Origin of the sequence: uncultured Psychrosphaera sp., assembly GCF_947500655.1 — a bacterium.
Lineage (GTDB): Bacteria > Pseudomonadota > Gammaproteobacteria > Enterobacterales > Alteromonadaceae > Psychrosphaera.
The window spans coordinates 1-57671 of the sequence record NZ_CANMSK010000003.1; the positions used below are offsets into that span (position 1 = coordinate 1).

At 36.8% G+C, this 57671-nt stretch carries 53 protein-coding genes, 1 tRNA gene and 1 other RNA gene (1 of these 55 running past the window's edge); 24 read left to right on the forward strand and 31 right to left on the reverse strand.

Annotated features, from left to right (window positions below; genetic code table 11):
• Window positions 1-236 precede the first annotated feature (236 nt).
• Both Q0940_RS03460 and Q0940_RS03465 read left to right on the forward strand, forming a co-directional pair.
• Window positions 237-812, forward strand: a complete 576-nt coding sequence (locus Q0940_RS03460; protein WP_299264003.1) for a GNAT family N-acetyltransferase — start codon at window positions 237-239, stop codon at window positions 810-812.
• Between the two features lie 8 nt (window positions 813-820).
• Complete coding sequence (locus tag Q0940_RS03465; protein WP_299264006.1) at window positions 821-2146, forward strand: FAD-binding oxidoreductase; 1326 nt, start codon at window positions 821-823, stop codon at window positions 2144-2146.
• A gap of 101 nt (window positions 2147-2247) precedes the next feature.
• Here Q0940_RS03465 and Q0940_RS03470 read toward each other — a convergent pair whose 3' ends face one another.
• From Q0940_RS03470 to hrcA, 7 genes are all read right to left on the reverse strand, one after another.
• Window positions 2248-3093, reverse strand: coding sequence for a tetratricopeptide repeat protein (locus Q0940_RS03470; RefSeq protein ID WP_299264009.1), 846 nt, complete (start codon window positions 3091-3093; stop codon window positions 2248-2250).
• 130 nt (window positions 3094-3223) lie between these two features.
• On the reverse strand, window positions 3224-3703 hold the full coding sequence (gene greA / locus Q0940_RS03475) for a transcription elongation factor GreA (protein ID WP_299264013.1): 480 nt from the start codon (window positions 3701-3703) through the stop codon (window positions 3224-3226).
• Entirely contained in the window at window positions 3704-6922 is a 3219-nt protein-coding gene (gene carB / locus Q0940_RS03480; protein WP_299264016.1) for a carbamoyl-phosphate synthase large subunit, read from the reverse strand.
• Window positions 6923-6953: 31 nt separating this feature from the next.
• Window positions 6954-8078: a glutamine-hydrolyzing carbamoyl-phosphate synthase small subunit gene (gene carA / locus Q0940_RS03485; protein ID WP_299264020.1), complete on the reverse strand. Its 1125-nt coding sequence runs from the start codon at window positions 8076-8078 to the stop codon at window positions 6954-6956.
• A gap of 221 nt (window positions 8079-8299) precedes the next feature.
• A complete protein-coding gene (gene dapB / locus Q0940_RS03490) occupies window positions 8300-9115 on the reverse strand; it encodes a 4-hydroxy-tetrahydrodipicolinate reductase (RefSeq protein ID WP_299264023.1) in 816 nt (271 codons plus the stop codon).
• A 134-nt stretch (window positions 9116-9249) separates the two neighbouring features.
• Window positions 9250-9831 (reverse strand): nucleotide exchange factor GrpE, encoded by a 582-nt coding sequence (gene grpE, locus Q0940_RS03495; protein ID WP_299264026.1) that lies wholly within the window; start codon window positions 9829-9831, stop codon window positions 9250-9252.
• Window positions 9832-9884: 53 nt separating this feature from the next.
• Entirely contained in the window at window positions 9885-10925 is a 1041-nt protein-coding gene (hrcA, locus tag Q0940_RS03500) for a heat-inducible transcriptional repressor HrcA (protein ID WP_299264029.1), read from the reverse strand.
• A 104-nt stretch (window positions 10926-11029) separates the two neighbouring features.
• Here hrcA and nadK point away from each other — a divergent pair, with 104 nt between their 5' ends.
• From nadK to suhB, 4 genes are all read left to right on the forward strand, one after another.
• On the forward strand, window positions 11030-11911 hold the full coding sequence (gene nadK, locus Q0940_RS03505; RefSeq protein ID WP_299264033.1) for an NAD(+) kinase: 882 nt from the start codon (window positions 11030-11032) through the stop codon (window positions 11909-11911).
• 93 nt (window positions 11912-12004) lie between these two features.
• Window positions 12005-13678, forward strand: a complete 1674-nt coding sequence (gene recN / locus Q0940_RS03510) for a DNA repair protein RecN (protein WP_299264036.1) — start codon at window positions 12005-12007, stop codon at window positions 13676-13678.
• 146 nt (window positions 13679-13824) lie between these two features.
• Window positions 13825-14790 carry a hypothetical protein gene (locus Q0940_RS03515; protein ID WP_299264039.1) on the forward strand — a complete coding sequence of 322 codons (966 nt, stop codon included), beginning with the start codon at window positions 13825-13827 and terminating at the stop codon, window positions 14788-14790.
• 188 nt (window positions 14791-14978) lie between these two features.
• Window positions 14979-15782: an inositol-1-monophosphatase gene (gene suhB, locus Q0940_RS03520; protein WP_299264041.1), complete on the forward strand. Its 804-nt coding sequence runs from the start codon at window positions 14979-14981 to the stop codon at window positions 15780-15782.
• Window positions 15783-15983: 201 nt separating this feature from the next.
• Here the strand turns inward: suhB and Q0940_RS03525 are convergent, their stop codons facing one another.
• From Q0940_RS03525 to Q0940_RS03555, 7 genes are all read right to left on the reverse strand, one after another.
• Window positions 15984-17252, reverse strand: a complete 1269-nt coding sequence (locus Q0940_RS03525; RefSeq protein WP_299264044.1) for a hypothetical protein — start codon at window positions 17250-17252, stop codon at window positions 15984-15986.
• A gap of 5 nt (window positions 17253-17257) precedes the next feature.
• A complete protein-coding gene (locus tag Q0940_RS03530; RefSeq protein WP_299264046.1) occupies window positions 17258-17863 on the reverse strand; it encodes a TonB family protein in 606 nt (201 codons plus the stop codon).
• Between the two features lies 1 nt (window position 17864).
• The gene (locus tag Q0940_RS03535; RefSeq protein ID WP_299264049.1) at window positions 17865-18269 is read right to left on the reverse strand and encodes a biopolymer transporter ExbD; all 405 of its coding nucleotides are present in this window, start codon (window positions 18267-18269) and stop codon (window positions 17865-17867) included.
• 11 nt (window positions 18270-18280) lie between these two features.
• The gene (locus Q0940_RS03540; protein WP_299264052.1) at window positions 18281-18805 is read right to left on the reverse strand and encodes a MotA/TolQ/ExbB proton channel family protein; all 525 of its coding nucleotides are present in this window, start codon (window positions 18803-18805) and stop codon (window positions 18281-18283) included.
• Window positions 18805-20163 carry a MotA/TolQ/ExbB proton channel family protein gene (locus Q0940_RS03545; RefSeq protein WP_299264055.1) on the reverse strand — a complete coding sequence of 453 codons (1359 nt, stop codon included), beginning with the start codon at window positions 20161-20163 and terminating at the stop codon, window positions 18805-18807. The genes Q0940_RS03540 and Q0940_RS03545 overlap by 1 nt, the downstream gene beginning before the upstream one ends.
• 4 nt (window positions 20164-20167) lie before the next feature.
• Window positions 20168-20935, reverse strand: coding sequence for a DUF3450 domain-containing protein (locus Q0940_RS03550; protein ID WP_299264058.1), 768 nt, complete (start codon window positions 20933-20935; stop codon window positions 20168-20170).
• A 258-nt stretch (window positions 20936-21193) separates the two neighbouring features.
• The gene (locus Q0940_RS03555; RefSeq protein WP_299264061.1) at window positions 21194-23653 is read right to left on the reverse strand and encodes a DNA polymerase II; all 2460 of its coding nucleotides are present in this window, start codon (window positions 23651-23653) and stop codon (window positions 21194-21196) included.
• A 145-nt stretch (window positions 23654-23798) separates the two neighbouring features.
• Between Q0940_RS03555 and Q0940_RS03560 the strand changes: the two genes are divergently transcribed.
• From Q0940_RS03560 to Q0940_RS03580, 5 genes are all read left to right on the forward strand, one after another.
• Complete coding sequence (locus Q0940_RS03560; RefSeq protein WP_299264719.1) at window positions 23799-24569, forward strand: TSUP family transporter; 771 nt, start codon at window positions 23799-23801, stop codon at window positions 24567-24569.
• Between the two features lies 1 nt (window position 24570).
• On the forward strand, window positions 24571-25158 hold the full coding sequence (priC, locus tag Q0940_RS03565) for a primosomal replication protein PriC (protein ID WP_299264064.1): 588 nt from the start codon (window positions 24571-24573) through the stop codon (window positions 25156-25158).
• A 4-nt stretch (window positions 25159-25162) separates the two neighbouring features.
• A complete protein-coding gene (locus Q0940_RS03570) occupies window positions 25163-26083 on the forward strand; it encodes a histone deacetylase (RefSeq protein ID WP_299264067.1) in 921 nt (306 codons plus the stop codon).
• Window positions 26084-26229: 146 nt separating this feature from the next.
• Entirely contained in the window at window positions 26230-26511 is a 282-nt protein-coding gene (locus Q0940_RS03575; protein WP_299264069.1) for a late competence development ComFB family protein, read from the forward strand.
• A complete protein-coding gene (locus Q0940_RS03580) occupies window positions 26504-26683 on the forward strand; it encodes a YbaM family protein (RefSeq protein WP_299264072.1) in 180 nt (59 codons plus the stop codon). Before Q0940_RS03575 ends, Q0940_RS03580 begins: the two co-directional genes overlap by 8 nt.
• Window positions 26684-26773: 90 nt before the next feature.
• Here the strand turns inward: Q0940_RS03580 and Q0940_RS03585 are convergent, their stop codons facing one another.
• The 3 genes from Q0940_RS03585 to Q0940_RS03595 are packed head-to-tail and all read right to left on the reverse strand — an operon-like array spanning window position 26774 to window position 30163.
• Window positions 26774-27943, reverse strand: coding sequence for an ABC transporter permease (locus Q0940_RS03585; RefSeq protein WP_299264076.1), 1170 nt, complete (start codon window positions 27941-27943; stop codon window positions 26774-26776).
• A complete protein-coding gene (locus Q0940_RS03590; RefSeq protein WP_299264079.1) occupies window positions 27940-28674 on the reverse strand; it encodes an ATP-binding cassette domain-containing protein in 735 nt (244 codons plus the stop codon). The genes Q0940_RS03585 and Q0940_RS03590 overlap by 4 nt, the downstream gene beginning before the upstream one ends.
• 13 nt (window positions 28675-28687) lie before the next feature.
• Window positions 28688-30163 (reverse strand): alpha/beta fold hydrolase, encoded by a 1476-nt coding sequence (locus Q0940_RS03595; protein WP_299264082.1) that lies wholly within the window; start codon window positions 30161-30163, stop codon window positions 28688-28690.
• Window positions 30164-30641: 478 nt separating this feature from the next.
• Between Q0940_RS03595 and Q0940_RS03600 the strand changes: the two genes are divergently transcribed.
• Window positions 30642-32294 carry a methyl-accepting chemotaxis protein gene (locus Q0940_RS03600; RefSeq protein WP_299264085.1) on the forward strand — a complete coding sequence of 551 codons (1653 nt, stop codon included), beginning with the start codon at window positions 30642-30644 and terminating at the stop codon, window positions 32292-32294.
• A gap of 143 nt (window positions 32295-32437) precedes the next feature.
• Here the strand turns inward: Q0940_RS03600 and ffs are convergent.
• An RNA gene (gene ffs / locus Q0940_RS03605) (signal recognition particle sRNA small type) lies at window positions 32438-32534 on the reverse strand.
• A 184-nt stretch (window positions 32535-32718) separates the two neighbouring features.
• On the opposite strand from ffs, the gene Q0940_RS03610 reads away from it, so the two are divergent.
• Complete coding sequence (locus Q0940_RS03610; protein ID WP_299264089.1) at window positions 32719-33861, forward strand: patatin-like phospholipase family protein; 1143 nt, start codon at window positions 32719-32721, stop codon at window positions 33859-33861.
• Window positions 33862-33920: 59 nt separating this feature from the next.
• Here Q0940_RS03610 and Q0940_RS03615 read toward each other — a convergent pair whose 3' ends face one another.
• A complete protein-coding gene (locus Q0940_RS03615) occupies window positions 33921-34802 on the reverse strand; it encodes a LysR family transcriptional regulator (protein ID WP_299264091.1) in 882 nt (293 codons plus the stop codon).
• 94 nt (window positions 34803-34896) lie between these two features.
• Here Q0940_RS03615 and Q0940_RS03620 point away from each other — a divergent pair, with 94 nt between their 5' ends.
• A complete protein-coding gene (locus Q0940_RS03620) occupies window positions 34897-35397 on the forward strand; it encodes a lactoylglutathione lyase family protein (protein WP_299264093.1) in 501 nt (166 codons plus the stop codon).
• Between the two features lie 50 nt (window positions 35398-35447).
• Here Q0940_RS03620 and Q0940_RS03625 read toward each other — a convergent pair whose 3' ends face one another.
• A complete protein-coding gene (locus tag Q0940_RS03625; RefSeq protein ID WP_299264096.1) occupies window positions 35448-37427 on the reverse strand; it encodes a monovalent cation:proton antiporter family protein in 1980 nt (659 codons plus the stop codon).
• A gap of 168 nt (window positions 37428-37595) precedes the next feature.
• On the opposite strand from Q0940_RS03625, the gene Q0940_RS03630 reads away from it, so the two are divergent.
• The 5 genes from Q0940_RS03630 to Q0940_RS03650 all read left to right on the forward strand — a co-directional run bounded on the left by Q0940_RS03630 (window position 37596) and on the right by Q0940_RS03650 (window position 42477).
• The gene (locus Q0940_RS03630; RefSeq protein WP_299264100.1) at window positions 37596-38489 is read left to right on the forward strand and encodes a GGDEF domain-containing protein; all 894 of its coding nucleotides are present in this window, start codon (window positions 37596-37598) and stop codon (window positions 38487-38489) included.
• Between the two features lie 249 nt (window positions 38490-38738).
• Window positions 38739-39668 carry an LPP20 family lipoprotein gene (locus Q0940_RS03635; protein ID WP_299264103.1) on the forward strand — a complete coding sequence of 310 codons (930 nt, stop codon included), beginning with the start codon at window positions 38739-38741 and terminating at the stop codon, window positions 39666-39668.
• The gene (locus tag Q0940_RS03640) at window positions 39668-40372 is read left to right on the forward strand and encodes a hypothetical protein (RefSeq protein ID WP_299264106.1); all 705 of its coding nucleotides are present in this window, start codon (window positions 39668-39670) and stop codon (window positions 40370-40372) included. The genes Q0940_RS03635 and Q0940_RS03640 overlap by 1 nt, the downstream gene beginning before the upstream one ends.
• A 14-nt stretch (window positions 40373-40386) precedes the next feature.
• Window positions 40387-41529, forward strand: a complete 1143-nt coding sequence (locus Q0940_RS03645; RefSeq protein ID WP_299264108.1) for a hypothetical protein — start codon at window positions 40387-40389, stop codon at window positions 41527-41529.
• Window positions 41530-41547: 18 nt separating this feature from the next.
• Window positions 41548-42477 (forward strand): hypothetical protein, encoded by a 930-nt coding sequence (locus Q0940_RS03650; protein ID WP_299264113.1) that lies wholly within the window; start codon window positions 41548-41550, stop codon window positions 42475-42477.
• 116 nt (window positions 42478-42593) lie between these two features.
• Here Q0940_RS03650 and Q0940_RS03655 read toward each other — a convergent pair whose 3' ends face one another.
• From Q0940_RS03655 to Q0940_RS03675, 5 genes are all read right to left on the reverse strand, one after another.
• Window positions 42594-43349 carry a transporter substrate-binding domain-containing protein gene (locus tag Q0940_RS03655; RefSeq protein WP_299264118.1) on the reverse strand — a complete coding sequence of 252 codons (756 nt, stop codon included), beginning with the start codon at window positions 43347-43349 and terminating at the stop codon, window positions 42594-42596.
• Between the two features lie 137 nt (window positions 43350-43486).
• Window positions 43487-43562, reverse strand: a tRNA-Arg gene (locus Q0940_RS03660).
• 84 nt (window positions 43563-43646) lie between these two features.
• On the reverse strand, window positions 43647-44753 hold the full coding sequence (gene proB, locus Q0940_RS03665; protein ID WP_299264121.1) for a glutamate 5-kinase: 1107 nt from the start codon (window positions 44751-44753) through the stop codon (window positions 43647-43649).
• A gap of 322 nt (window positions 44754-45075) precedes the next feature.
• Window positions 45076-45558 (reverse strand): MarR family transcriptional regulator, encoded by a 483-nt coding sequence (locus Q0940_RS03670; protein ID WP_299264125.1) that lies wholly within the window; start codon window positions 45556-45558, stop codon window positions 45076-45078.
• Between the two features lie 88 nt (window positions 45559-45646).
• On the reverse strand, window positions 45647-46423 hold the full coding sequence (locus Q0940_RS03675; protein WP_299264129.1) for a phosphatase PAP2 family protein: 777 nt from the start codon (window positions 46421-46423) through the stop codon (window positions 45647-45649).
• 200 nt (window positions 46424-46623) lie between these two features.
• Here Q0940_RS03675 and Q0940_RS03680 point away from each other — a divergent pair, with 200 nt between their 5' ends.
• Both Q0940_RS03680 and Q0940_RS03685 read left to right on the forward strand, forming a co-directional pair.
• Window positions 46624-49047 carry a YgiQ family radical SAM protein gene (locus Q0940_RS03680; protein ID WP_299264132.1) on the forward strand — a complete coding sequence of 808 codons (2424 nt, stop codon included), beginning with the start codon at window positions 46624-46626 and terminating at the stop codon, window positions 49045-49047.
• 5 nt (window positions 49048-49052) lie between these two features.
• Complete coding sequence (locus Q0940_RS03685) at window positions 49053-49406, forward strand: DUF2750 domain-containing protein (protein ID WP_299264135.1); 354 nt, start codon at window positions 49053-49055, stop codon at window positions 49404-49406.
• A gap of 133 nt (window positions 49407-49539) precedes the next feature.
• On the opposite strand, the gene Q0940_RS03690 is transcribed toward Q0940_RS03685, so the two are convergent.
• Window positions 49540-50013 (reverse strand): LPP20 family lipoprotein, encoded by a 474-nt coding sequence (locus tag Q0940_RS03690; RefSeq protein ID WP_299264138.1) that lies wholly within the window; start codon window positions 50011-50013, stop codon window positions 49540-49542.
• A 265-nt stretch (window positions 50014-50278) separates the two neighbouring features.
• Here Q0940_RS03690 and Q0940_RS03695 point away from each other — a divergent pair, with 265 nt between their 5' ends.
• Both Q0940_RS03695 and Q0940_RS03700 read left to right on the forward strand, forming a co-directional pair.
• Complete coding sequence (locus Q0940_RS03695; RefSeq protein ID WP_299264141.1) at window positions 50279-51475, forward strand: flagellar assembly protein T N-terminal domain-containing protein; 1197 nt, start codon at window positions 50279-50281, stop codon at window positions 51473-51475.
• A gap of 100 nt (window positions 51476-51575) precedes the next feature.
• Window positions 51576-51932: an Hpt domain-containing protein gene (locus Q0940_RS03700; protein ID WP_299264144.1), complete on the forward strand. Its 357-nt coding sequence runs from the start codon at window positions 51576-51578 to the stop codon at window positions 51930-51932.
• Here the strand turns inward: Q0940_RS03700 and Q0940_RS03705 are convergent.
• Window positions 51927-53201 (reverse strand): L,D-transpeptidase, encoded by a 1275-nt coding sequence (locus Q0940_RS03705; RefSeq protein ID WP_299264147.1) that lies wholly within the window; start codon window positions 53199-53201, stop codon window positions 51927-51929. The two genes, Q0940_RS03700 and Q0940_RS03705, sit on opposite strands and share 6 nt — an antisense overlap.
• 211 nt (window positions 53202-53412) lie before the next feature.
• Here Q0940_RS03705 and Q0940_RS03710 point away from each other — a divergent pair, with 211 nt between their 5' ends.
• Window positions 53413-53901, forward strand: a complete 489-nt coding sequence (locus Q0940_RS03710; RefSeq protein WP_299264150.1) for a thioredoxin family protein — start codon at window positions 53413-53415, stop codon at window positions 53899-53901.
• Window positions 53902-53999: 98 nt separating this feature from the next.
• Here the strand turns inward: Q0940_RS03710 and lysS are convergent, their stop codons facing one another.
• The 4 genes from lysS to secA form a co-directional block, all read right to left on the reverse strand.
• Window positions 54000-55574: a lysine--tRNA ligase gene (gene lysS / locus Q0940_RS03715; protein WP_299264153.1), complete on the reverse strand. Its 1575-nt coding sequence runs from the start codon at window positions 55572-55574 to the stop codon at window positions 54000-54002.
• A 100-nt stretch (window positions 55575-55674) separates the two neighbouring features.
• Window positions 55675-56773, reverse strand: a protein-coding gene (gene prfB, locus Q0940_RS03720) for a peptide chain release factor 2 (protein ID WP_299264156.1) whose coding sequence is annotated in 2 segments (ribosomal slippage) — window positions 55675-56697 and window positions 56699-56773 — 1098 coding nt in all. Because the reading frame shifts where the segments join, the coding sequence is not laid out codon by codon here.
• A gap of 101 nt (window positions 56774-56874) precedes the next feature.
• Window positions 56875-57267 (reverse strand): 8-oxo-dGTP diphosphatase MutT, encoded by a 393-nt coding sequence (gene mutT, locus Q0940_RS03725; protein WP_299264159.1) that lies wholly within the window; start codon window positions 57265-57267, stop codon window positions 56875-56877.
• A 103-nt stretch (window positions 57268-57370) separates the two neighbouring features.
• Window positions 57371-57671, reverse strand: partial view of a preprotein translocase subunit SecA gene (secA, locus tag Q0940_RS03730; RefSeq protein WP_299264162.1) — the final stretch only. The gene runs 2402 nt beyond the window's last position; 301 of the gene's 2703 nt are visible here — the last part of the coding sequence; the start codon falls outside the window, past its right edge — the gene reads right to left on this strand; its stop codon occupies window positions 57371-57373.

Below are 57671 nucleotides of genomic sequence, written 5' to 3' on the forward strand. Positions count from 1 at the left end.
CTTTCTGCTGTTTGATGTCTTCCTGACAACGTGGGGCGCATTATAGGGAGTTTCGGATTCAGTGCAACCCTTTATTTAAAATAAGTTACAAAAAACGTTTGAATGATTAAATACCAAGCAATATGTGCGATAACTCAACTAAAACGATGATTTAAACGTAATATTTATTGGCTTATTAAAGACAAAATATGAAAAACAGTTAGTATGGATAAATAGATGTTTTACAGTAAATCATTATGAATACACAATTTCAGTTATTAAATTTAAATAAAGAACACTTTTCTGATGTTATTGAATTAGGGAATTTAGTTCATGGTGATGGTTATTTATTTCCCGACACTATCGCGACTATACATACTAAAGGAATAAAAGACGGATTAAACTCAAGCTTTGTTTTATATCAAGGAGATTTATTGGTTGGCTTCCGTCTTACTTACGCTCCTAACAATTGGCCACTTGATAGATGGTGTACTCCGGAACTTTGGACTGTTGATCAAAAAGAGGTGGCTTACTTTAAATGTAATACCATTCATCCTGATTTTCAGGGCAAAGGTTTAGGTGGAACTTTATTATCTGAATCAATTTCAGTTTTAAAGAAAATGGGAGCAAAAGCAGGCTTAAGCCACATTTGGATGCAAAGCCCCGGAAACGCATCATTTAAGTATTTTACCAAAGCAGGAGGAATTCTTATTAAAACACATCCTAGACGTTGGCATGAAGATGAAAGTTTACCTAATTATGTATGTATTATTTGTGGCGAAGACTGTTATTGCGATGCATCTGAAATGCTCCTTGAATTTGACAAAGAGTAACTAAGTTTATGTACGATCCTCTCGTTAATCGCCAATTAAGCAATAAACAAGGATTCCCTGAGTCTTATTGGAGCTCGACTACCTCCCCTATCAATTACGATATGTTGGATAAGTCTATTAATGCCAATGTGGTCATTGTTGGAGCTGGGTATACTGGTTTAAGTTGTGCTATTCATTTAGCCCAACAAGGTGTTAAAAACATTGTGGTTGTTGAAGCTAATGAAATTGGCTGGGGTTGTAGTGGCCGCAATGCAGGTTTTGTTCTACCTGGTTCAGGTCGGTTAGGCTATAAACAACTTGTCGACCGCTTCGGCCTTAGTCAAACTCAAAACTTGCATAATGATTATATGTCGGCAATTGAGCTGGTTGATACGTTAAGTATCAAAGCACAAGTTGATATTGATAAAACAGAGCTAGGTTACTTAAAGTTAGCCCATAGTAAAAAGTGGTTTGAAAAACTAAAAAATTCAGCTGACTATCTTCATAATGAATTTGACTATGATGTTGAAGTCATTTCTAAACCTGACTTTTGTCAACAATACGTTGATCATAAAAACGTATTTGGCGCTATTCGCTATACCAATGGTTTTGGTATAAATCCACTTAAGCTAGTTAATAGTTACGCTGAGCTAGCTTGCTCTTTAGGCGTTATGATTTACACCCAAAGTCCAGTTACTGATATTACTAAAAATGGTCAACAACATTTGATTACAACTGAATTAGGTTCTGCATTATCTGATAAGTTAGTGATCGCAACTAATGGATATACACCTAAAGCATTAAACACCCCGATAAAAAACAAAATATTACCAGTATTAACCAATGTTATTGTTACCCGCCCTCTTACCGCTGATGAATTAAAACGTTCTAACTTTAAGACTCATCAAGTGATGATGGATACCCGCGAATTAAAATACTATTACCGTTTATTACCAGATAACCGTATTTTGTTTGGTGGAAGAGGTGCTATATCTGGCAAAGATGCTAAAAATCCGATTTATGCGGCTCGATTATTATCCGAACTCAAAGCATCCTTTCCTGAATTGTCGGCATTAACCATTGATTACAATTGGATTGGTTGGATTTCCGTTGCCTTTGATCAAATGCCACATATACATAAGACAGCAGATAACATTTTTTATTCCACAGGATATTGTGGTTCAGGAGTGTCTTTTAGTGCTTATGCAGGAAAGTTATTGGCTAATTTAATTCAAGAACAACAAGTGATTTCGCCATTGATATCTGAATTGCCGTCTTTACCGTTTGCACAATTTAGAAGAACGGGACAACGTTTCTTTTATCAATATGGTCGAATGAAGGACTGGTTAAGTTAATCAGTGTAATTTTAATTGTCTCTTTACAAAAAAGCCTCAAATGTTGAGGCTTTTTAGTTTCTTGGAGTTAGGTTTAATACATTCTTTATATCCTCAAAAACTTAATACAGTAAAGTATAAAGTTTACGGCGATATTTTCCGGCTAACACATCACCATCTGGCAAGTTAGCAATAATATCTAAGTAGAATTTTTTAGCTTCACCAAAGTTCATATCGGCTTTTAGTATTTCAAACAATAATTCTAAGGCTTCTTCGTTTCGATTTACTTGGCTTAACGCTAGCGCTAATTGTTGTTTTAACTCTAGTGAGCTTGGTTCTTTTTCTAGTGCCATTTGCAGATTAATGATCTCTGGAGAATCCGCTGCATTTGAGGCTAAATCTAATTTTGCAATTAGTTGTTGATAAGCCGTATCTTGATTAACCAGTAATACACTGTCTAGTAATGTTTTAGCATCTTCTAACTTACCAAGCTCAATACTTGCGTTAGCAAACGCGAACAGGAATGTCATTTGGCTTTGGTCTGCTTCAAACGCATTTTTAAATAATGGATACGCTTCTAACCAGTTGCCTTCTTGCGCTAGCTTTACGCCATTGATATACCAAGTGTCATGCTCTTGTGGTAAATGTTTATTCACTAACTCTAAAATTTCAGCTTCAGATTGCACACCAGAAAAACCATCAATTGGCTGGCTGTCTTTCATAATCGCAACGGTTGGTAAGCTTTTAACACCAAATTGAGCTGCAATCTGCTGTTGCTCGTCGCAATTAACTCTGGCTAAGATCAAGTTATCTGGAAATTTTGATGCTATAGAAAACAAGCTTGGAGTAAGTTGCTTACATGCTTCACACCAGTCAGCCCAAAACTGCACCATAACTAAAGTTTCTTTAGACTGCTCCAACAATACTTGCTGAAAGTTTTCTAACGTTATATCAATTATATTACTCAATCTTCTGCCCCTAGCGACTTTTTCTTTGACTTTGATATGTGGGAAAAATAACTAAATACAATGATTATTCCCACAAAATAAAAAACCGTCAAATGACGGTTTTTTTTATTAATTAAAGTTAACTATCTGCTTAGATATATTCAACTTCAATTATTTCATATTCAGCGACACCAGCTGGTGTTTGAATTTTAGCAACATCATCAACACTTTTCCCTATTAGCCCACGAGCAATAGGAGAACCAACGTAGATTTTACCAAGTTTAATGTCAGCTTCATCTTGTCCAACTATATGATATTTGGTTTCTTCTTCCGTATCACAATTTAAAATTGTAACGGTTGTCCCAAATATAACTTTGCCAGTGTTTGGCATTTTGGTTACATCGATGATCTGTACGTTAGACAACTTAGCTTCAATCTCTTGAATTCTACCTTCGCAGAAACCTTGTTGTTCACGTGCTGCATGATATTCAGCATTTTCTTTTAAGTCACCATGCTCACGAGCAGATGCAATATCTGCCACAATACGAGGACGACTTACTGTTTTTAGTTCAATCAATTCTAAGCGCAAAGCTTCTGCGCCATGAATTGTCATTGGTACTTGAGTACTCATTTACTGAATTCTCTTATGTAAGTTTTGTAATGATTCTACACTACCACGGTCATCTGCAGTATTAGCTAGACAAGTAGCAAAAGCCGCATTTAATGTTGTTGTGTAGTTCGATTTGTATCTTAATGCACCACGACGTAATACTTTAGAGTCTTCAATCGCTTGGCGACCTTCAACAGTATTAACGATATAAGCATACTCACCATTTTTAATACGGTCTAGTATATGTGGACGCCCTTCAAATACTTTATTTACTTTGCGGCATTCAATTCCAGCGTCTTCCAATACTTTTTGACAACCACGAGTTGCGTCTAATTCGAAACCAGATTCAATTAGCTTTTTGGCTAAATCAATTACACGTACTTTATCTGAGTCACGAACTGAAATTAATGCACGACCGCCGCGAGCGATTTCAATACCAGCGCCAAGTTCGGCTTTGGCAAACGCTTCTTCAAACGTATTACCAACCCCCATAACTTCACCAGTTGAGCGCATTTCTGGACCTAAAATTGGATCTACACCTAAGAATTTATTAAATGGCATAACCACTTCTTTTACTGAGAAATATGGTGGAATGATTTCTTTCAATACACCTTGCTCAGCTAAACTCTTACCAGCCATTACTCTAGCTGCAACTTTCGCTAACGGTACTGCAGTCGCTTTTGAAACAAAAGGAACCGTACGAGCTGCACGTGGGTTAACTTCAATCAAATACACTTTGCCGTCTTTAACTGCAAATTGAGTATTCATCAAACCAATAACACCTAATTCTAACGCCATGTCACGCACTTGTTGACGCATAACATCTTGTACGTCTTGAGGTAATGAATAAGCTGGTAATGAACATGCCGAGTCACCTGAGTGAACACCCGCTTGTTCAATGTGTTCCATAATACCGCCAATCACAACATCGGTACCATCACATATAGCGTCAACATCTACTTCAATCGCATTATCTAAAAAGTGATCAAGCAATACTGGAGAATCATTGGATACCGATACTGCATCCGTCATATAACGACGTAAATCCGCTTCATCGTATACAATTTCCATTGCTCTTCCGCCTAGTACGTAGGATGGACGAACAACTAATGGAAATCCGATTTCAGCACTTTTCAGAATCGCTTGTTCCGTTGATGTTACAGTTGCATTTTGTGGCTGCAATAAGTTCAAACGCTCAACCATTTGTTGGAAACGTTCACGGTCTTCAGCGCGGTCAATTGAGTCAGGCGATGTACCAATAATTGGCACTCCGTTAGCTTCTAATGCACGAGCTAATTTAAGTGGTGTTTGACCGCCGTATTGAACAATCACGCCTTTTGGATTTTCAATACGTACAATTTCTAATACGTCTTCAAGGGTAATTGACTCAAAATATAATCGGTCAGATGTATCGTAATCTGTTGAAACCGTTTCAGGGTTACAGTTAACCATAATGGTTTCATAACCATCTTCACGTAATGCAAGAGATGCGTGTACACAACAGTAATCAAATTCAATACCTTGGCCGATTCGGTTAGGACCGCCACCAAGAACCATGATCTTGTCATTACTTGTTGGGTTTGATTCACATTCTTCATCGTAGGTTGAATACATGTAAGCGGTGTCTGAACTAAATTCAGCGGCACAAGTATCAACACGTTTATATACAGGGTGAAGATTAAAAGAGTAACGTTTTTTACGCACTTCCGCTTCATTCATCGCTAACAAGTCAGCAATACGAAGGTCGGCAAAACCTTTACGTTTAAGTGAACGTAAGAAAGCTTCATCTAAACCTGCAAAACCACGTGTTACCACTTCAGTTTCAGATTTAATAATATCTTCAATTTGCACTAAGAACCAAGGGTCGACATTGGTTAACTTGAAGATAGCGTCTAACTCCATGCCACTACGGAATGCATCGGCAATATACCAAATACGATCAGGGCCTGGTTCTTTAAGTTCATGAATTATTTTGTCATGCGCACAGTCAGAATTAAGATCTACGATTGGATCGAAACCAGATACCCCCACTTCCAAGCCACGAAGTGCTTTTTGTAATGACTCTTGTTGGTTACGGCCGATAGCCATAACTTCACCAACAGATTTCATCTGTGTGGTTAAACGGTCGTTAGAACCGGCAAATTTCTCAAAGTTAAAACGAGGTAATTTAGTAACTACATAATCGATTGTAGGTTCAAAAGAAGCCGGAGTAGCACCACCGGTAATGTCGTTACTTAATTCGTCAAGCGTATAACCAACTGCTAACTTAGCGGCAATTTTAGCAATTGGGAACCCCGTTGCTTTTGATGCAAGTGCAGAAGAACGAGATACACGAGGATTCATCTCGATAATAACCATACGGCCATCAACTGGGTTAACGCCAAACTGAACATTTGAACCACCAGTTTCTACGCCAATTTCACGTAAAACTGCAATCGATGCGTTACGCATGATTTGGTATTCTTTGTCTGTTAATGTTTGCGCAGGAGCAACTGTAATTGAGTCACCAGTGTGAACACCCATGGCATCAAAGTTTTCGATAGAACATATGATGATGCAGTTGTCGTTTTTGTCACGAACCACTTCCATCTCATATTCTTTCCAACCGATTAGAGATTCGTCGATTAATAATTCACTCGTTGGCGATAAATCTAAGCCACGTGTACATATTTCGTCAAATTCTTCTTTGTTGTATGCAATACCACCGCCGCTGCCACCCATAGTGAATGACGGACGAATAATACAAGGAAAGCCAATTCTTGATAAAACATCATGAGCTTCGTCAATCGTATTACATGTTTCTGCTCTAGGGCATTCTAAGCCGATAGACTTCATTGCCTTGTCGAAACGACTTCTGTCTTCTGCTTTATCAATTGCATCAGCAGAGGCACCAATCATTTCAACGTTGTATTTTGCTAACACACCTTGTTTTTCTAACTCAAGTGCGCAGTTTAATGCAGTTTGACCGCCCATTGTTGGTAGTACCGCATCTGGGCGTTCTTTTTCAATTATTTTTTCAACAACTTCCCAATGGATAGGTTCGATGTACGTTGCATCAGCCATATCTGGGTCTGTCATTATTGTGGCTGGGTTAGAGTTAACTAGGATAACTCGGTAACCTTCTTCACGTAATGCTTTACAAGCTTGAGCGCCTGAATAGTCAAACTCACAGGCTTGACCGATAACTATTGGACCAGCACCTAATAACAGAATGCTTTTTATGTCGGAACGTTTTGGCATAGGAATTCTTCTCTTAAATCTGTATTAGTTATTATTTACGTTCAGTCATTAGTTCGATGAAATGGTCGAACAAAGGTGCTGCGTCGTGTGGACCAGGGCTTGCTTCTGGATGCCCTTGGAAACTAAATGCTGGTTTATCTGTGCGATGAATTCCTTGCAACGTACCGTCAAACAAAGATTTATGTGTCGCTATTAAATTATCAGGCAGAGTACTTTCTTGAGCTGCGAAACCATGATTTTGCGCTGTGATCATAACTTTTTTGGTTTCAAGATCTTGTACTGGGTGATTACCACCATGATGACCAAATTTCATTTTCTCTGTTTTAGCACCACTTGCGATTGCAAGTAATTGGTGACCTAAACAAATACCAAATACTGGAATGTTAGTTTCTAAAAGAGATTTAATTGCTTCAACTGCATAAGTACATGGCTCTGGATCGCCAGGACCATTTGATAAGAAAATACCGTCGGGATTAAGTGCTAGAACTTCTTCCGCTGAGGTTTGTGCAGGAACAACCGTTAGACGACAACCGCGGTCAACCAACATACGTAAAATATTACGTTTAACACCATAGTCATAAGCGACTACATGAAAACGTTCATCTGCTAATTTTGAGTAACCTTGACCAAGCTGCCAACTGCCCATATCCCATTGGTATGGTTTTTCACAGCTAACTACTTTTGCTAAGTCCATTCCTTTAATACCTGGAAATTTCTTAGCCGCTTCTAATGCTTTGGCTTCATCAACTTCACCTGCAATGATACAACCGTTCTGCGCGCCTTTATCTCGTAAAATACGAGTCAACTTGCGAGTATCAATATCAGCGATGCCAACTACATTGTGTTTTTTTAAGTAACTACTTAAGTCTTGTTCACTGCGGAAATTACTAGCAACTAAAGGTAAGTCACGGATCACTAAGCCTTTGGCCCAGATCTTATCGTTTTCTTCATCTTCAGAGTTAGTACCGTAGTTACCAATATGTGGATAGGTTAAAGTAATGATTTGTTCAGCGTAAGATGGATCAGTAATAATTTCTTGATAGCCTGTCATTGAAGTATTAAAAACTACTTCACCAACTGACATACCTTCAGCACCAATAGCGGTACCTCGGAATATCGTTCCATCTTCAAGAACTAATAGCGCGGGTTGAGTCAAGATAACCTCCTAGCAATGAGTCACAGATTGTACGTTTTTATCTGTAACCGGTTAATCTTAGCCACACAAAGCTTGTTTTTTTCATCTGACAAATGAGCAACAGCATTTGTATTAGGCAAATTTGAATTATTGTAGCTAAGACTGACTCATTAGGCTAGAAAAATTTGTGTAAATTAGATAAATAGTCTGTTTAGATGATTTTTTTATGATAACCCGTTATTTTATATATTAAGTTGCTTCAAATTAAGCACATCTTGCATGTCAAACAAGCCTTTTTGTTTTCCATCCAACCAGTTCGCAGCCCTTACTGCACCTTTAGCAAAGGTTAATCGACTTGATGCTTTATGTGTTATTTCCAGACGTTCACCTATATCTGCAAACAAAACAGTGTGGTCGCCAACTATGTCGCCAGCTCGAACGGTTGCAAAACCTATGGTTTCTCGGCTACGTTCTCCGGTATCACCTTCTCGTCCGTATACTGCAACTTTGTCTAAATCACGGTCTAATGTATCTGCAATCACCTGACCTAATGCCATCGCCGTACCTGATGGTGCATCTTTTTTATATCGGTGATGCCCTTCTATAATTTCTATATCGCAATCATCACCAATAGTTTTTGAGGTAACTTCAAGTAACTTGTACATCAAATTAACACCAGTAGAAAAATTAGCCGCAAATACGATAGCAATATGTTGCGAAGCTTGCTTCATCTTCTCTATCAATGACTCGGGTAAACCAGTAACACCAATGACCATGTTTAATTTGTGTTTAACGCAGTAATCTATATTAGTGCTTAATACTTCTGGTAATGTGAAATCAATCCAAACATTAGTTACTTTAGCCAAAGCATCTAAATTTGAGCTTGCCATAACCCCTTGTTCGCCTATTCCAGCGATTAAGCCTGCATCCATCCCATTAAACGGTGAAGAAGCTCTAACAGAGCAAGCGTTTAGGCTAGCTTGTTGGTCGGCAGTTACCGCTTCAATAAGGTTGCGACCCATACGGCCATTTGCGCCAAAGATTCCTACATTTGCCATTGTTATTCTCGTTTAATTTGTCAGTTGCGAGTTGTTACCCACTCAATGAATGAATATTACCGCAATACAGATATAAAAAAACCCGCTATCTGCGGGTTTTTAATTTTAATTCTGAATATGCTATTCGGTTTAAGCTATGGTGCTTTTGAAACCATAACCATTGCAGGTCTTAATAAACGACCATTTAACGTGAAACCTTTTTGCATTACAGCAATAACTGTATTTGGTTCAACATCAGCACTTGGTTGCATTGACATTGCTTGATGGAATTCAGCGTTGAATTTTTCACCTTCTGGGTTTACCAGCTCAATGCCAAACTTCGCAACGGCATCAATAAATGATTTTTGCGTAAGTTCAATACCTTCAATTAACGGCTTTAACGCTTCATTTTCTTTATCAGAGAATTCAACAGCACGTTCTAGATTGTCGATTACCGGCAATAATTCATTAGCAAACTTTTCTAGCGCAAACTTACGAGCTTTTTCAACATCTATAGCGGCACGGCGACGAATATTATCATTATCGGCTGCGGCTCTTATGACAGAGTCTTTCTGCCCTTCAATAGTTGCATTAGCCGCTGCTAATTCAGCTTCTAATTTGGCAATATGTGCAATTGCATCAACTTCTTCTGATTGAACATCAGCTTGTTGGCTATTTACTTCAGCCGCAGTTTGTTCGTTTTGTAATTCTTCGTTGTTTTGATCTTGATCAGACATGGGGTTATAGACTCCAAACCATTCTAATTATAATAAAAATGTGATATCGCATATTATGGGGATTGAAATTCTCGATTCAAGGCTGACGATAGAATATTCGCAGTTACATCCACAGCAGATATTACCGATGCATAATCCATACGTATTGAACCGACTACTGAAATATAACCCACTACTCTATTATCTTTGATTAATGGCTTAACAACAACACTACAATTAGAAAAAAGTTCGACACCTATTTCATCGCCAATAAATACCGATACATCGCTATTATCTCTACATTTATTAAACATCTGATTTAACGAAGATACATTTTCAAATGACTTAATTAATTTACGCAAAGTATCGGTGTCGTTCGATATTTCATTATTTAATAAACGTGTTTGTCCGGATAAATATACAAGGGGCTCGTGAGCCTCAACTATGTCACCAAACAAGGTTTGTTTCACTAGCTCAAACACTTCTGGGTCAGACTGCTTAATTAAATAAGGTAAACGTTCTGCGCCTTCACTCATGGTAAAGCCAGACAACGCGATGTTAAGTAGTTGTATCGTTTGTTGTAAAATTAATTCAGAAACAGGTTGAGCTAAATCAACAAGCCTATTTTGTACATGGTCATGTTCATCAATTAATACACATAATAAACGTCGGTCGGCCAAACGTACCAACTCTAACTGACGAATAACAAGGTCATTACTTTGTGGCATAACAACTAAACCGGTTAACCGAGTCATATCTGCAATTAGTTTGCTAGCCTTGGCACAAATAACTTCTGGATTGGATGAATAGCCTAAACTGGCAGACAGTTTTTGCATGGTATTAGGCTTACATTGGTTATTTTCTAATAAATGATCAACGTAATGTCTTAACCCTTCTTTTGAAGGAATGCGACCAGCACTGGTATGGGGAGAAAAAATTAACCCTTCTTTTTCTAATGCTACCATTTCATTTCTAATGGTTGCCGAGCTCGCCGATATCTCATCTGATGCTGAGATAGCCTTAGAGGATGTTGGGCTGCCGCACTTTAAATAGTTTCTAATAACTAGATTTAGTATGAGTTCGCAGCGTGTATTGATTATTTTTTTTTGATTCAATGTTTTACCAGTCTTCTAATTCAGTCGAAAAAACGCTATAACCCAACTAGATAATCAATTTCTAGCTTATAGATACATTAATTAGGGCGTTTAGGAAAAATACAATGGCTCAGCACTTCAAAACAATTGGATTAATTGGCAAAGCAAATCACGATGCCACGATGGAGACTGTGGTCGACCTATATAACTTTCTCATTAATAAGGGTTATCAGCCCATAATAGAAGAAAGTGTCGCAAGTTATATTGACGATAAAAACTGTCAGGTTGTCAATTTAGTGGAGCTAGGAAAAAAGTGTGATTTGGCCATTGTCGTCGGTGGTGACGGTAATATGCTTGGTGCAGCGCGTACTCTGAGTCAATACGATGTGGCCGTAATAGGTGTAAACCGTGGTAATTTAGGATTTTTAACGGATTTAAATCCTGATGATTATGAAACCTCGTTAACTCAAGTATTATCCGGTGAGTACAAAACTGAATTACGATTTTTATTAGATGTGTCGGTTTATCGCGATGGCGAATTAAAAGCCAGTAACTGTGCAGTTAATGAAGTTGTATTGCATGCCGACAAAGTAGCGCACATGATAGAATTCGAAGCCTTTATCGATGGTTCATTTGTTTTCCATCAACGCTCAGATGGTCTTATTGTATGTACACCAACAGGCTCTACAGCCTATTCTTTATCTGGTGGCGGACCAATTGTTCATCCTAATTTGAACGCGGTTACCCTTGTGCCTATGTTTCCACATACATTAACGAGCCGACCTTTAGTTGTTGATGCAGATAGTGAAATTAAAATTATTGTATCGAAAGCCAAAGATTCTCTGTTACAAATCAGTTGCGACAGCCACATTATGCTAGCGGTTAGACCGGGTGATGAAATTGTTATTAATAAACATCAGCTCGGTTTACGATTAGTTCATCCAATGGAACATGATTATTACAGTGTACTAAGAAAAAAATTACATTGGGGTAAGCAAAACTACTAATTCAACCAGCATTAAAATGAATTTTTTATAGACATGTCTAAAATTTTAAACTACTGTACATTACAACAGTTATTAATCTTTTGATGTGTTTATATGTTAATTTCTTTAGCTATTAAAAATTTTGCGATTGTGAGTCAATTGGAAGTCAATTGGCATCACCAAATGACAACTATCACCGGAGAAACTGGCGCTGGTAAATCCATTGCGATCGACGCTTTAGCTCAAGCCCTTGGCGAACGTAGTGAAGCGTCTATGGTTAGAGCAAATACAGACAAAGCAGAGGTGATTGCCTCTTTTGATGTATCAAAACTAACAACAGCTCAAAATTGGCTAAAAGAAAACGAATTATTTAATGACGATGATTGTATTTTACGTCGTGTTGTCACTAAAGAAGGTCGTTCTAAAGCTTATATTAATGGCATCCAGGTTCCAGCATCGCAATTAAAAGCAATTGGTAGTTTACTGGTTAGTATTCATGGACAACACGCACATCAATTATTGATAAAACCTGATCATCAACGCTTTATGCTAGATCAATACGCTGGGAGTTTAGATTTACTTGCCAAAGTAAAATTGGTGTATCAAGAACTACAGTCTAAAACTTCTGAGTTTAAACAGCTAACTGAAAAACAAGCTGAATTCAGCGCTCAAAAACAACTACTTCAATATCAAGTTGATGAGTTAAATAATGCCGAGCTTATTGACGGTGAATATCAAGAAATTGAAAGCGAACATAAACGCTTACACCATGCTAACTCACTCCAAGGTGACACTCAGCATGCGCTAGATATTCTACATGAAAACGAAACTGGCAATGCATACTCAGCATTACAAACTGCACTATCCTTATTGCAGAAATCAGCTAACTTAGACTCAAGATTAAATCCAACAATAGAACTATTAGATTCTGCATTGATCCAATTGGATGAAGGTACTAGCGAATTACGTAATTATATCGATCAGCTAGAATTAAACCCTCAGCGTTTGATTGAAGTTGAACAAAGACTAAACTTATATGTTGAGTTAAGTAGAAAACATCAAGTATTCCCAGAGTTATTGATAGAAAAATTAACCTCATTAACTGATGAATTAAATAAACTAGCTAATTCAGACACTCGCTTGTTAGAGCTAGAATTAGAAATTGAGCAAGCTAAGAATAGTTATAAAGAGTTAGCTATTACGTTAACTGAAAAACGTAATCATTTTGCTCAACAACTTAATAAAAAAATAACTGCAAGTATGAAACAACTTAATATGGCTGATGCAGAATTTAATATTAATATCAATTCCGACCCAGACATTTTCACTCAGTTTGGTTCTGACAAAGTAGAATTTCTTGTTAGTGCAAACCCAGGACAACCACTACAACCTTTACTTAAAGTAGCTTCTGGTGGTGAATTAAGCCGTATGAGTTTAGCGATACAAGTTATTATTGCGCAAAAAGTGACAACGCCTACTTTATTATTTGATGAAGTTGACGTTGGTGTTTCTGGACCTACCGCCTCTGCCGTTGGCAAATTAATGAGAGAATTAAGTAATAACACACAAGTTATCTGTGTAACACATTTGCCACAAGTGGCTTGTTATGGACACCAACAACAATTTGTTAACAAACAAACCTCTACAGGCACAACACAAACAAGTATGGAGGCATTAGACCAATTAGGCAGAATTGAAGAGCTTGCTAGGTTGCTAGGTGGCGATACTATTTCTGCAACTACAAAAGCTAACGCTCAAGAATTGTTGTCAATTGCTCATGCGCACTAGTTATATACGCTAATCCCAATTAACCACACAGAGAATTGCCCTAATACTGAATATTGTAAATCCCTCATGAGAAAATTAGAGATTTACTAGTTTTACCGTTATATTAATATGTGTGTATTTTTGAGTAAATTGGGAACGGTAATATTTTGCAAAATAAAATTTTAGTTCAAGCGGCTTCATTATTATTGTTGATCCTATCCAGTAATCTGGCTGCGGAGCAGTTGTCGTTTAAAAAAGTTAGAACTGGGGATCAAACTAAATTCAGTTACAAATGGAAGGATGTTAATTCTGACATTTTAGAGTTCGATTTCAAACTAGCGACTAAAAATGTTAACAGCGACTTCCGACACTTTAAAGCATTAACGCCATCCCGTTTACAAATGTACTCTGTCAAGAAACTAAAGCAAGCAATAGCAAAACTTGATCCTAGAAAAGGCAGCGTGAAAATACAACCTCGTTACCAAAACGTTGATTTTGAATTTAGAAGTACTGATAGAGATTGGATGAAACAACAATCTGCTGCGTTACATCAAGTATACAATTCGTCCTTAAAAGAGTTCTTACATAAAGAATACTATATTGAATTTCAACCAATTGGTTACAAAGCCGATAAATCGCATCTAACCTATAAACCTGACCATGTAAGATTTGCCAAAGAGAGTCAACAATCGTTTAGGCCTCTAATTAAAAGTCTTAGCCAAAAACTCCCAGGGGCTACTGCTAGAACAACTTCAATTTTCCTTTTATCATTCTTTCAATCTATACCGTATAGTACTTTAGAATCTCGTGTAGAAAGCAATGGCGCTGGATTTTCTCCACCTATTAAAGTTTTAGCAAACAACAGGGGTGATTGTGATAGTAAAGTGACTTTGATGGCTAGTATAATAAAAGCCATGTACCCTAAATTACAAATAATTATTGTATATATCCCCGACCACGCCCTAATTGGGCTGCATGTTTCACACTTAAGTACTGACTATAGATTAGATGTAGAAGGGTTACACTACACATTAGCGGAACCTACAGGCCCAGGATTAATTGAGTTTGCTGAAATATCTGAACGTTCAAGAAGGTTTATAGATTCGGGGATATACCAAGTAGAATCTTTCTAATTGTGATGTTTTTCAAGCATTCCCTATTTACTTTTTGTAGAAAATCACTACAATGCGCGCTGATTAAAAAATGTTCTTTAGTAATTAGTTTATACGTTGAGTAAGCTTCAATTTAATTATTGGGCTTCTATATGGCTTTTTGTCACGTATAAATTATTACGTTCTTTCTAAAAATAGGTGATTGAATTATGCAACCGATGTTAAACATCGCAGTTCGTGCTGCTCGTAATGCTGGAAAAATTATTGCTCGTGCTTATGAGCAACTAGATTTAGTACAAGCTGAATTAAAAGGTACAAATGATTTTGTAACTAACATAGATAGAGAAGCAGAAGATTCAATCATCTATACAATTAAATCTTCATTTCCAGACCATTCATTTGTTGCCGAAGAAAGTGGAGTTACTGAAGGTGACTCTAAATACCAATGGATTATTGATCCTTTAGACGGCACAACAAATTTCATTAAAGGCATTCCTCACTTTGCGGTTTCAATCGCATTAAAAGTAGATGGGAAATTAGAGCAAGCTGTGATCTTTGACCCAATTCGCGGTGAATTATTTACAGCCTCTAGAGGAGCTGGTGCTCAACTTGATGGAAAACGCATACGAGTATCTAAAGCCAAAGATTTAGCAGGAACTTTACTAGCTACTGGCTTCCCTTTTAAACAGAAAAACCAAACAGTTGCATACACAGCAATCTTTTCAGATTTGTTCTTACAGGTTGCGGATATGCGTCGTGCTGGTTCAGCTGCATTAGACTTAGCATACGTTGCTGCGGGCCGTATGGAAGGTTTTTGGGAAATGGGACTTAAGCCTTGGGATACAGCAGCAGGCCAACTAATTGCTAAAGAAGCTGGAGCTGTTATATCCGACTTTGAAGGTGGAGATAACTACGACAAGTCTGGTAACATAGTCGTTGCAACCCCTAAAGTACTTGGTGCAATATTAAAAACTATTCGTCCTCATTTAAATGATGGCTTACGCAGTAAATAATTCAATCATCAGGTAATTAAAAACCGACTAACGTCGGTTTTTTTATGTCTCAAATTCTATTCAATTAACCCCGTGTCTACTTTTACGAGGTCACATCAGGCTTATGGCTTATGGCTTATGGCTTATGGCTTATCAAGTATAGATATAAAAAAACCGACACAAGGTCGGTTTTTAATAAAAGATAATTAAAACTTAATTTTATTAAAGTGCAACACCTTTACGGCTTGCAGTTTCTTTAACATAACCTAACCAGCTTTTCGCCGTTCTAGCAGAATTCTTATCTTTTGTTGCATCGTTAAATGCATTATACGATGCTTTCCAATTTTCTAAGTAAAAGTGAGATTCACCTTTTAGAAGATTCAACATACCTTTGTTTTTGTATCCAGCTTTATCAGCTTTATCAAAGGCAACTAATGCATCTTTATACTTCTCAAGTATCATAAGATTGTTACCTTGTTTCCGGAAAAGATCTCCATCATTAGATAACTTAGCAGCTTCACCAAAGTAGGATGCGGCTTTCTTATATTCTTTAGCATTTTGAAAAGTACTAGCCATTACGGATAAAGATTGATCATCTTTTTTTATCAAGCCACTCTTAATATACTTCTCTTGAATAAGTGCCGCTTTATACGGAATACCCTTAGTAGCATATAACTGAGCAAGACGTTTCATTTCAGAGTCTTTTTTCAAATACCCGTTTTTATATGAAACATCAAAAGTAGATAATGCTTTGTCGTAATCTTCTACTAATGCATAAAAATTACCGAGTTGAACCCACCATCGGCTCTCAGCTGGAAAAGTTTTTACAAGTAATTCTGTAGCCTCTACCGTTTCTTTATATTTCTTTTGCTCATAATAAGCAGCCATAACTAAGATATAAGGGTTTTGGTTCAGTTTTTCTTGTAAAGCAATCGACTTTTTAGCAGGCGCAATAACATTACTGTATTGTTCCATTACGTGATATGCGTTAGCAATACCTAAATAAGCTTGAGGATCTTCATCTAAAGAAAAGTTTATATACTCTTTATAATATTTAACAGTATCTTCATATTTTTCAGCTTGCATAGACAAAGCTGCCATATTCTTAAGAAGTTCAGCATGATCCCTAAAAGCTAATTCATCAGACTCTACAGCAGACTTCATTCTTGCAATAGCTTCTAATCCTTTGCCCTCAACTCCAGCATACATAGACCCGATATAGCGATCTACATTAGCTTTATCAAAATCATTGCTAGGTGTTAGCTCTAACAATATTGCTAACGCCTCATCTATTTTTTCTTCTTGATAAAGTTCAAAAGCTTTAGCTACTTTTTTACCAACACGTGGACCGAGAGCTTTGCCGCCACGGGCTTTTTGGCGTTTTTTCAACTCTTCTTGCTTATCCGCAGGTACTTTTGCTTCTACTAGAGGAGAAACCGTAATACCTACTGAAATAACAGCACAAAGGAATAAATTAAAAACATTTTTCATATCTATTAATTCCCTAGTTTAAAGTCTAATTGAACACTTAAACCTGTCTGGTGTTGTGGCTTACCATCAACCATTTTAGGTTTGTATTTCCACTTACGTAGAGCTTTACGAGCTTCACGGTCGAATACACGTTTAGGTTCTGCATTGATAACTTGTACATTTTCAACACCGCCAATTTTGTTTATTTCAAAACTCAATTGAACCCATCCCTCAATACCATCACGAGCAGCTTTTGTTGGAAACTTTGGCTCAATACGGACGATAGGCGTTGCATCACCATCACGTAATAAAGCCCCAGGCCCACTCAATCCAATAGAACCACCAACATTTACAGACGGCATATTGAAGTTAAAGCCACTATCAGATATTTGCTGTTCAGGCTCTGGCTGATCTGGCGGCGGCGGCGCTTTCGGTGGAGGCGGCGGCGGCGGCGGAACAAGCTTTCGTTGCTGCGTCTTACTATCTGGTGGAGTAGAATTAATTTCGACTACTATCTTTTCTTTTTCAACATCATCAGGACTTGACCCGCTTGATATTAAAAAAGCCATAAAGACAAATAAGCCGAAAGTGACTACTACACCAAGTATGATTGATGTAATAAATCTTTTCATTCTACTTTTTCTCCGCTGCGATTGAAATTTTATCTATTCCAGCCGCTTTGATAGCATCCATAACTTCAACAACAACACCATGTTTAGATTCTTTGTCAGCTTGAATAATTACGATATCAGTTGGTTGCTCTGCCAGCATACTCTCTAAACGAGCGCCAACCCTTTCAATATCTACTGCAGCTTTATCCATCCAGATCTCTCCGTTTGGTCTAATAGCAATAAAGATATTGGCTGAAGGTTTTGAACTCGCTTGAGCTGCTTTAGGTTTTAATACGTCAATACCAGCTTCTTTTACAAAAGAGGTAGTAACGATGAAGAAGATTAGCATGATAAACACGATATCTAGCATCGGTGTCATATCAATTGCAGCGTCATCATCTTCACGGAAACGTTGTTTACGTGCCATAGTTCAATCTCCTAATGATGTGGCAAGCTATCAACTAGCTTTTCTTTTGCCACTTTAACTCTTGTTTCTAGCCTAGTACTGAAGAATATTCCAGACAAAGCCGCAACCATTCCTGCCATTGTAGGGATTGTTGCCATAGAAATACCAGCAGCCATCAAACGCGGGTTACCAGTACCTTGTGTTGCCATAGTATCGAATACAGCGATCATACCTGTAACCGTACCTAGTAATCCGATTAACGGACACATAGCAACAAGAGTTTTAATTATTAACATTCTTGCATTTAGTTTTTCGGACGCCTCAGAAACCCAAGCATCACGGATTTTATGTGCACTCCACGATGTGGTATCTAATCGAGCTTCCCAATTTGAAATAATTGAGTCACGAAGTTTCGGATATTCCAAACTAAGGAAATACCAACGCTCGATCATTAATGCCCACATAATAAGAAGAGCAGCAGCTACGAAATATAATACGAAGCCGCCAGTCGCAATAAAATCCCTGACAGATTCCCATAGGCCTATCAGGTATAACATTACGCTTTCTCCTTCTCAGCATGTGAAGCAATGATACCAGCGCTTTGCTCGTCAAGAACATGAATAATGCTCTTAGCTCTTGCAGCAACAATACTATGCACAAAGATTAATGGTAATGCAGCAATGATACCCATAGCTGTTGTTACCAATGCCATTGAGATTGAACCAGCCATTAATTTCGGGTCACCCGTACCAAACAATGTAATTTGTTGGAACGTTTCAATCATACCAATAACCGTACCTAGTAGACCTAGAAGAGGTGCTACAGCAGCAAGGATCTTGATTGTATTGATACCGCGGTCAATACGTGGAGTTTCACGTAAGATAGCTTCATCTAATTTAAGCTCTAAGTTTTCTACATCAGTAGTCTTATTTTCTTGATAGATTTTTAAGATACGACCCAATGCATTATCATCAGAAGGATTATCAGTATCTTTCAGCTGAGCTTTCATCTTAGTGCTTTCAGTTAACGTAGTGTATAAGCTGAATGCCGCAATGAATAAACCTAAGAAAAGAACAACAGTAATTACATAACCTGGAGTACCACCTTGATGATAACGGTCAGATAATGTAGCTCGTTGTGTATTAAGGCGTAAAATACCACCACGTGAAGGGTCAACATAGAAAGGTACTAATTCACCAGCACTTGCTTCTTGTAAAGCATTTGCAGAAGAAACATAGTAACCATCAGCAGCTTTACCTAAAGGTTGAATTTTTCCAACATCAGAGTTGTAAATCAAGTACTCATCTTCAGCGATTAAGTTGAACGAACCAACACGAGTAACTTTCTTAGTAACAGAACCACCTTCTAATTGAGCAACTTCAACATCAAATGCTACAACTTTAGCAGATTCAGTCATTTCAGTTTGCAGAGCAATCCAAAGGTCTTCTAATTCTTTCGTTGTTGGTAGTTTTTTAGCTTCAGCAAGTTCAGCTAATAAAGCAGAACGGTCGCCATATCCAGGTTGACCTGAGATATTAGAAGCTGTAATTGAACCAATTGTGTTACTTGCTGCACGACGTACAACACCAAACATTTCACCTAAAGTGCCTTGGGCATTTTTAAGTTCAGTTGCTCGTTTTATTAACGTAAGGTCGTTTTGAGCATATTGCTTTTGTAAACGATCTCCACGTGCTTTTTCGTCTTTAAGTTCTTTTTGAGCTTTATTTAATAAAGCTTGTTTGTCTGCTTTAGCAGCCAAAAACTCTTTTTCACGTTTTTTGTTTAATTGGCCTTCAGATATACGGTCTTTTTTAACCTGTTCTAAAAGCGTGTCTAGTTCACCTGCAGCACTAACATTAAAGCTAGTTGCTACTAAAGCTGCAGCTAAAACTAATGAATTTAATACTTGTTTCATGTTTTTACTCCGCTGCAAAAATTGGTAATTTAATTAATTCATATGGTGCTTGTTTGCGCGCCATACGAATAGTTAACGTGATATCGCTAAGATATTCATCACCTAATTTTTCCCAAGCTCGTGTAGTATTATTCCATACCCACGCATTCTTAAGATCTTTTGATTGAGCTACAAGCGCAATACGACCTACGTGAACAAAATCAGCTGATACTTCTTTACCATCAAAAACTTCTGTTCCTTGCCAAGCTACAACTGCAGAACCGTAATCTTTTTCAATTTCATACGCTTCTAATACCTGACGGTATTTTTCTGAAGTACTTACTTTAGGGTCGATCATTAACGCACGTAGTTTTTCAACACGAGCTAAACGTCTATCTAATTTAATAGGAATATCTGCGTTAACAAACTGGTCTAACATATCGATCATACGATACATAAGCGGAACAACATTTCGCTTAGTATTTTCAATCTCTGCTATTTGACCTTCAAGTGATTTAATTTCTTCATTCTGAGCAGCAACTAATTTAGCAACATGGTCGTTGTAAACTTTGTTAATTTCAGTTTCATCAACAACTGCACGATATTCGATAACGATATCTTGAGTTTGTTCTTGAATAGAATCGATTTTAACCTGCGAGTTTGCCGCAGCTTTATGAATTGTACGCTCTGCAGCGTGAATTTTTTCCAGTGGATCTGCCGCCAGTGCAGAACCGGTAAATGCAATTGCACTTACAAGAGCTGACGCTACTAGATTTAGTTTCATCTTAGACATAGTTCCCAACCAATGTGTGTATTTAATTTCTTATTTTTAGAGCAAATACTCTTTGCTCATTAAATTTATACATGAATAATCGCTACAGAGTCTCCCAAACATATTCAACAATGTCAATTCAATAGAGAGCCAATGCTTGTACTTATTATTCAGTTGAACAAATTTACTACAAAAATATCCTAATCTCATACAAAATGAGGTGGACGACCAAAGATTAGGGTCAATAATTGCATTAAAAGTTCATCATTTTTTATGCATTTATAATAAAACCATTTGTTGATTAAAAAGCTTTAATGTTTTCGGAGAATATATTGCCAAAATAGCTTCAGCAATTGGAAAAATTTGCTTCTCTATATAGTGTTCATAGTTAGGTATCAGGTTAGGTTCATTAATCTTAGGCCCGTTGATCCCGATAATGTATTCAATACTGCTGCCTTTTCTATAAATGTCACTATTAGCTTGCGAGTTAGCTAAGCGCGCAGCTTTGATGTGCGGAGGCGTCGTTTTCACATAGCTTGCGATATGTTGCCTAATTCGTTTTCGGTAAATTAGTAGATGGTCAAACTCCCCTCTTTTTAACTTACTAATGACGGATGATATATATTCATCACAATCCAATTTCGCAAACACTAGTTGAAATAATTTCATTTGAAATACTTTTGCTAACTCAGTCCAATCACTTCGAACCGTCTCCATTCCTTTGAAAATAAGTTCAGAGTCTGAATTTTTATGTTTTTTCATTCCAGCATAACGTTTTTTTGAGCCTGACTCCGACCCTCTAATTGTGGGCATAAAAAACGGCGAAAAATGAGTCTCAAACTCTAACTCCATTTTATTATCTAAATTAAAGTCCTGTTGAATTTTTTGGTTAAACCATTTATTTAGGTCAATGCCCAATTGTTCAGCATCTTCAACACTAAATTTAGAATCATCTAAACTAACAAAAACAGAATCTGTATCGCCATAAATAACCGTTAAGCCCTGCTGTTCAAACCATAACTTGGATTGATTTAATACCCAATGACCACGCATGGTAATCGAGCTTGCTAACTTGGTATCGTAAAACCTACAACCGGAAGAGCCTAAAACACCATAAAAGCTATTCATGATGATCTTTATCGCATTAGAAAACACTTTATTATTATCAGCCTTGGCTTGCTCTCTTGCTTGCCATAACTTGTCTAAAATAGAAGAGAGTATTGCTTTTTCACGACTAAACTCCCCACCTCTGAAACCCGGTATTCTCAGCTCTTCATTCAAGGATCTGGCTTCGAGTAAAGTAACTGGGTCGATATTAAATGTTCTCATAATACTTGGGTACAGACTTTTAAAGTCATAGACCAGTACATCGTTATGAATACCAGGTATAGAGTCCATTACAAAACCGCCTGGACTATTTACATAATCTTGAGCAGACACTAAATTGGGCGCTATCCAGCCTTTCCGATGGGCATGAGGCAAGTACAAATTGGTGAATGCAGCAACTGAACCTCCTACACGATCAAGTTCAACTCCTGTTAACTTGGTTCTGGTAATAACAAACTCGGCTAATTTTTCTTTACTGAATATTTTGGAAACTAAAATACAATCTTGTAAGTTATATTCTATTAATGAAATGGGGTCGTTCTTGTACAGGTGTTTTATCTCAGCGAGTTTATCCCCTGCACTTTCTTGTATTAACTTTTGCTCCCCAAGGATCTGACTTGCAACATGGTTAAGTGAAAAACTAGGAAATGAATAAGTGGCATTTTTCATTACTTCAATACCGTCTAGTATTACTCTGCCTGCAACATAAGCTTTATCTGGATAACGTTGTTCGCCATCTCTATTACCGTCTATAAACTCAAGCTCTGAACCATCACGGCCAATCTTTAACTTAATACCATTACGTTTAGCGGCGGCAACTAATACACGCACATCAAACTTTACAAAGTTCCAACCTATAATTAAATCTGGGTTTAATTCAGTCACTAATTGATTAAACTTTAATAACAACTTCCATTCACTATCGAGCCATATAGTGTAATCAGGCAAGTCATCTGGCTTGATAATGGGTTTATCATTACTTTGCATACCATTATAAAGTACAAACTCTACAGACTTCTCTTGGATATCTGTTCCTTGAAGATCCGTACCCTGAGTGTTTTTTTCATAAAAACCGATACCGTGTAACCCTATTGAATAAAGGTAGCCTTGTTCATCACATTCAATATCTATTGATAAGGTTGAAAAAGTCGGGTTGTATAAACCTTGTTTTATTTGAGCCTGATTGATCACGCTTACAGATTTTACGGAGTTATTTTGTGACTTTAATTGCTTTATTCCAGTAAAGCATAATTCGCCCTGAATAAACCTTTCCATTAAGTATCTATCGATTGGTTTTATATCTGCTTCTAACAGCTCTATTCTGCGCTCTTCAGTTAACTTTCTTAGTCTGTGGTAATCCTTTAACGATTCACTATACAAACCGAATACCGCTTGACCATCAAAAGACGTTAATTCTAGATCTTTAAAGGCTATATTTAATTGAGCTTGTTGGCATAAAGCTAATATCTCAACTCTGTCTGATTCAAAGGCAAAACAAACTGCTTTTTCATTTTCAATGACTAATTGATGAACCCCATCATCAGACTTCACCCACAACTCAAACACACAATGACCATTACGGTCGTATTGTTTACGAGTTAATAAAAAACCATTTTTTTGCTCTTGGGTCATATCGCTTTAATTCATGTTAATCAATCAAAATCACAGTTATAATAACCGCGAAGCACAGCTAAGGCATAACTAAATAACGTTAGCTGTATAAAATACATATTCTATGGAGTATTAGTTGGACTGGATCACTGAGTTTGCCGAATTTATAAATTTATCACCATCTATATTAGGTGTTCTTATCTTAACTGCTTTTGCAGCGGGTTATATAGACGCCATCGCAGGCGGTGGTGGTTTATTAACCGTGCCGGTTCTACTTTCTTCAGGTTTACCTCCACATGTTGTATTAGGCACAAATAAATTAGCATCTACTTTTGGTACTTGTATGGCTAGTTATACTTTTTATAAACGTCAGTTATTCTCCCCTACATTTTGGAAGTTAAGTGTTATATCAACTGCGGTAGGTGCAATTATTGGCACGATAATGGTTAGCTTTATTGATGCAAAAAACCTTAACAAAATTCTGCCTATATTTATTGGATTCAGTGCGCTTTATGCATTATTTAATCGAATGAAAGCCGAAGACTCAAATCAACTCCCTGAAATTAATTCAACATTAAAAAACAAACAAATTAGCCAAGGTATGATTTTAGGCTTTTACGATGGATTTGCAGGTCCTGGTACTGGTGCATTTTGGACCGTCAGTAACTTATTTTTATACCGACTGAATATTTTATTAGCCTCTGGTGTTGCCAGAAGTATGAACTTTATTAGCAATATATTTTCATTAATCGCATTTATTTACTTAGGCTATGTTAATTTTGCAGTAGGCTTATTAATGGGTGTGTTTTTGATGTTAGGTTCATATACTGGTGCGCGTTCTGCTATTAAATATGGTAATAAATTTATTCGTCCGGTATTTACTGTGGTGGTTTCTTGTATGGCTATCAAACTTGCCTTTGACGCTTGGGCTTTATAAATTGAATACACTTATTACGCAATTAACCTTACAGTCAGAAAAGCTGAGAGAACAAATCAAGGGCTTAAAGCTCAATTCACAACAATGGTTTGCTAATAGCGATATATTTCGTTCCTCAGGCTTTGCCACTCGCAGTGAAGATATTAGTGATTATTTACTAGAGTTAACGGCGACCATTAACAAACTTGCAAAAGTCACCGATGAACAACATATCGCTTATTTATCTGAACGAATAACCCAACAGTTTTCGTGCCTCAAAGGCTTGGTTAAGTCCAACGAGATCAATTTAAAAAACAGCCAGTATAGTAGAGATAGAATTCGTAACTTAAGCAAAATTAAGAAATTTACAGTTAAAGCCTCGCAGTCAAGCCAGGAGTTATATGCCGAACTGTCCAAGCTGCAAGAATTTGAGCGTCGCTTACTCGACAAGGTTAGTGAATCGCAACAACAGCTTTCTATGTATAAAGGCAATGCCAATAGGATGGCCTTACAACAAGACGTATTAACCAATCAACAAAGACTGGGACGTTGTCGCCAAGCACTAAGTAAAATAGAAGAGTCTATTCAGAAGCTAGACAATAATAACTAATCTCATGTCTATGTTATCTTTACCTTTAGTATTTCATCCAATTTACAGTCAGCTTAATCTTGCTAAAAACCACCGATTTCCGATTGAAAAGTATTTAAGTTTAAAAGATGCTGCAATGCAAAAGCATGGTGCAAAAGTTAACATTAACTTAGTAAGTCATCCAATTAACACCGAGCAACTTAAACAAATACATCAAACAGATTACATAGATAATTTTTTGACTGATCAACTGACCGACAAAGAAATGAAACGCATTGGTTTTCCTTGGTCGGAGCAATTTGTAAATCGCACTTTAACCGCTGTAGGCGGAACCTTACAAACCGTAAGGTTAGCCGTTGAAAATGGTGTGGCGATAAACCTTACAGGTGGTTATCATCACGCACATCCAGATTTTGGTTCTGGCTTTTGTGTATTTAACGACTTGTCCATTGCTGCACAAACGCTTCTTAATGAAGGCAAAGTTAATCGGGTACTTATTTTTGATTGTGATGTACATCAAGGTGATGGAACCGCAACTTGCGTTGCAGATAACCCTGACATTTTTAGTTTGTCTATTCATTGTGAAAAGAACTTTCCAACGAGAAAGCAGCAAAGTGACTGGGACATAGGGTTAGATAAACATCTAGAAGATGATCACTATTTAGCACAAGTTGATGACGCGCTAATATCGGCATTTCATTCATTTAAGCCTGACTTCATTATTTACGATGCTGGTGTCGATATTCATAAATACGATGATTTAGGTTTGCTCAATATCACCACTGAAGGTGTTTACCAACGAGACCTTATGGTCTTTCAGCTAGCAAAACAACATAACATTCCAATTATGGCGGTTATAGGTGGCGGTTACCAAAGAGATATCACGGCATTGACAGATGTTCATATGCAACTTATAAATGCAGCGATTGATACATTCATTAATTAACTATCTCGCTAGCATCAACGGTTAATAGCACCAGCCAAGATTTCTGATTTAAAAGCCTAAATAATATCAAGAGTAATTTTCTGATTGATTCTTATAAATACGGTGCTATTGTCATAAACAAAGGAACTCAGATTAGGAAAAGGTTTATGCAACTTAATGACGACATTCACAACTATTACGAAAAATTAGTTCTCGAATACATAATTGCAAATCGTTTGGATAAACGATTCCCAACTGAATTTTTATCTGACTTATGCTGTATCGTATTAAACCAATTACCATCTAAGTACATTAGACATGAAGTAGACATGGCGTTTTATTTACCAGTAGCTGAACGTTACGAAATGGAAATGAATGTAAGAGAGTCAATTGGTCGAGCGCTTGAGTTTATGGACTCCAAAGAATTACGAGAAAACGAAATTGAGTGAAAATTTACCTCCCTATAATGAAACACAAACATTAGAAACTGCTGAGCAACATATTCAACTAGCCGTTGACTTGATTTATTTACTTGAGTCAAATGAAATGCCAGCAGAAACGGTACTAAAAGCACTGGATATTGTCGCCGCAGACTTTACAAAAAAGCTAGCCCCAAATTAATATTGATTTATTAATTACTCATATCCATAAAACAAAAAAGAGCCTCAAGGCTCTTTTTTGTTTTAACCATTTACCACGTCCTAATTAAGGTTATAAACCTAATACAACCTTTTCAGATTTTAATGAGTTAGCGGTAAATTTGATAATCGCAAACGACACAATAATTGTGATTATAGAGCCTCCAACAAAAGGTAGATAACTTTCTAAGTCCCCTCTTATCAATTGGCTAATCGCTTGCTGTTGAGCAAAAATGGGAATGTAACTAAGGGCTGCATTCTTATAATTCATAATTTCCAATACCATAGGTAAGAATACAGGTACCATGATTGTGTATTGAATATAAGATTGTGCTTCTTTAAAAGACTTAGCATGAAAAGCCACTGCCAATTGAAATGCAGCAGCAAACAAAGCTAATGGTAATAACAATAACCAAATCGTAAGACCTAACTGCAGATCAAAGTTAAACGCCATTCCAGCCTTATGCAATGGAATAAACGGGATCACCAGAGCGGTTAATATAATACTCAAAGTGGCACCCACCGCGCCAAAAAATGCAGTATTCATTGTTTTGGCTATAACCACTTGCAGCGTACTTACCGGTTGCATAATTAACAGTTCTAATGAATTACGCTCACGCTCCCCTGCACTACAGTCAATCGCCACATTAGTAGACGACACAAAAGCAGCAACCAAAATCATCACACCTAACATACCCAATATTAAAGCCGATTTAGACGAAGGTGAACTGGTATCGTTCTCTTCAATATGAATTGGACTTAATATGCTAGGTGAAATTCCTCTTGCGGTTAGCTTCATTGTCACTAATTGACTTTGGTATCTATTGACCACCCGTTTAATGCGAGATATTTCTTCTCTAGAACCTTTTTTAGAATAATCAGCTAATAAGGTAATTGTCGCTTTCTGTCCTTGCTCCATCTTCTGCGCAAAGTCATCGGCAAACGTAAGAGTAATTTTAGAATGCTCAAGGCTTTCACCATCTAACTCAAACGTCTTACCCGTTTCAGGCATATTAGCTTGCAGTATTTTACTTTGCTCTAACAAAGCCACAATATGAGGCGCTTGTTGTTGATTCTCAATACTAATATACAGTTCGTCAACAGACGTACTCTCTTCCAATGTAAACGTCATAATAGCCGCAAAGAAAATAGGTGGAAGGAACGCACCTAATAGCGCAGCAAAAATAGAACGCTTATCACGAATTGAGTCTAAGAACTCCTTGGTAAATAATGTTTTTATCATGCTGCTATCCCTTCATCACTGCCTATTAATGCTACAAATGCATCTTCAAATTCGGTTTTACCAGTACGCTCACACAACTCTTGTGGTGTGCCTACCGCTGCTACTTTACCGTTAGCAACAACAATAACCTTGTCGCATAACGCAGCCACTTCTTGCATCACATGCGACGAAAACAATATGCACTTCCCTTGTTGTTTTAATTCCAACAGTATTTCACGTAATATCCGAGTACTCATTACATCAAGACCACGAGTAGGCTCATCCAGTATTAAATTTTGAGGTTGGTGTACTAAGGCTTGTGCAATGATCACTTTCATTCTTTGACCTTGCGAAAAACCTTCACATCGTCGGTCTGCAATGTCAGCTATATCTAACTTTTCGATTACATCATCCAAAGCTTGTTCTTTCTCTTTGCCTTTTAAACCATGTAAACCGGCAAAATAAGATATTTGCTCACGAGCGGTTAAGCGCTCATATAAACCAAATTTATCTGGGAATATACCGATTTCTTTTCGCGCTAACTGTGGCGATACTTGACTGTCGACACCATTAATTAAACCAGTGCCTTCTTCCGCTTCCAATAAACCATATAACACTCTTAATGCTGTGGTTTTACCCGCACCATTTGGGCCTAATATTCCAGTGATCTGCCCGTTTTCTGCTAAAAAGCTTAAATCGTCTAAGGCCTTTATATCGCCAAAATGCTTTACTAAATTATTTACCTGTAACATTTGATGATCCTTTCTAATGAAGTTGATTTAAGTTAGTGAAGAATAAATTGGGTACCGACTTTTCTGCACAGCTAAAGTCAACCTCGTCAAACGAACCTTTCTGCATAAACTCTTTAACCGCATCCATACACATTCTTAATGACGCTACGTGCGCACCATTTTTAATCACAACGTGTTTTGAGTTAGCTAAAGATTTATCCGCCATTTCACCATAAGCAGGTGGTGTTACAGGATCGTATTTACCAGAGAACAGTAATACCGGAACATCTACCGTTACTGGCTGAGCAAAGTCTGTAGGCGCTTGCCATTTAGGCCAGTATTTACAAACGCCTGTAAAGTTAGTGAACCCTAACTCACCATTAAAATAGTTATCTGCATCTTTTTTAAAATCAGACTCAACCGCTCTAGGCATATCTTCATTACAAATAATATTCATTGTAAGTCCTGTATATAAACTGCCTGGCGCATGTTCTTCTGAGCCACTACTTTGGCTGATCATTGCCGCTAATGGACGATAATCACCATTGGCCGAGGCATTAACGACATATGGCAAAAGCTGACGAGAAGATAAAGCATATAAGGTACTTCTTAACGTTTCCGTCACTTTACTTTTCGTTAACACGATCTCTACTTTCAAACCTGTAGTTGGATGGTAAATTGATTGTTTAATTGGTTTTTCCAACTTACTTAACAGATTTAAATAATCTTGTTTTAAGTTAGGAAACGACTTCTTACAGTATTCGTGCGCTTTACAATCTTCAACTAAGTAATCAAATGCACGTTCTGATGTTTTGCCAAAAAATCCAACAATCAATTCCATTGGCGCATTACTATCTAACGTTGCAGTCTGAATAGATTCAGGATGATTTTTTAAGTATGTAAATCCTGCTCTAGTGCCATAAGAACCGCCAAAAATGTGAACCTTTTGATAACCCAATGCTTGACGAACAGCTTCAAAATCTTCAATTGATTGATAGGTGTTGTAACTTGGTAAGTCAAAATCTGAAAAGCTAGTTAAACAGTCTTTTACTTCTTGTTCGAGGTTTAAATTATCAGTATCGACTACTAGAGGGTCAACATACTCTGAAGTGTCACATAACATTCCATTTGATTTACCGGTACCGCGTTGGTCGACTAATATAATGTCATGTTCTTGTCTAATATCGCTCATAGCCATATTTAATGCACTGGCTAATTCTGTCGCAGCTTGTCCTGGGCCTCCTGCTAAAAACATCACTGGCAGCTCTTTGCTTTGTTCTTTAATTTTAGGCAGCACAACTACGTTTAAAGACAGTTTATTATCATCTGACATTTCTATATCTGGGTTTTCAGCAACATCAAGCGTGCCACACAAAACTTTACTTTTAACACCCAAGACAAAACAGGCTTCTAGTTTTAATTCTGGCTCAAGATCTGGCTCTAATGCGGATACAAGATTAGGTGCCATCAATCCTAACGATATGAGTAAGGTTAGCAGTTGTCGTTTCACAGTTAACTCCATGTAATTTCTTCTTTTGGCAAAAGTGCATAAAAATAAGTGGCTTAAAACTTTATAGGTAAGCACTCATAATGTAAATAAAAGAACCATTTAATAAAGTTACAATTTGTAACGCTATAAATATAAACCTTTGTTTTTAAGTAAAAAATAAAATTTTAGTTGTATAAATAGTATGAAGGTTATAAATACTTACTCATCAAATCCCTCATGTCACCTAAGTTAATCCCTAACGAACTCCAACTTAAGATAATTAAAGTTATTAATATTTATGCCGTTAGCTTTCTATTACTTATATGGCTTTATCACAAAAATTATTAGAAATTTTACTATTATCAAACTATACCTTTGAACAGTAACTTTAAGTTATAGGTTAGATTTCAATTAAAAATATAATAAAAATATTTTAGAAAAAACAACAGGGCAGGTATGTATTATGATCCTAAACAAATTATCCATACGCAAGAGGCTTTTGATTATTTCAATTGTCCCTATTACGCTTATCGCGATTACTCTTGTGGTAATTTTTGACAGTCAAATTAACGGTTTAATAAAAACCCAAACAGACTCTGCAACAAACATGTTACGCCACGAGAAAAAACAAGAACTCAAAAACATTGTAGATGTGGCGTACAACACAATTAAACCTGTCTACGATGCAAACGGTACCTTAGAGCAAGGAATCGAATTATTAAAACGCATGGATTTTGGTAAAGACGGTTATCTTTTTGGCTACGACTCAAACTCAGTTAGAGTATTTAGTGGTGGTTCAAGCGCAGGTATAGGAAAAAGCTATAAAGACTTTAAAGATGTGAACAACGTATATTTAATTAACGACTTAGTTACAGCTGGTAAAAACAATCAGTTTGGAAGCGGTGAGCAATTTGTCACTTATCACTTTCCTCGCCAAGGTGAAAAAGTAGCATCGGAAAAACTGTCTTATGCCATATTCCTACCTAAATGGAATCTAATGGTCGGTACAGGCGTCTATGTTGATACCATAGAAAAAGAAATTGCCGTTATAGAAAACCAAGTACGTGATGCACAAAGCCAAGTATTGGCATTCGTATATATTCTGACTATTGCTCTTATCGTTGTAATGGCGGTTGTTGGAGTTTGGGTTAGCCGCTCTATTCTCAATCCATTAGCTAATGTATCAGATGCGATAAAAGAGTTAAGTCAAGGTAATGGCGATTTAACCAAACGTATTCCTATACAAGACAAGTTTGAAACTGGCGTACTAGCAGAGCACGTAAACAACCTATTATCATCTTTGCAAAAAAGCATCAAAAGCGTATTCGATGTTTCTAAAGCGGTAAATTCAGAGACTAACATTCTACTTCAACAAGTAGAGCAAATTAAACAGATCAGTGAACGACAAAGTGATGCAATTGGAACCGTAGCAGCAGCATCAACCGAAATGTCGGCTTCAGCTGGTGAAGTCTCAAATAATGCAGCTAGTGCTGCAGAGGCTGCAAAAGTTGCTAATGGTAATGGTGAATTAGCGTTAGAAAAAATTAAACAAAGCAGCAATGAAATGGGAATACTAAGTCAAGATATACGTGAAGCCAGTAGCGTTATTGACCGAGTAGGTACTGATGTTGAAAATATCATCGCAGTCTTGCAGGTAATTGAAAGCATCTCAGAACAAACAAACCTACTTGCGTTAAATGCCGCTATCGAAGCAGCTCGAGCTGGTGAATTAGGACGTGGCTTTGCCGTTGTTGCTGACGAAGTAAGAAACCTAGCGAGTAAAACTCAAGGTAGCACAGAAGAAATTCAAAATATGATCCAAAAACTGCAAGAAGGCTCTCGCTCTGCAGTAGATGCGATGGGTAAGAGTATGACTCGCAGTGACTCGGCAGAAAAAAGTGTCACCGAGACCTCTGAACAATTAGATCTAATAGCTGAATCTGTTGCGGTAATTATGGATATGAATGCGCAAATAGCCTCAGCGTCTGAAGAGCAAAGTCTTGTTGGTGGTGATATAGGTCAACGAATTGTTGAAATTTCAGATCAAACAGACGAGTTAACTGAAATTGCTCAGCTTAATAACAGCACATGTGAAAATTTACGCCTGAGAGCTGGGGAACTAGATAAAGTTGTTGGCCAGTTTAAGATTTAATGATTGATTGTTCGAGATAGAAAATACTGTGCTACTTTTACTTTTAAAGTAGCTTTTTCTATTAATATTCATGCAGCAGATAAGATAGAAAATCTAGCAAAACTGAGAGTGGGCAATAACAAAAAACTGTAGATTGGTGGCAACCCCACCAGCTACATCCCGGCACACGAGTCACTTGCTGTGGCTGCTCCCTTCCGGGCCTGACCAAGTTCACGAGCTATCGTTGCGAGAGAACCAATGGAGTTACCATAGTGCTGCCTAAAGTTAGGAATAGAATCTCCTACCTAAGCGGCGCGCATTATTACTTAAACTCGAATTAGTTGCAATAGTCTATGCAAAAAGAACCATTTATAGATCAAGTTTTTTACGTTAGAATTCAGCTCTCAGCTTTAATGTTATGTAATCGAGTTCAATAAAACCAATAATGATATTTTTTCCTCCAGCTAAAGAATCAACGAATGCATTATTATTAACTGGTGGCGGCGCACGAGCGGCCTACCAAGTAGGTGTTCTAAAAGCAATTGCATCCCAGTTACCTCGTAATCAAAATTCCCCTTTTAAAGTTATTTGTGGAACCTCCGCAGGTGCTATTAATGCGGTATCGATGGCTTGCCATGCATCTTGCTTTCACTTAGGTGTAAAAAAAACAGAATGGGTATGGAAAAATTTTAAAACTGAACATGTTTATGTTGGTAGTTGGTTTGGTGTATTTGGTTATATTTTAAAAAATTATTTTTTTAAAAATTCTAAAGGTGGAAACACTAGAGCAACCAGTTTATTAAATAATAAACCACTAGAAAACCTGCTATCTGGCTTAATAGATTACAAACGTATTGATAGAAACATCTTAACTGGTCATTTGGATGGTATTTCAGTTGCAGCATCGAGTTATAGCGATGGTGACAGTATTGCGTTTTTTCAATCAAGTGGACACCATGAGTGGTTACGAGCAAAACGAAAAGGTATTAAGACGGTATTAACCACTCGTCATTTAATGGCTTCAGCTGCAATTCCGCTGTTATTTCCAAGTGTGAAGATTGGTACTGCACATTTTGGTGATGGTGCAGTTCATCAGCTATCGCCATTAAGTCCCGCAATACATTTAGGCGCTGATAAAATATTAATCATTGGAGTGGAAGAGCCTAAAGAGAATAAGCATAGCGGTGAGTCAGAATTTAAACCAAACACTGCAGCCATTACAGGTCATTTATTGGATACAATTTTCACTGACTCTCTTAATGCCGATATAGAGAGAATGGAGCGAATAAACTCTACCCTTAATTACGCCTCAGAAGATAAAGCAGGATTAAAGAAAGTAGAAACTTTACTAATTAACCCGAGTACTTGTTTCAATAAGTTAGCAGCGCAGCATTATAAAAACATGCCACCAGCTATACGTTTTTTATTACGCTTAATTGGTATTAAGAAAAAGTCTGAATCAACCCTTCTTAGCTATTTGATGTTTGAAAAGCAATTTACGAAAGAATTGATTAAATTAGGTTATGAAGATGGTTTAAAGCACAAAAATGAAATTATGTCTTTTCTTGAACTTACACCGATGAAGTAAAAAAACATAAGTTAATACTATATATTTTTATCTGCCAAAGTTAATTTTTCTCAACAGTCTTAAGCTAAAACGTTCAGATACTCAGTCAGTATTTTTTTTATATATTTTGTTCTGTTTGTCTGTATTGAGTGTCGATTGAAGCATAAGTACAATTGCTCACTGACTGAGTTTTTTAACCCATGTATTTGAAGTAAATCCTGTTGAGGGAAAGCGTTAGCTGCATGTAAAGGTAGAACCGTAAAACCAAATCCTTTGCTAACTGGTTTTAATATTAAACTTATTTGATTGGAAAAGCCTTTATGCGTGAATTGGTCGACATGCTCAAATTGCTCAAAGTTTTGACTCAACAATAAACGGCCATGATGTGCGGCATCAGGGTGCGAAATAAAACCAAGCTCTAATAACTTTCCCCAAGTCACTGACTTAATATTATTTGGTGTTACTAACACTAATGGTTCAACAGCTACTTTGTGGCTAATTAAGTTACTCGATTGACTCAACTCTGTAATTAACCCGAAATCAATTTTTCGCTCAGAAACGGCTTGTTCAATAGTTTTATTTGGCGCAAAGGTATAATCAACAACCAACTTTGGAAAAGACTCTTGAAGCTCTAATAAATAAGGATACAGTCTTAAGCCAACACTTCCAGGAGATGCTATTTTTATTCTACCTTCATGCTCTTCATCGTATTTGATTAAGCTTTCTAACTCCTCAGTAGATTTGAGTAACTCTTTTCCTTTTTGAAATAACAATTCACCAGAGTCAGTCAAAATGAATGACTTCCCGTCCCGGCTCAATAAAGCAACATCAAGTTGCAACTCTAATTTTTTGATGTGTTGACTAACTCCAGATTGAGTCATAAACAGTTTTTCTGCCGTTTTAGTAAAGTGGCCTACCTCAACTAAGGTACAGAATGTTTTTAACCAGACTTGATTTATCATTACAAAATATACTCATTTAAATAACAATTGATAATTTTATGTACTTTATCATCAGGCATATACTTTCCCTATCAAATAAATAGAGGAATTTAAAATGAGCAAAGCATATCCAAGAGCATTTTCACACATAGGTATATCGGTACCTGACTTAGACAAAGCCGTGAAATTTTATACTGAAGTACTAGGCTGGTATTTAATAATGAAACCCACTGAGATAACTGAAGATAACAGCCCTATCGGTGAAATGTGTACCGATGTATTTGGCGCTAACTGGAAAAAGTTTAAAATAGCCCATTTATCTACCGGAGATAGAATTGGTGTAGAGTTATTTGAGTTTGTTAATCAGCAACAACCTGAAAATAACTTTGAATATTGGAAAACAGGAATATTCCACTTCTGTGTGCAAGATCCTAATTTGGAAGAGTTAGTTGAAAAGATAGTGGCCGCCGGTGGCAAAAAACGTATGGCAGAGCCTCGTTATTACTATCCGAATGAGAAGCCATATCGCATGATTTATATGGAAGACCCGTTTGGCAATATTCTTGAAATTTATAGCCATAGTTATGAACTAACTTATGCAGCAGGTGCATACTAAAATATTCCTTTAAACAAGAGTTAGCGAGCGCTAACTCCTGTTTAACTTTACTAGCCGGTCATTAAGTAACGCTCGGCTCTTTCCACTCTACGTGGCTTACCTTTAATAATAATAGTATCAAATGCTTCAATAACGGTATTTTCATCAGGAGAAGCTAGCTCAGCCCCACCTCGTCTTAATCCAACGACTTCTACTCGACGTAAAGTTAAATTAAGTTCAGCTAGAGTTTGTTTAACTGCAAATGCATCTAATGGAATCGCAATAGCATGGATGTATTCTAATAAGTCCCGTCTATTTGCGGTAACTTCAGTGACATCGCCTGGATAAAAACCGTGTAAATGACCATAACGATTTTCTCTTTCTTTTCTAATTCTTTTTAATACTCTAGACATAGGAACGCCCGACTCAAACAAAACTTGAGACACTAGCATCAAACTACCTTCAAGTGCCTCAGGTACAACTTGATCAGCCCCATCTGCTAAAATTTCTTTAAGATTTTCATCGTTTTTAGTTCGCACCATAATACGAGCTTTACTGTGTAACTCTTTAACATTCTTAATTACAACGTGTGCTTTGGTTACATCACCAAAAGTGATAACTATTAACCGCGCATCAGCAGCACCTGCAGCTTCTAAAATAGCTTTATCTCTAGCATGACCATATTGTACATTTTCACCTGCTGCTTGCGCTTCACTAACTCGTACAGGATCAACATCTAACGCCACATAAGGCACAGCCTCAGTTTTAAGAAAACGGCTTACGGTTTGTCCTACTCGGCCAAAACCACAAATAACAACATGATCTTTTAAATGAGTTTCAAAATCAGCATTTATTTCTTCGTTGGTACTGTCATCCTCTTTACCTCGTAGCGTATCAATCTTATTTACTATCTTAATATTATTACTAATAATAGAAGGTGTAACCGCCATGCTTAACACACCAATTCCAATTAAAGTGGATGATAAGTCTGGGCTAAAAATATTTAACTGCTGAGCAAGAGCGACCAAAACAAAACCAAACTCACCTAGTTGAAACATCATGAGTCCAGTCCCCCAACCATCTTTTCGAGTCTCGCCAGAGATAACAGCGAGTTGCTTGATCACTAACGTTTTAACAATTAATAAACTGGCAAGCCCAGCTAGTATCCATTCCCAGTGTTTAAGCATGACAATTACATCCAATTGCATACCAACACTAATAAAAAACAACCCCATTAAAATGTCACGAAATGGACGAATATCAGCTTCTAATTGATGTTTATATTGGCTTTCACTTAACATCATCCCAGCTAAAAATGCACCTAATGCCATCGACAAACCAAAGAAGCTAGTTAAAGTGCCAGCCATTACAGTGACTAAGATTGCAGTTAATACAAATAACTCATCGGTTCTTACCTGCGCCACCTGATTAAAGACTTTTGGTAGTATCCACTTACCAACTGACAATAAAATGGCAACCACAATAGCGCCTTTACCAAGCGCCATTAAAAGAGCAACAAATACATTCTCACCGCCGTTTGACGCTAATAAAGGCATGGCAATTAAAAACGGAACCACTGCAATATCCTGGAATAACAAAATACTGATCGCGATTTGGCCACGCTTAGTTTGGGTAATACCGCTTTCATTTAATGACTTCACCACCACTGCAGTAGATGACAAAGCAAAAATACAGCCAATAACAAACGACGTTGTACCGTCAACACCAGCGATAAAACTGGTGCCCATTACTAACAACAAAGTAATGATCACCTGAGCACTGCCCACACCAAAAACTAAATGGCGCATGGCTATTAATTTGGGTACTGAAAATTCTAAACCTAATGAAAAAAGTAAAAATACAATGCCTAGCTCCGCCACTAAAGAAACTTCATCGGGAGATGTGATCAAAGCTAACGCATGTGGTCCTGCAATAATGCCCGTAACTAAATAAGCTAATATAGGAGGTAATTTGATGTGTTTAAAAAACCAGACAATAAAAACAGAAGTAGCTAACAATAAAATAAGCTCAAAGAAATAACCGTGTGACATAAATACAAGCTCCTTTTTGGCAGTTTTTTGCCGACTATATGTTCAGAGTTTAACCAATTAAATTAAGTTATACATTTATTTCATAGAATTCAACACATTGCATATTTGGCACATTTTTCGCTTAGTTTCTACTAAGTGAAATTAATCGGCCAATATACGGGGGGCAATGTGGATTATATTAGTCACTTAGACGCATTAGGCTCAGAAGCCAACGTTAATATACTAGCGACTTGGTCAAGTTATTCAAATGCAGAGCGTGAAAGCGACTCTTTAGTTGAACAACTCCAAACTACATTAGATGTTGAACAATTGTTATCTATTTATCTTAGCGCAATTACGGCTCAGTATAAGATTAATTCAGTTGAGCTCGACACGTATCACGGGAAGTTTAAATCTGGCACTCGAAGTAAGTCTTCACAAGCTATGACTTTACCAATTCGAATTAATGACCGCCTGATGGGTCGTATTAGCTATTTTTCAGAAAAACCAATAACTGATATTTTGATGTCTTCTCTAACGAGTAGTCAAAAGAAACTTATTTACCCATTACGAAATGCATTAGCATTTTGGCAATTGCAACAAATGGCATTAAAAGATCCATTAACCGGCATTGGTAATCGAGCCATGTATGACGATGCGATTGAATATAAGGTGCAACATGCATCACGTTTTAAAGAAACGTTTGTATTAATGCTGTTGGACTTAGACAATTTTAAAACTGTCAATGATACCCACGGGCATTTAATGGGCGATGATATTTTGTCTGCCTTTGTAACTCTTGTTAAAGACTGTTTGCGTGGTACCGATCAAATATTTAGATTTGGCGGTGACGAGTTTACTATTTTACTGGAAAAAGAAGGATTGAATGGCGCCAATATTGTTGCTGCTAGGATCCACCGAGCTATCAGCAAAAATACAACATTCAATGAATACAATGTTAGTACCAGTATTGGCTGTGCTTGTTTCAATGAAAACGACACGCCTAACGATTTATTTGCTCGTGCAGATAAAGCGCTTTACGCGGCGAAAGATGCAGGTAAAAACTGCATGAAAATTGCGTAGCTACAACAACTACCCCAGGAGTTGGCCTTCGGGCCGCTCCACTCCTCTCACCTACTAATAGTACATTCATGAATAAGCTTTATTTAAAAACCTGATCCTCCTGCATAATCTAAATTAAACAGACAATATTTCATTCAAAAATGAGTACTCTGTAAATAAAATAATTTATAAAAAATGATGGCTATTTTTAACATCTGATATAAATTACATTATTATATTACTTCACACTGACAGATATGGAGATTTATTGTGCGATTTATCAAGACCTTACTGATAACGCTAACTTTTTTATTGCCACAAGTTCAAGCTGAGTCATTACCCGATTGGTTTGTAAATCCTCCTGGCGATAGTATGCAATGGTTCTATTCAGTTGGTATGGGGGAAACTAAACAACAAGCTCAACAAAATGCACTGGAAGAATTAAGTGCGCGTTTACAAGTGACTGTAGACACAAATACACAGCAGTTTGTTGAAGCTAAAGATGGAAATACTGAATTATACTTAGAAGCTGACACTCTTTTATCTACCACAGGCTTAATCTTTACTAATATAGAAATGGTTAAGTCTTCACAATATAATAATGAGATTATTCAGTTAGTTAAAATAGACAGACAAGCTTTTTTCCAACAGCAGCATGACTCACTTAAACAACAGTTATCTAACTTTTTACCTGGGCCTGAAGGATTAATTAAAAAAACATTAAAACCTACTCTAGCTAAACTTATCCAATACAATCAAATAAAAAGTAATATTAGTAAAAAAATATCTTTATTAGATTCTTATGCATTTAACATTATGGATTTAGAAGTATTAACGACTAAGTTACAGCTATTAGCTCAATCCATATCCCGTACAGTGGGTTACAAAATTGTAATGGCAAACGTAGATGAAGCCAATGCCACCGACATTAAATTTTCAATTATTAAACAACTACAAACCATAGGGATCACATCAGACCAAAAAGAACATACACTTAGTGTCGTTTTTGCAGGTATTAACCAAGAACAAACCACAACTGAGTTCCACTTTGCCATCAAGATGTCTGCAGAGTTAATCTATTTACTTGATGATTCTATTATTTACCAATTCCCAATGACAGCAACCGTTTTCAACCAAAGTGCTAAATTAGCTGAGCAACAAGCACTAGAGTCAATTCAAGTACAGCTGGGTAGTTATTAATGAAAGTCATTCCAATCATAACTTTATTGACGACTTTATTGTTATTTGGTTGTGCTATAAATATAAAAGATGGCGATGATATTCAATTTAACAAACATAAAATCGTTAGTGAATTTGTCGCTAAATCATTACCACGAGAAGAGCGTTTAAAGCGCATCAGTAGCGACATTCAAAAAGTAGGTTTTAAACGAATTAGAGTTTCTGGTGTCTTTGATACATTCAGCGATAGTGCGTTAAGTATTTTTAAACATCAGAACAATATTATGACCGAGCATAAAACTATGCTCGACAACCACAGAGATGTATTGTCATTTTTAATGGCGAATAAAGGCAAAGACAAATCTCAGTTGGCGCAGGCTATTAACGATTTTGATAAGTCAGCAAAAAACGAACGAGAAAAGATCGGACCTAAGATCAAAGAATACGAAAGAGCATCGCAAAAAATATCAGATGAAAATACTAAGCTAACCGCTTTGATCACAGCTCAGACATTAAAGTTAGCCCATATTATTTATTCACAAGGCGATGACTTACTCGGTGTTCAAGGCATACAAATGTTATTTAATGCGAGTAAAGTAAGTGAAGCTTATAATTTAGCCGAAATACGTTTGCATTTAGCTAAGGTTGCCAATGAATTTATTAACGACGAAAAAGCCATTATTGATATTGCAAAACAATTACAATCATTGCAAGACGCTGATTAACAGGAAATAAACAGATGAAGTTATTAACAACTACAAGTACTTTAATTTTTGTAATGACCATTGTTGGTTGTACTAGCTCTGCAAAAATAAAATATCCAGAACAACAGACAAACTTAACTGACGCACAAGCTCTGAATTCGAAAATAATCGTCGCTAAATCTGCTTACGAGTTTGAAGATAAAGACATAGAAGTACCAAGCAATTTTAATGTACAAGGGATCGACAACTGTACGTTTGACATTAATAATGAATCTGATGACTGTCCACTGAAAAAGCCAATAATCCGAGTTTACTTTGACGGAAATAACAGTACTAGCCAACAAAAAGAAGAGAAGAAAGTACTAGAGTCTTTAAACAATAAAAAATTAGGCTTAATGTTTGAAAGCCAATTAGCTGGATTAAATCGCTTTCGAGTTGTAACACAAGACGACATAACGTCTCAAGAAGTTGCATCACAAATAAGAGAACAGTCGGCAAAAACAGTTGCAAGCGTTATGAAAGACAACCGAACATTGCGCCCAGACTACATATTAAAGATAGACACAATCAAAACAGCCGACCGTTTTTATGCGGAATACAACGGCATGGCTCAATATGCAGTAGAGCTAACGGTTAGTGTTATCGACCCATTTACCAAAGAGAAATTATCTTATCCAAACATAGGTAAAATTCGTATTGATGGTATTGATGTTAAACCAAAGCATGAATTAGTGTACACAGAAGTAAATGGTAAGTATTACACCGGATTTGATTATACAAACCCTGAAAATATTAATGCAGTATTTAGCAAAATTGCTTCAAAAGCTTTTGATGTAATGTTATCTAGAATGTTAACGGAAATGCCAGTATCTACCCAAGTTACAGGTTTACGAGGCGACCAAATCACCTTAGATAGAGGCCGTAACGCTGGAGTCTTAACTGACGATACTTTTATTTTGTTTAAATATGATGGCGGTTTTGTTGATCCAATCGCTGTAGCCATTGCCAAGCCGTCTTCTGAAAGCTCAATTGCTAAAATAGTAAAATGGAAAAAAACGGATATCGCTGACGATTTAAAGAAAAAGGCAGCTAAAGGTATTTATCGACCAACTCGTGGCGAGCAAATTTTTGCAGTTTCAATTGGCCTTCCTAGCTCATATTTAAAAACAAAAATGTAATTTGATAAGTTGAACATTATGAAAAAAGTACTGTTATTCGTTTTATCTATATTTGCGGTATCTACTTATGCCGATACCAGCGACATTAAATTTGATTATCAAAAAAGTGAAAAGACACTAACAGTATCTGGCGATCTCTGTACTTATGGAAAAAGGTCGAAACAAAAATTACCTGAAGCAGTTATCGATAATATTCATAACTATGTGAAGGATTATAATAAAGACTTCATTGAGCAGATTAGAAATATAAAAACAGGCATGTTTGGCCGCCGTCTCAATACAGCTGAATTAGCCATAATGTATCAACTGAATGATAAACACTTAAATATGGATTATTACTTTGAAGGCAATAACGCCTGTGTGACTTATCAGGCGATTGTAACGCTAGATTTTACTAACGATGACAGTACTTACTTTGACTTTGATCAGCCTGATACCTGGACGTTTCTAGCCAAAAGCAATGACTTATTTCAAATCAATAACGCAATTAAATCGGTTTATCCAAGCATAACAATAACAAAGCAAGACTTACCGCAAAACGAACAATCTGCACTAATTGTTTTATCTAAGGTGAGTGGATCATTTTCGTTATATAAATTTGATGCTAAAAAATTCAACCAAATAAAACTACTGGCCTTAAATAGCGTATTCGTTAATGCTCCTGAGCCCTACAAATCAGCAATGGAACAATACTTAACCAGCTACCAATTTAATATTGCAGAAGACGTAAAAGATACTAATTGGTATCTACACATCACGCCAAAGCAAATATCAGAAGGGATTTCATTTAGAGTCAGTTATCAATCTAAAACTTCAGTGAATAAAGTAGTGAAGAACGATCCATATATTTTACCTACACTACCAACGAGTAACGATGACGAATTAAAAGATGTCATCTTATTACATTTAGAAATGATGGAATTTGTTCAGTTATTAGAAAGTCCTTAACGCTTAGTAAAACATTAACATTTACCAATGAATTTACTAACTGAAAACAAAAAACGGATTATATGAATAATCCGTTTTTTGTTAACGCTCCACTAACAACACTGCAAATTACTAAATCATTGGTTAATTACTTTCCAGTCAGGCCCATAATATTTCTCAGTTATTTGATCTAATGTACCGTTATTTATCATGGTTTGTACCGCGCTATTCAACAAAGGTATTTTATCTGTATGCTTAGATTTTTTAGATAATTGCACCCACTGCTCTTTTTCACCGAGATTGAGTTTTTTACTGAAGTCGACCTTCTCTAAACCATTATTAATTCTTAATATATAATGCAGTACAAATGCCGATCCAGCCATTGCGTCTACACGGTCGTGTATTAGCATTTTTATTACTTGTTTATATTGGTTAACTTCCATGATTGCAAGTTCAGAGTCGTTGTCGAACCTTTCACTTAAATGGATACCTCGTCTAACTGCAATAGAGATACCTTTTAAATCATCATAGCTATTTACTTCTATTAGCTTTCTAGTAATAACTGCGACCTTAACAGCCCGAATTTTAGCCACGTAATCCACCATATAACTACGTGATTCAGATTTGAATACTATGCCACCATCATGTTTCCCCATCTCGAGACCCTGCCATATTCTTGGGTAAGGCATCAAAAGTGTATTAATACACAAACCCGAATTCTTTGCGATAGCGTTAATAATATCAACCTGAACACCAGTAAGTTGGCCCTCATCATTTACAAAACCCAACGGCTCACTATGGATCACATGAAAGTTTAAACAGTCACTTTTACTAATAGCTAAGCTTGGATATAGAAATATAATAAAAGTAAATGCGTGGGAAAGTTTTACCATACAAGCGACCTAAAGGTTTGTTATGAAATAAGAATTATTTTATTACTGTAAGAGTTTATTAGAGTATATGCAGTGATGGATAAATAAACAAAATATAGTTGGAAGTGATTTTGAAATTAATGATGGTCAGATGAGTATGGTGTCCCCACCAGGACTCGAACCTGGAGCAGCAGCTTAGGAGGCCGCAGTTTTATCCTGTTAAACTATAGGGACACATAAGTAATTATACCGAATTAAAACTCCGAGTGAAGTTTAATGTGTCCCTATTATCTAATATATTCTCGGCTTAATTAACGATTAATTAGCCTCTTTTAATAATGAAACCTGCTCTTGTTCAAAAACAGCGGCTATTGGTGTTAACTGCTCTGACTCAGCATCGCCTAACTCAGTAACATAGCTCATTAAACAACTACTACGTTTAGTTATTGCTTTGGCTAATGACTTACCATCTTCTGATTTAATTAATACCGTATCACCAGTATTAAATTCGCCGTTTACGCTAAGCAATTGATCACTAGTAATATCTTCAATGCCTTCTAAAACAGTTTGCTCACCTGATTTATTAACTACAAACTCACCTTGTGAACGAGTCGTATGTTTTAGCCAATGGGTTTTGTCACTCATTGGGGTTTTAGACGCTAAGAATATAGTTCCAGGGTTTTCATCTCTTAATAACGCTGGGAATACATCAGGTTTTTCACCGTTGATTATATAAGTTGTTATACCATGGGCGATGGCTTTTTCTGCTGACTCAACTTTTGTTGCCATGCCGCCCGTTCCAACATCGTTAGTAGCAGACATATCGATATTTTTTAGATGTGCGGTAATCGATTCTACAATTGGTATCAATTTGGCACTCTCGTCAATTCTTGGATTGCCAGTATACAAACCATCAACATCAGTGCATAGCACTAAGCCATCGGCATTAACCGCTGCAGAAACAATTGCAGCTAAGTTATCATTATCACCTACTTTTAATTCATCAGTGGTGATGGTGTCGTTTTCATTAACAATCGGCAATATCCCATGGCTTAAGGCTTTATCAATTGTAGCTGATACGCTTTGATAACGTTCGGTATCGGCTAAATCACCATGAGTTAATAATATTTGGCAGGTTGGAAAATCAAACAATCTGTCCCAAGTACTTACCATGTCAGATTGTCCTGCAGCAGCCATTGCTTTTTTCATTGCGATTGAATCACAATTTGCTTTAGGAAAGTATTGTCTGCCAGCAGCTATAGAGCCTGATGAGACTAAAACAACTTCAATGCCACGAGCACGGCATTCAATAATAAACTGAGCGATAGGGAATAACTTGTGAGGGCTGCAGCCTTTTCCGTCTGGTGCAATTAATGCGCTGCCAACTTTTAAAACAATTCGTTCGAAATTTGAAAATAAAACCATAAATCCAATATATAAATAATGAAGGTTGATGCTTAGTATACTAACCATTAAATTAATTTCAACTTCAGATAAGGAATAAGATAATCATTATTTATAACAAAATATGATTATATTTTAATCCAACCCGCCTAATTATTGAATATTAGCTCCAATAATTTAATTACTGCACTAATCATTTTTTTATTATTATTTATTATTTCGTTCTTAGAAATGAATAAAGTTGCAATTGTAAGGTAATACAGTTGGGTACATAAGTAGTCTAGATTAAGACTACTTTAGATAATAGTAAACGGTGTAAGGTGCGGGGGAAACTTAGGAAAAATTAAGGCTTATGGATTGAATCAATTTCACCAATTTTTAACATAGGTGCTGCATCTAACTCTTCTGCATTCATCATACTAGCAATACGCTGAACACTTGATAATAAGAGTGTTTGTTCCCATCCTTCGATGTTCTCAAATTTTTCAATAAAACTTTCTTCCATCGCTCTAGGTGCATCATTTAATGTCATGACACCTTGCTCTGTAAGATACAAAGACACTTTTCTGCGGTCAATACTGTCACGCTTTCTAACCAACAATTGTTTGATTTCCAATCGATCTAAGATGCTAGTAACGGTAGCTTGAGATAAATTAATACTGTCTGAAACTTGTTTTGAGGTTAAGCCTGGGGCTGCAAGGACTTCTTGCAAAACTAATAATTGGGGACCTGTGATCCCCACAGCTTTACTTAACTTTTTTGAACGTAAGTCAATTGCTCTGATTATTTGTCGAATTGACACAAACAATTCTTCATATTTTTCCAATACTATTCACCCACCTAAATAAAAGGGTGAACTTTACCCCTGTTGACTAAGCAAATCAAACAGGGATATAACGAGTTAATACGTTTTTTTATGAATTAACCACAGTTTCTTTTTTTTGTCCGCATAATTGTCTTTGCTTTTCTACTTCTGGACATTGCCATTTATCGCCTGGATTAGGCACTCTCATCCATTTAGCAATTAACCAAATAGACCAATACACCATAAAGCCGGCCAGTATAGAGTCACTCAGAAAGTGTCCTCCTTGGATCACTCGGATCATCCCAACTGCAGAGCCAATACCTAAACCAATGTAGAACCATTTTCTCGATCCAAACAACCAGCCTAAGATCATAAAATAAAAACCCATTGCGGCATGCCCACTAACAAAAGAACAATTGCGTTCGCACTGATCTGAAATAACCCAAGCTGGAGAAAAGGTTTTATCACCACCAAATTCAACAACCGTTCGAGGGCGAGCTCTGTCCCAACTATCTTTAAATACATTATGTACAATAATACCTGGGCCAATTAACAAGGTTACTAATGCAAACCAGCATAGATGCCTACGAATTTTACAATAATCAGATTTAAAACCTAATAATAAGAAAACCAGCATCACAGGTAATAATACTTTAGGTAAATGTTTAAAAACATCGTAAGTTATTTGTACTAATGCCGTTTCATGTAAATAAAAACCATCTTTTTCATCATAAAATAGATTTGATGCCCATAAGTCGATTTCAGGTACTAAGTAAAATAATAATGAAACGGCAACAAATACTAGAAAAGCAATCCAAGTCTTTGTATTACTTTTGTTTTTAATCTCTACGTCTAGTGACTTTTCAGTAGTCGTACTGGAATTCATGTTCAGCAATCCTTTAAAAAATTTGTCTTATTGTATGTTTCTTTGCGTAACCTGCAACAAAATATTGAACACTAATCAAAATTTAGGGGAATCCCTTTGCTACTTGACCTAAATATTCTGTATAATCGCCAGTCCATTAATGGTGGCTATTTTTTAACCACTCGTTATTATTAAATTTGAGCCACGGGTACACCAATAATATGCAATCTCAATTGTCTGCTTTGACAAAATCAAATAAGCCACCACAAGCTACCGTTATCTCGGAAAAGAAGTTATGGGATTACCCTAAGTATTGGGCGGAATGTTTTGGGCCTGCGCCTTTTTTACCAACTACACGAGAAGAGATGGATCAACTCGGTTGGGACAGCTGTGATGTTATTATTGTTACCGGTGATGCCTATGTAGACCATCCTAGCTTTGGTATGGCTGTTATTGGCAGAATGCTAGAATCTCAAGGTTTTAGGGTTGGTATTATTGACCAACCAGATTGGCATTCAAAAGATGACTTTCAAAAGCTAGGCAAACCAAACTTATACTTTGGTGTTGCAGCGGGCAACATGGACTCCATGATCAACCGTTACACAGCCGACAGAAAATTGAGACACGATGATGCGTATACACCAGACAATATTGGTGGCAAACGTCCAGACCGTGCTGTAACTGTCTATTCTCAACGCTGTCGTGAAGCCTATAAAGGTGTTCCAATCGTCATCGGCGGTATTGAGGCTAGCTTACGCCGTATTAGCCATTATGATTATTGGTCGGACAAAGTTCGTCGTTCTGTACTTGTAGATTCAAAAGCCGATATGTTGATATTTGGTAATGCGGAACGTCCACTTGTTGAAATCACACACAGAATTTCTCGTGGTGAAGACATCAAAGAGATTAAAGATGTTCGCGGTACTGCGATCATGGTGAAAAACGCATTAGAAGACTGGCAAGGTATAGATTCAACCCATATTGATAAGCCAGGTATTATCGATCCGATAATGAATCCTTACCAAGAATATGACGCCAATACTTGTTCCAATAAAGACCAAGCGATTGAAGATAGTGCCGTTGATCCAAGTGCAAACGCAAATGGCGGCAGCCAAGCTATTGTAGTCCAACCATATAACCGAGTTAAAGATAAAACTCAGTTACGTCGTCCTTGGGATCGTGTTTATATAAAATTACCAGCTTATGAAGTGGTTTCTAAAAACCAAACTTTATATGCACACACCAACCGTATTTTACACCAAGAAACTAACCCAGGTTGTGCTAAAGCATTAATGCAACGTCATGGTGATAGAAGTATTTGGATTAACCCTCCTGCATTTCCTCTGGAAACAGAAGAAATGGATTTTGTATTTGGTATGCCTTATGCGCGTATTCCACATCCAAAATACGAAGGCAAAAAAATCCCTGCTTACGACATGATAAAAACCTCAGTTAATATTATGCGTGGTTGCTACGGTGGTTGTACGTTCTGCTCTATTACAGAGCATGAAGGTCGTATTATTCAAAGTCGTTCTGAAGATTCAATTATTCAAGAAATTGAACAAATTCGTGATGTGGTTCCTGGTTTTACCGGTGTTATTTCTGACTTAGGTGGCCCTACAGCAAACATGTATATGTTGCGTTGTCAGTCAGCCAAAGCAGAAGCTACGTGTCGTCGTGCATCTTGTGTTTATCCAGATATTTGTAAACACATGGACACAGATCACGAACCAACCATTAAGTTGTATCAACGAGCGCGTGAATTAAAAGGCATAAAGAAAGTATTAATCGCCTCTGGTGTTCGTTATGACTTAGCGATACAAGACCCACGTTATGTTAAAGAATTAGTAACGCATCACGTTGGCGGTTATTTAAAAATTGCACCTGAGCATACCGAAGAAGGTCCATTATCTAAGATGATGAAACCGGGTATGGGCAGTTACCACAAGTTTAAAGAGTTGTTTGAGAAGTACTCTAAAGAAGCGGGTAAAGAACAGTATTTAATACCTTACTTTATTGCAGCACATCCAGGTACTACAACCAAAGATATGATCAACTTAGCCTTGTGGTTGAAAGAAAATAAATTCCGTTTAGACCAAGTACAAAACTTTTATCCGTCGCCAATGGCTACGGCGACAACTATGTATCACACAGAAATCGATACATTGCATAAAGTTAAGAAGACTAATGAAACCGTTGCGATACCTCGTGGTGAAAAAGAGCGTAGATTGCATAAAGCGATTTTACGTTACCACGACTCTAAAAACTGGAAGATGATCCGCCATGCATTAAAAGACATGGGATTAGCTAAACTTATTGGTCACGGCATACATCATTTAGTACCGCCAGCATCTGAGAACGAAGAACGTTTAGGTAATCGTCGTCCAGGCGCTAAGAATGGCCCACAAGGCAAAGGACAACGTGCGTTATCTCGTCATACTGGTTTAGGGCAATTCAAACCTGGTGTTAAATCAGACAAAAATTCGTCAGATAAAAAACCGGCTACCAGTAGTAAATCGACAGGTAATTCTAAACCTAGCAGTAATAATAAACCGACGAATAATAAACCGTCGAGTAAAAATTCAAATGGTTCTGGCGCTAAAAAGTCAGGCAATAAACCAGGCAATAGAAGCCGCATAAGGTAATTAAAATGTCAGACGTAAAACAAGAATTTTTTGCAGAAATCCAAGCAACACAAATGCTTTGGGCACTACAAGACAAAGACAACGAAGGTTGGGTTATAGTAGACTCAGCAAACTTTGAGGATGCTGAAAGTATGCCTTTATGGTCAACTGAAAGCATGGCACAAAAAAGCTGTACAGACGATTGGGCTGACTATAAGCCAACTCAAATCTCAGTAGCTGACTGGTTAGAGTTCTGGTTTGAAGACTTATCAGAAGATAACATGATAATTGGTCTAGATTGGCAAGAAGAACAAGAATGTGTTGAGTTAGAATTAGGCGATTTCACTAAAGAAATTGCAGATATTGAAAAGTTAGCATAACTTTTAAAACACTTTCAGTAGTCTATTTTTATACAATAGAGTCCTACAAAAAAGCGCTAACGATTTATCGTCAGCGCTTTTTTGTATCTGTTATTTATAACCAGAGCTATTTATATAAAGGCAAAGCTAATCGCTAATAGTAGTCGACTCTTTTTATGGTTCTTGAACGATTACTAACTTTATACAACTCGTGCACTAATTTCATATCCAGTTCTAATTCAGTCGCATAAGTGCCACCTACAGGATAAACCTTAACGATTTTAGCACCACGGATCACTCCTGAAACTTTAGAGCGTAACTTATCATCCGATGATACTAAGTTTTTCACTTCTGATTTACCTTGTATCTGCTGGCCATAAACTTGTTCAGTTAATTCACGATAAGCATCTAATTTTGATGCACGCATAGCCATAATGTTTTTTATTTCAATGCTATCGCCAGGTTGAGCTTCAATTGGCGCATAACCAATAGCCCTAAGCACTGGAAAATTTTCAGGCTCTTCGTATTCCCAAGCAACATGTTTGTCCAGCAACATACCGCAACCAGATAAAATAAAGGCAAATAATATTGTTACACTTGGTACTAATTTTGATTTAATAAAATTCATTAAGACAATTCTCTGGTTATTACTTATGAGTATTTGGCATTTATGCATTCAATAATTGCGCCAATCATAACTAACGCAATCAAGCCACCTTAAGTTATTATTTTATATGTGTTTTTTTCAAATAACTCTTTGGCGTAGTTTTTGCTTTTCTAACCTGCAAAGCTATTATTGTTGGCTAGTGACAATTTATTGTCATATGTGTTTTAAATTGAATAGCCATAGCAAACAATTAATTTTAATTATTTATCATTTAGTGAATATCAATATGCTTAATAACATCGCCATCATCAAGATCTGTTTAACCTTAGCGTTTATGCTAAATATCACTACTGTTAATGCACAGTGGTATGAAGCTAGTGGACAAGCGAAAGTACGTAACGGTGATTATAAAAGTGCTAAAAACAGAGCATTACAAGATGCCGTAAAGCAAGCTATGTTATTTTCTGGTGCTAATGTATCTAGTGTGCAAAAGATATCACAGGGGTTATTAGTTGACGACCAACTCCAAGTTCAAGCGCTTGGTATAGTTGATAAGATTGAAATTGTAGAAGAAAGTCAAAGTGGTGATATGTTCACTATCACTGTACGCGCGGATATATTTGCAGAAAATGAACAATGTCACGCATCAGAATTCAGTAAAAAATTAGCAATAACACAATTTCCAATTCAGCATTGGGCTGATGCAAATATTGGTAATTTATACCCGTTAGAAAAAGAAATCCCAAGGAAATTCCAAACCTTGCTAAAAAATGAAGCCAATGGAATATACCCAGTAGCTTGGCTAGATAAAAAATTAAACGTGAATAACGACTTTGAACAACAAGGTCAAATGCGTCATGAACTTATTGATGCTGTTGCCAATAGCGCCAATACACAATTTGTTTTATTTGGACGTATTACAGACCTTTCATTTGGCGATGAAACCAACAATTATAAATTTTGGCAAGATGATCAATTTGAGCGTTATTTCGCTTTAGATATCTTAGTTGCCAATGCATTTACCCATGAAGTTTTATATCAAAACAAATTTGATACATCGGCTAACTGGAATACCCCAAAAAATAAACAAGTAAGTGTTACCAGCCAAAAGTTTTGGGATGATAGTTATGGCACCGCCATCGAAAATTTATTGGCGGATGTGCGTAACGACTTAGTGGCGGTATTCAGTTGCCAACAATTACAAAGTAAAATCATGACCATTAGAGACGGTGGACAAATTCAATTGAATATTGGCCGAGATCAAGGGGTTAATATTGGACAAGAGTATCGTGTTTCATATCAATCAAATGATTTAGATAATAATGGAAACTCATTAACTAACTTTATTATTAGCCCATACAGAGTAAGGATCACTCAAGTTTATCAAAACAGCGCTATCGCCGAGAGTTTAGATGCCGCCTTTATGAATAACGTACAAGTAAATGATGTAATTGAGTTAAAAGATTGGGATAACGCTTGGTAAATAGAATTATTTTTACTTTTATCTCTTTCTTACTTGAATGATCTGTTGGTGTGTCTGTATATTAAGTGCATCAAGCGTAATGTTTAATTGAAGGATTAATATGTCTATTGAAGCACTTGCAAGTATTAGCGGAATTGATACCAAACAGGGTTTAACCAACTGTATGGATGATGAAGATTTATATATGTCAATTATAGGCATGTATATGGAGCAATTAGTTGAAAACTTGCCACAGTTAGCTCAAGCATACTCAGAGCAAAACTGGATAGAAATAGGAAAACTAGCTCATTCTATTAAAGGGGCTTCAGCAAGTATTGGAGCATTTGAAATTCAAGCAATTTCAGCAGTAATAGAAAAAGCGGCAAAGCATGATGAAGTATCAATTATCACTGACAATTTTGAATCATTCATTTCTTTATTAAATACCACATCTAGTGCTTTAAAACAGAGCCTATAAAATAGATTCTGTTTGCAGTTCTTCTGACTTTATATCTTCTGAGCTTACGGGTGTAATTTCGTTTTCTAATTCAGATTCAGGCTTTTGTCCTGCTAACGCAAATAAATCAAATTCCTCTGGTGTATCGCTGATCAAAACCTTATCGCCATTGTCTAGCATTTGATACACCATTTCGATATCTGGATTACGCAGTCTAATACATCCGTGTGTTGTACGTCCGCCAATTGAATTAGGGTTTGATGTACCGTGTAAAAAATATGAATTGCCAAAGTGCATAGCATAATTCCCCATGGTTCCACGTGAACAACGTTCGCCTTTCGCTATTTTATTCTTATATTCGCCAGACATTTTAGGCGGAATACACCAATTAATTCCATCGGGATCAAATAATTGAAACTCAACTTCAAACTCGCCCTCTGGTGTGTAGTAACATTTACCACCTTTCTCTTCAGGCAAACAACGATCAAAACCAAGCGCAACCGGCGTACGCATTAATTTTTCTTTTTTACCATCAACAACTTCATACACTGATAATTCAAAGCGCTTTTTATCGATAATCGCAAATCGTTTACTGCCCGATTTACGTTCATATTTCAGTGGTTTAGTGCGGTCTTGGTATTGAGCTGATTTTTTTATCCAAACTGGCTTATCTAGCGCTTGCCAAGAATTTTCAGTGACATAACCTGTGGCTTTAATTATATATCGGTCTTCTGAAGCTGAAGTGAAGACAGTGTCTTTTTTCCAAATCGCCGTTTTAGCCGGCTCAGCTTCAATTGATTTGCTATCAACAGCATCAATACCAACTGATTGAGTCTGCAATGCGCTTTCAATTTCGTTTGAAGGGTCTTCGGCTTCACTTGAGCTATCTGGTTTTACCGTTTGTGGATTATAAAAATAAACTTTAGTATCAGCTAGTAACTTATATCTTTTAGCATCTACACCTACTGTATGAAGTGCGCGATACACGACAGTTTTTGCAGAATTATCTTTATAAGGAATACGCAGTTTTAATGGCTCAGATTTCTTAATAAATAGATCAGTTTCCAGAGGCTGCCATTGCCCTTTAGGGAAGTGCCCTGAAATAGTGATCCATTCATCAGATTCAGAGTCTGAGGTAAACAGTGTTCTTTTATCCCACTGTTCAACAATAGCTCCATTTGGTGAATCTAATACAGCCACACTATCTAAAGTTAAATAGGTTTTTGCCGCCCAAGTTATTGGACTCATTAACACCATAGCTAAATATAAAAACGATACTACAAACTTCACTTATCTTTCCTTTATTGTGCTCAATACTTTGAGACAAGGTATCTAAAATTTAAACCACCTTGTCTATTATACATTCATATAAGGAATATTAATAATTTCAATTAGTGGCAAAAAAAAATTCTATATAAACAAAATGTTAATTGCTTATACAAGCACTCTAGGTCAGGATAATAAAATGAATCCCTTTTATCCTTAACTTGAGATTATCATTATGAAAATAACAAAACCTTTTAAGCTACTACTTATACTATGCTCATTCTTATCGTTAACTTCAGTCCATGCCAATGATGAAAGTTACTTTGTTGGTGAAATCATCCAAGAAGACATTCTAACTAATTTCTCAAACTTTTCTCAACATAGTAACGATATAGACTATTCAAAATCAGACCTAAGCATATTAAAAAATCTGGATGCTGATATTCAGATAAAAGTGTTTTTTGGTCAGTGGTGCCACGACAGCGTCCGTGAAGTACCGCGAGTTATTAACCTATTAGGACAAGTGAACAATCCAAATATCAAACCTTGGTTTTATGCATTAGATACCAGTAAGTCAGATCCATTATTGTTAGCTGAAAAACATAATGTATTAAAAACCCCAACCATTATTGTATATAAAGACGGTGTTGAATTGGGACGAATATTAGAAGTTCCTGAACAAGACTGGGCAACTGACATTAGTGCTTTGTTCAAAACAAAATAGAAATATAAAGCCGCATACAAAAACGCCTTCATTATGAAGGCGTTTTACTTTTTAACACTAAGTGTTTAGTTCGCTATTTTCTTTAGCTAAACCTATTTTTATTCTTCGTCAGCCTGCTCTGCATTAGCAACAGGTTTCATGTGAGGGAATAAAATTACATCTTTAATTGTTGGCGAGTCAGTAAATAACATCACTAAACGGTCGATGCCAATACCTTCACCAGCTGTTGGCGGTAAACCAAATTCTAATGCTTGAATGTAATCTTCATCAAAGTGCATTGCTTCATCATCACCAGCGTCTTTCTCTTCAACTTGTTTAGAGAAACGCTCAGCCTGATCCGCTGCATCATTTAACTCAGAGAAACCATTTGCAAGTTCACGGCCTCCAACAAAGAATTCAAAACGGTCAGTAACAAAACTATTCTCATCGTTACGACGTGCTAATGGAGAAACTTCCCATGGATACGCAGTGATGAATGTAGGCTGGTCTAATAACTCTTCCGCTGTTGCTTCAAAGATTTCACACAAGTACTTGCCTGCGCCCCAAATCCCGTCGACTTCAGGCTCTTTAATGTGAAGTGCTTTAGCCATCGCTTTCAATGTCGCCAAGTTATTTTCTGGGTCTTGAATAGCCGTTTTCCATTCTGGATTGGCTGTTGCTTCTGGGTAATATTTTAATACTGCATCAGACATAGTTAAGCGAGTAAACGGCTGACCAAAGTCGTATTCTTTAGTTTCTACTACATTACCGTCTGTATCTTTAACTGTGTTGGTGATCACAGCTGAACCTAAAATGTCATTCGCTAATGTGCGTAACATCTCTTCTGTGATGTCCATTAGGTCTTTGTAATCCGCATACGCTTGGTAGAATTCAATCATAGTGAACTCTGGATTATGACGAGTTGATAATCCTTCATTACGGAAGTTTCGGTTAATTTCGAACACTCGTTCAAAACCACCAACAACTAAACGCTTTAAATAAAGTTCAGGTGCGATACGTAAATACATATCACGGCTCATTGCATTATGATGTGTCACAAATGGTTTTGCTGATGCGCCACCAGGGATAACTTGTAACATCGGCGTCTCAACTTCCATATAATTACGGTCAGTTAAGAAACGACGAATGCCATCAACTATTTTAGAGCGAATAAAGAAAGTATTACGTGTATCTTGATTAGTGATCAAATCCACATAACGTTGACGATACTTAGCTTCCTGGTCTGTTAAACCATGGAATTTTTCTGGTAATGGACGTAATGATTTAGTTAATAACTCATACTCAGCCATATCTACATATAAATCGCCTTTACCTGACTTATTAAGAGGGCCTGTAACACCGATAATGTCACCAATATCTAATACACCGTACTTTTCTTTTAATACTTTTTGCGTGTCTTTAGATGCATAAGCTTGAATTCGGCCAGACATATCTTGTAGTAATAAGAACGGACCACGTTTCGCCATAATACGACCAGCGATAGAAACAACCGTGTGTGATTCAATCAATTCTTCTTTTGATTTTTGACCAAATTCTTTTTGTAAGTCTTCTGCATAATGTTCACGACGGAACTTATTTGGGTGACCATTGGCACTACAGTTAACGCGGATTGCGTCTAATTTAGCACGACGCTCTGCTATCAATTTGTTTTCGTCTTGAATTTGGTCAGTCATATTATTCTCTAATTACTTTCATCTACTTTGTTAAGCTTTGGCAATTTAATTCAAATGCATAGCTCAACTACAATTTTATTTTTACCAGTTTATCGTTTTACTATAAACCAGATTTCAAACTAGCTTCTATAAACTTATCTAAATCACCGTCTAATACCGCTTGAGTATTACGATTTTCAATACCTGTTCTCAAATCTTTAATGCGCGAGTCATCTAATACGTATGAACGTATTTGGCTGCCCCAGCCTATGTCAGATTTTGAATCTTCTGCTACTTGTTTTTCAGCGTTTTGTTTTAGCATTTCCAATTCATAAAGTTTCGCTTTTAGCTGCTTCATGGCTTGGTCTTTATTCTTATGTTGCGAACGTTCATTCTGACACTGAACAACCGTATTGGTTGGAACGTGTGTAATACGTACCGCTGAATCTGTAGTATTTACGTGTTGGCCACCGGCACCTGATGCCCGGTAAGTATCGATTTTTAAATCAGAGGTGTTAATCTCAATGTCTATATTGTCATCCACTTCTGGATATACAAACGCAGAAGCAAATGATGTGTGACGTTTGCCACTTGAATCAAATGGAGATTTACGCACTAAGCGATGTACACCCGTTTCTGTTCGACACCAGCCAAATGCATATTCACCTGAAAAACGAATTGTTGCACCTTTAATACCAGCAACATCGCCGGCGGTAACTTCAATCAATTCTGTTTTAAAGCCTTTAGCTTCGCCCCAACGTAAATACATGCGTAATAACATATTACACCAGTCTTGCGCTTCTGTGCCGCCGGAACCTGATTGTAAATCTATATATGCGTTACTTGCATCTTGTTCGCCAGAGAACATACGGCGAAATTCTAATAATTCTAATTTTGCAACTAATTCAGCTAATTCAGATTGCGCTTCTTCAAACGTATCTTCATCTTCGGCTTCTTGTGCTAGTTCAACTAAACCTTCAACGTCTTCTGTTCCCAAATCAAGCTGATCAATCGTGTCGACTATCGCTTCTAACGTTGACTTCTCTTTTCCAAGCTTTTGCGCTCGATCTGGATCGTTCCATACATCTGGATTTTCAAGCTCGCCTGTAACCTCTTCTAGTAACTCTCTTTTGTTATCGTAGTCAAAGGTACCCCCGAAGCACATCGGTACGAGTGCGGATATCGGCGATTTGGTTTAATACAGGATTCACTTCAAACATGTTTAGAAATTCTTACTTTTGAGTGTTGAACAAAAATGAGGCGGGATTGTAACAAATCTTACAGCCGAAAGTCAGCTATAAAGTGCCGTTACCGCCAAATTTTACGTTAGTTGTTTAATTTTATTCACAACGGGTGCATTTGCATCGGGAAAGGTCAGCTTTATTAAATCGTTCTGAGTAAACCATTCAACTTGCTGCCCTTCAACACCTTGCTCTTTACCACTGAAATTAGTGACAAGTTGAAAGTGTAAATTAACGTGCTTTTCTGGATATTCAAAACTTAGCGACATAAAAGCTGACTGTTCAATTACATCAATATTTAACTCTTCTTTTAATTCACGAGATAATGCTTGTTCTGTACTTTCACCGTCTTCTATTTTTCCACCAGGAAACTCCCATTTTCCACCTTGATGTTGATGATCCAGACGTTTGCTCAATAAAAATAAGCCATCAACATAAATAACCGCAGCAGCAACATTAATTGTTTTCTTCATTTCACTTTTCACTTTAAAGGCGTTTGTAGCAATTTATTTTAGTCATAAAAAAAGGCGGGATATCCGCCTTTTTTCGTTAGTAACAATACTTAGGCCTAATAAATTAGGATAACTTACCGTGACATTGTTTATATTTCTTACCTGAACCACAAGGGCATGGATCGTTACGACCAACTTTAGCTTGGTTTCTGATCATTGAATCTTTCTGTTCTTGCTCAGATAATTGATCTGATGACTCATGTTGATATTCTTTTTGAGCTGCATCGGCCTTACGGCGTTGCTCTTCAACGGCATCTACGTCTTCTTCAGTTCGGACTTGCACACGGCATAACACATTAGTTACTTCAGATTTTAATAATTCCAACATAGTAGAGAATAATTCAAACGACTCACGTTTGTATTCT

What these genes read in the sequence shown, in the direction of transcription:
- Q0940_RS03675 (WP_299264129.1), bottom strand. Translation starts at nt 46,423, where the DNA reads ATGAATTCCAGTACGACTACTGAAAAGTCACTAGACGTAGAGATTAAA.
- Q0940_RS03685 (WP_299264135.1), top strand. Translation starts at nt 49,053, where the DNA reads ATGTCAGACGTAAAACAAGAATTTTTTGCAGAAATCCAAGCAACACAA.
- greA (WP_299264013.1), bottom strand. Translation starts at nt 3,703, where the DNA reads ATGAGTACTCAAGTACCAATGACAATTCATGGCGCAGAAGCTTTGCGC.
- dapB (WP_299264023.1), bottom strand. Translation starts at nt 9,115, where the DNA reads ATGGCAAATGTAGGAATCTTTGGCGCAAATGGCCGTATGGGTCGCAAC.
- Q0940_RS03525 (WP_299264044.1), bottom strand. Translation starts at nt 17,252, where the DNA reads ATGAAAAATGTTTTTAATTTATTCCTTTGTGCTGTTATTTCAGTAGGT.
- Q0940_RS03615 (WP_299264091.1), bottom strand. Translation starts at nt 34,802, where the DNA reads ATGATAAATCAAGTCTGGTTAAAAACATTCTGTACCTTAGTTGAGGTA.
- Q0940_RS03610 (WP_299264089.1), top strand. Translation starts at nt 32,719, where the DNA reads ATGATATTTTTTCCTCCAGCTAAAGAATCAACGAATGCATTATTATTA.
- proB (WP_299264121.1), bottom strand. Translation starts at nt 44,753, where the DNA reads ATGGTTTTATTTTCAAATTTCGAACGAATTGTTTTAAAAGTTGGCAGC.
- nadK (WP_299264033.1), top strand. Translation starts at nt 11,030, where the DNA reads ATGGCTCAGCACTTCAAAACAATTGGATTAATTGGCAAAGCAAATCAC.
- Q0940_RS03650 (WP_299264113.1), top strand. Translation starts at nt 41,548, where the DNA reads ATGAAAAAAGTACTGTTATTCGTTTTATCTATATTTGCGGTATCTACT.
- Q0940_RS03570 (WP_299264067.1), top strand. Translation starts at nt 25,163, where the DNA reads ATGTCTATGTTATCTTTACCTTTAGTATTTCATCCAATTTACAGTCAG.
- Q0940_RS03640 (WP_299264106.1), top strand. Translation starts at nt 39,668, where the DNA reads ATGAAAGTCATTCCAATCATAACTTTATTGACGACTTTATTGTTATTT.
- Q0940_RS03575 (WP_299264069.1), top strand. Translation starts at nt 26,230, where the DNA reads ATGCAACTTAATGACGACATTCACAACTATTACGAAAAATTAGTTCTC.
- lysS (WP_299264153.1), bottom strand. Translation starts at nt 55,574, where the DNA reads ATGACTGACCAAATTCAAGACGAAAACAAATTGATAGCAGAGCGTCGT.
- Q0940_RS03555 (WP_299264061.1), bottom strand. Translation starts at nt 23,653, where the DNA reads ATGACCCAAGAGCAAAAAAATGGTTTTTTATTAACTCGTAAACAATAC.
- Q0940_RS03695 (WP_299264141.1), top strand. Translation starts at nt 50,279, where the DNA reads ATGCTTAATAACATCGCCATCATCAAGATCTGTTTAACCTTAGCGTTT.
- Q0940_RS03625 (WP_299264096.1), bottom strand. Translation starts at nt 37,427, where the DNA reads ATGTCACACGGTTATTTCTTTGAGCTTATTTTATTGTTAGCTACTTCT.
- suhB (WP_299264041.1), top strand. Translation starts at nt 14,979, where the DNA reads ATGCAACCGATGTTAAACATCGCAGTTCGTGCTGCTCGTAATGCTGGA.
- Q0940_RS03540 (WP_299264052.1), bottom strand. Translation starts at nt 18,805, where the DNA reads ATGTTATACCTGATAGGCCTATGGGAATCTGTCAGGGATTTTATTGCG.
- grpE (WP_299264026.1), bottom strand. Translation starts at nt 9,831, where the DNA reads ATGTCTGATCAAGATCAAAACAACGAAGAATTACAAAACGAACAAACT.
- Q0940_RS03700 (WP_299264144.1), top strand. Translation starts at nt 51,576, where the DNA reads ATGTCTATTGAAGCACTTGCAAGTATTAGCGGAATTGATACCAAACAG.
- Q0940_RS03460 (WP_299264003.1), top strand. Translation starts at nt 237, where the DNA reads ATGAATACACAATTTCAGTTATTAAATTTAAATAAAGAACACTTTTCT.
- Q0940_RS03680 (WP_299264132.1), top strand. Translation starts at nt 46,624, where the DNA reads ATGCAATCTCAATTGTCTGCTTTGACAAAATCAAATAAGCCACCACAA.
- Q0940_RS03585 (WP_299264076.1), bottom strand. Translation starts at nt 27,943, where the DNA reads ATGATAAAAACATTATTTACCAAGGAGTTCTTAGACTCAATTCGTGAT.
- mutT (WP_299264159.1), bottom strand. Translation starts at nt 57,267, where the DNA reads ATGAAGAAAACAATTAATGTTGCTGCTGCGGTTATTTATGTTGATGGC.
- Q0940_RS03620 (WP_299264093.1), top strand. Translation starts at nt 34,897, where the DNA reads ATGAGCAAAGCATATCCAAGAGCATTTTCACACATAGGTATATCGGTA.
- Q0940_RS03535 (WP_299264049.1), bottom strand. Translation starts at nt 18,269, where the DNA reads ATGGCACGTAAACAACGTTTCCGTGAAGATGATGACGCTGCAATTGAT.
- Q0940_RS03545 (WP_299264055.1), bottom strand. Translation starts at nt 20,163, where the DNA reads ATGAAACAAGTATTAAATTCATTAGTTTTAGCTGCAGCTTTAGTAGCA.
- Q0940_RS03465 (WP_299264006.1), top strand. Translation starts at nt 821, where the DNA reads ATGTACGATCCTCTCGTTAATCGCCAATTAAGCAATAAACAAGGATTC.
- Q0940_RS03710 (WP_299264150.1), top strand. Translation starts at nt 53,413, where the DNA reads ATGAAAATAACAAAACCTTTTAAGCTACTACTTATACTATGCTCATTC.
- Q0940_RS03590 (WP_299264079.1), bottom strand. Translation starts at nt 28,674, where the DNA reads ATGTTACAGGTAAATAATTTAGTAAAGCATTTTGGCGATATAAAGGCC.
- Q0940_RS03645 (WP_299264108.1), top strand. Translation starts at nt 40,387, where the DNA reads ATGAAGTTATTAACAACTACAAGTACTTTAATTTTTGTAATGACCATT.
- Q0940_RS03655 (WP_299264118.1), bottom strand. Translation starts at nt 43,349, where the DNA reads ATGGTAAAACTTTCCCACGCATTTACTTTTATTATATTTCTATATCCA.
- Q0940_RS03550 (WP_299264058.1), bottom strand. Translation starts at nt 20,935, where the DNA reads ATGTCTAAGATGAAACTAAATCTAGTAGCGTCAGCTCTTGTAAGTGCA.
- Q0940_RS03690 (WP_299264138.1), bottom strand. Translation starts at nt 50,013, where the DNA reads ATGAATTTTATTAAATCAAAATTAGTACCAAGTGTAACAATATTATTT.
- Q0940_RS03530 (WP_299264046.1), bottom strand. Translation starts at nt 17,863, where the DNA reads ATGAAAAGATTTATTACATCAATCATACTTGGTGTAGTAGTCACTTTC.
- recN (WP_299264036.1), top strand. Translation starts at nt 12,005, where the DNA reads ATGTTAATTTCTTTAGCTATTAAAAATTTTGCGATTGTGAGTCAATTG.
- carB (WP_299264016.1), bottom strand. Translation starts at nt 6,922, where the DNA reads ATGCCAAAACGTTCCGACATAAAAAGCATTCTGTTATTAGGTGCTGGT.